Source organism: Aporhodopirellula sallentina SM41, from assembly GCF_000346505.1.
In the GTDB taxonomy this organism is placed as follows: domain Bacteria; phylum Planctomycetota; class Planctomycetia; order Pirellulales; family Pirellulaceae; genus Rhodopirellula; species Rhodopirellula sallentina.
Window position 1 is genome coordinate 1 of the sequence record NZ_ANOH01000407.1, and the last position, 57,671, is coordinate 57,671.

The 57,671-nt window shown below is 57.1% G+C and carries 41 protein-coding genes (1 of these 41 running past the window's edge); 19 read left to right on the top strand and 22 right to left on the bottom strand.

The annotated features are described in order from the left end of the window. Positions 1 to 252 precede the first annotated feature (252 nt). From RSSM_RS26295 to RSSM_RS26310, 4 genes are all read right to left on the bottom strand, one after another. Positions 253 to 4,932, bottom strand: coding sequence for a DUF4332 domain-containing protein (locus tag RSSM_RS26295; protein WP_008686933.1), 4,680 nt, complete (start codon positions 4,930 to 4,932; stop codon positions 253 to 255). Between the two features lie 332 nt (positions 4,933 to 5,264). Beyond that, the gene (locus RSSM_RS26300) at positions 5,265 to 5,627 is read right to left on the bottom strand and encodes a SpoIIAA family protein (RefSeq protein WP_044303720.1); all 363 of its coding nucleotides are present in this window, start codon (positions 5,625 to 5,627) and stop codon (positions 5,265 to 5,267) included. 284 nt (positions 5,628 to 5,911) lie between these two features. After that, positions 5,912 to 8,032, bottom strand: coding sequence for a site-2 protease family protein (locus RSSM_RS26305; RefSeq protein WP_008686937.1), 2,121 nt, complete (start codon positions 8,030 to 8,032; stop codon positions 5,912 to 5,914). A gap of 217 nt (positions 8,033 to 8,249) precedes the next feature. After that, positions 8,250 to 9,608 (bottom strand): 1-deoxy-D-xylulose-5-phosphate reductoisomerase, encoded by a 1,359-nt coding sequence (locus tag RSSM_RS26310; RefSeq protein WP_008686939.1) that lies wholly within the window; start codon positions 9,606 to 9,608, stop codon positions 8,250 to 8,252. A gap of 202 nt (positions 9,609 to 9,810) precedes the next feature. Between RSSM_RS26310 and ftsH the strand changes: the two genes are divergently transcribed. Continuing rightward, positions 9,811 to 12,039, top strand: coding sequence for an ATP-dependent zinc metalloprotease FtsH (gene ftsH, locus RSSM_RS26315; protein ID WP_008686940.1), 2,229 nt, complete (start codon positions 9,811 to 9,813; stop codon positions 12,037 to 12,039). Positions 12,040 to 12,181: 142 nt separating this feature from the next. Here ftsH and RSSM_RS26320 read toward each other — a convergent pair whose 3' ends face one another. The 4 genes from RSSM_RS26320 to RSSM_RS26335 form a co-directional block, all read right to left on the bottom strand. Further along, entirely contained in the window at positions 12,182 to 14,329 is a 2,148-nt protein-coding gene (locus RSSM_RS26320) for a prenyltransferase/squalene oxidase repeat-containing protein (RefSeq protein WP_063709133.1), read from the bottom strand. Between the two features lie 109 nt (positions 14,330 to 14,438). Continuing rightward, complete coding sequence (locus tag RSSM_RS26325) at positions 14,439 to 15,743, bottom strand: arylsulfatase (RefSeq protein WP_236621406.1); 1,305 nt, start codon at positions 15,741 to 15,743, stop codon at positions 14,439 to 14,441. Between the two features lie 110 nt (positions 15,744 to 15,853). After that, a complete protein-coding gene (locus RSSM_RS26330; protein WP_052336133.1) occupies positions 15,854 to 16,399 on the bottom strand; it encodes a carboxypeptidase-like regulatory domain-containing protein in 546 nt (181 codons plus the stop codon). Positions 16,400 to 16,712: 313 nt separating this feature from the next. Further along, positions 16,713 to 17,744 carry a DUF1559 domain-containing protein gene (locus RSSM_RS26335; RefSeq protein WP_044303723.1) on the bottom strand — a complete coding sequence of 344 codons (1,032 nt, stop codon included), beginning with the start codon at positions 17,742 to 17,744 and terminating at the stop codon, positions 16,713 to 16,715. A gap of 631 nt (positions 17,745 to 18,375) precedes the next feature. Here RSSM_RS26335 and RSSM_RS26345 point away from each other — a divergent pair. Further along, entirely contained in the window at positions 18,376 to 20,634 is a 2,259-nt protein-coding gene (locus RSSM_RS26345) for a CehA/McbA family metallohydrolase (protein ID WP_144060137.1), read from the top strand. Between the two features lie 185 nt (positions 20,635 to 20,819). On the opposite strand, the gene RSSM_RS26350 is transcribed toward RSSM_RS26345, so the two are convergent. The 4 genes from RSSM_RS26350 to RSSM_RS26370 all read right to left on the bottom strand — a co-directional run bounded on the left by RSSM_RS26350 (position 20,820) and on the right by RSSM_RS26370 (position 27,218). After that, positions 20,820 to 22,193 (bottom strand): alpha-L-fucosidase, encoded by a 1,374-nt coding sequence (locus RSSM_RS26350; RefSeq protein ID WP_008686956.1) that lies wholly within the window; start codon positions 22,191 to 22,193, stop codon positions 20,820 to 20,822. A 343-nt stretch (positions 22,194 to 22,536) separates the two neighbouring features. Beyond that, complete coding sequence (locus RSSM_RS26355; protein ID WP_008686959.1) at positions 22,537 to 23,805, bottom strand: DUF1559 family PulG-like putative transporter; 1,269 nt, start codon at positions 23,803 to 23,805, stop codon at positions 22,537 to 22,539. Positions 23,806 to 24,163: 358 nt separating this feature from the next. After that, positions 24,164 to 24,772 carry a response regulator transcription factor gene (locus tag RSSM_RS26365; protein WP_008686964.1) on the bottom strand — a complete coding sequence of 203 codons (609 nt, stop codon included), beginning with the start codon at positions 24,770 to 24,772 and terminating at the stop codon, positions 24,164 to 24,166. Positions 24,773 to 25,100: 328 nt separating this feature from the next. Next, positions 25,101 to 27,218 (bottom strand): sensor histidine kinase, encoded by a 2,118-nt coding sequence (locus tag RSSM_RS26370; protein WP_236621408.1) that lies wholly within the window; start codon positions 27,216 to 27,218, stop codon positions 25,101 to 25,103. A 394-nt stretch (positions 27,219 to 27,612) separates the two neighbouring features. Here RSSM_RS26370 and RSSM_RS26375 point away from each other — a divergent pair, with 394 nt between their 5' ends. The 3 genes from RSSM_RS26375 to RSSM_RS26385 are packed head-to-tail and all read left to right on the top strand — an operon-like array spanning position 27,613 to position 31,094. Beyond that, positions 27,613 to 29,103 carry a DUF1592 domain-containing protein gene (locus tag RSSM_RS26375; RefSeq protein ID WP_008686970.1) on the top strand — a complete coding sequence of 497 codons (1,491 nt, stop codon included), beginning with the start codon at positions 27,613 to 27,615 and terminating at the stop codon, positions 29,101 to 29,103. Positions 29,104 to 29,145: 42 nt separating this feature from the next. After that, positions 29,146 to 29,802 carry a DUF1588 domain-containing protein gene (locus RSSM_RS26380; protein ID WP_044303715.1) on the top strand — a complete coding sequence of 219 codons (657 nt, stop codon included), beginning with the start codon at positions 29,146 to 29,148 and terminating at the stop codon, positions 29,800 to 29,802. A gap of 23 nt (positions 29,803 to 29,825) precedes the next feature. Next, the gene (locus RSSM_RS26385) at positions 29,826 to 31,094 is read left to right on the top strand and encodes a DUF1552 domain-containing protein (RefSeq protein ID WP_008686974.1); all 1,269 of its coding nucleotides are present in this window, start codon (positions 29,826 to 29,828) and stop codon (positions 31,092 to 31,094) included. Positions 31,095 to 31,291: 197 nt separating this feature from the next. On the opposite strand, the gene RSSM_RS26390 is transcribed toward RSSM_RS26385, so the two are convergent. The 3 genes from RSSM_RS26390 to RSSM_RS26400 form a co-directional block, all read right to left on the bottom strand. Continuing rightward, positions 31,292 to 31,537 (bottom strand): hypothetical protein, encoded by a 246-nt coding sequence (locus tag RSSM_RS26390; RefSeq protein WP_008686975.1) that lies wholly within the window; start codon positions 31,535 to 31,537, stop codon positions 31,292 to 31,294. Continuing rightward, positions 31,534 to 32,994, bottom strand: coding sequence for a YeiH family protein (locus RSSM_RS26395; protein ID WP_008686977.1), 1,461 nt, complete (start codon positions 32,992 to 32,994; stop codon positions 31,534 to 31,536). The genes RSSM_RS26390 and RSSM_RS26395 overlap by 4 nt, the downstream gene beginning before the upstream one ends. 132 nt (positions 32,995 to 33,126) lie before the next feature. After that, positions 33,127 to 33,639 (bottom strand): MarR family winged helix-turn-helix transcriptional regulator, encoded by a 513-nt coding sequence (locus RSSM_RS26400; protein WP_008686980.1) that lies wholly within the window; start codon positions 33,637 to 33,639, stop codon positions 33,127 to 33,129. A gap of 286 nt (positions 33,640 to 33,925) precedes the next feature. On the opposite strand from RSSM_RS26400, the gene RSSM_RS26405 reads away from it, so the two are divergent. From RSSM_RS26405 to RSSM_RS26420, 4 genes are all read left to right on the top strand, one after another. Next, positions 33,926 to 35,377, top strand: a complete 1,452-nt coding sequence (locus RSSM_RS26405) for an FAD/NAD(P)-binding protein (RefSeq protein WP_008686981.1) — start codon at positions 33,926 to 33,928, stop codon at positions 35,375 to 35,377. Between the two features lie 95 nt (positions 35,378 to 35,472). Beyond that, the gene (locus tag RSSM_RS26410) at positions 35,473 to 36,717 is read left to right on the top strand and encodes a hypothetical protein (protein ID WP_144060138.1); all 1,245 of its coding nucleotides are present in this window, start codon (positions 35,473 to 35,475) and stop codon (positions 36,715 to 36,717) included. A gap of 119 nt (positions 36,718 to 36,836) precedes the next feature. Beyond that, positions 36,837 to 37,187, top strand: coding sequence for an arsenate reductase (glutaredoxin) (gene arsC / locus RSSM_RS26415; RefSeq protein WP_008686986.1), 351 nt, complete (start codon positions 36,837 to 36,839; stop codon positions 37,185 to 37,187). A gap of 13 nt (positions 37,188 to 37,200) precedes the next feature. Then, entirely contained in the window at positions 37,201 to 37,689 is a 489-nt protein-coding gene (locus RSSM_RS26420; protein ID WP_008686988.1) for a magnesium-dependent phosphatase-1, read from the top strand. A 29-nt stretch (positions 37,690 to 37,718) separates the two neighbouring features. Here RSSM_RS26420 and RSSM_RS26425 read toward each other — a convergent pair whose 3' ends face one another. From RSSM_RS26425 to cysS, 3 genes are all read right to left on the bottom strand, one after another. Further along, on the bottom strand, positions 37,719 to 38,354 hold the full coding sequence (locus RSSM_RS26425; protein WP_063709134.1) for a 3-keto-disaccharide hydrolase: 636 nt from the start codon (positions 38,352 to 38,354) through the stop codon (positions 37,719 to 37,721). Between the two features lie 523 nt (positions 38,355 to 38,877). After that, complete coding sequence (gene ruvC, locus RSSM_RS26430; RefSeq protein WP_008686995.1) at positions 38,878 to 39,405, bottom strand: crossover junction endodeoxyribonuclease RuvC; 528 nt, start codon at positions 39,403 to 39,405, stop codon at positions 38,878 to 38,880. Further along, on the bottom strand, positions 39,387 to 41,006 hold the full coding sequence (cysS, locus tag RSSM_RS26435) for a cysteine--tRNA ligase (protein WP_008686998.1): 1,620 nt from the start codon (positions 41,004 to 41,006) through the stop codon (positions 39,387 to 39,389). The genes ruvC and cysS overlap by 19 nt, the downstream gene beginning before the upstream one ends. Positions 41,007 to 41,656: 650 nt before the next feature. On the opposite strand from cysS, the gene ilvN reads away from it, so the two are divergent. From ilvN to RSSM_RS26465, 6 genes are all read left to right on the top strand, one after another. After that, entirely contained in the window at positions 41,657 to 42,199 is a 543-nt protein-coding gene (gene ilvN / locus RSSM_RS26440) for an acetolactate synthase small subunit (protein WP_008687002.1), read from the top strand. Between the two features lie 252 nt (positions 42,200 to 42,451). Next, positions 42,452 to 43,456, top strand: coding sequence for a ketol-acid reductoisomerase (ilvC, locus tag RSSM_RS26445; RefSeq protein ID WP_008687005.1), 1,005 nt, complete (start codon positions 42,452 to 42,454; stop codon positions 43,454 to 43,456). 4 nt (positions 43,457 to 43,460) lie between these two features. Next, positions 43,461 to 44,063 carry a DUF4254 domain-containing protein gene (locus RSSM_RS26450; protein WP_008687007.1) on the top strand — a complete coding sequence of 201 codons (603 nt, stop codon included), beginning with the start codon at positions 43,461 to 43,463 and terminating at the stop codon, positions 44,061 to 44,063. Positions 44,064 to 44,135: 72 nt separating this feature from the next. After that, positions 44,136 to 45,977 carry a SpoIIE family protein phosphatase gene (locus RSSM_RS26455; protein WP_008687009.1) on the top strand — a complete coding sequence of 614 codons (1,842 nt, stop codon included), beginning with the start codon at positions 44,136 to 44,138 and terminating at the stop codon, positions 45,975 to 45,977. Beyond that, positions 45,958 to 47,094 carry a Gfo/Idh/MocA family protein gene (locus RSSM_RS26460; RefSeq protein ID WP_008687011.1) on the top strand — a complete coding sequence of 379 codons (1,137 nt, stop codon included), beginning with the start codon at positions 45,958 to 45,960 and terminating at the stop codon, positions 47,092 to 47,094. Before RSSM_RS26455 ends, RSSM_RS26460 begins: the two co-directional genes overlap by 20 nt. 91 nt (positions 47,095 to 47,185) lie before the next feature. After that, positions 47,186 to 47,560: a DUF2237 family protein gene (locus tag RSSM_RS26465; protein WP_008687013.1), complete on the top strand. Its 375-nt coding sequence runs from the start codon at positions 47,186 to 47,188 to the stop codon at positions 47,558 to 47,560. A 43-nt stretch (positions 47,561 to 47,603) separates the two neighbouring features. On the opposite strand, the gene RSSM_RS26470 is transcribed toward RSSM_RS26465, so the two are convergent. Both RSSM_RS26470 and RSSM_RS26475 read right to left on the bottom strand, forming a co-directional pair. Continuing rightward, positions 47,604 to 48,140, bottom strand: a complete 537-nt coding sequence (locus RSSM_RS26470; protein WP_008687016.1) for a hypothetical protein — start codon at positions 48,138 to 48,140, stop codon at positions 47,604 to 47,606. A 223-nt stretch (positions 48,141 to 48,363) separates the two neighbouring features. Continuing rightward, positions 48,364 to 49,968, bottom strand: coding sequence for a 2-isopropylmalate synthase (locus tag RSSM_RS26475; protein WP_008687018.1), 1,605 nt, complete (start codon positions 49,966 to 49,968; stop codon positions 48,364 to 48,366). 581 nt (positions 49,969 to 50,549) lie between these two features. Here RSSM_RS26475 and argB point away from each other — a divergent pair. From argB to argF, 4 genes are read left to right on the top strand one after another with little or no spacing between them, the layout of a single operon-like run. After that, positions 50,550 to 51,413 carry an acetylglutamate kinase gene (gene argB, locus RSSM_RS26480; RefSeq protein ID WP_008687020.1) on the top strand — a complete coding sequence of 288 codons (864 nt, stop codon included), beginning with the start codon at positions 50,550 to 50,552 and terminating at the stop codon, positions 51,411 to 51,413. After that, positions 51,410 to 51,802 (top strand): hypothetical protein, encoded by a 393-nt coding sequence (locus RSSM_RS26485; RefSeq protein ID WP_008687022.1) that lies wholly within the window; start codon positions 51,410 to 51,412, stop codon positions 51,800 to 51,802. Before argB ends, RSSM_RS26485 begins: the two co-directional genes overlap by 4 nt. Then, complete coding sequence (locus RSSM_RS26490; protein WP_144060139.1) at positions 51,762 to 53,192, top strand: aminotransferase class III-fold pyridoxal phosphate-dependent enzyme; 1,431 nt, start codon at positions 51,762 to 51,764, stop codon at positions 53,190 to 53,192. Before RSSM_RS26485 ends, RSSM_RS26490 begins: the two co-directional genes overlap by 41 nt. Continuing rightward, a complete protein-coding gene (argF, locus tag RSSM_RS26495) occupies positions 53,189 to 54,124 on the top strand; it encodes an ornithine carbamoyltransferase (protein WP_008687027.1) in 936 nt (311 codons plus the stop codon). Before RSSM_RS26490 ends, argF begins: the two co-directional genes overlap by 4 nt. A gap of 35 nt (positions 54,125 to 54,159) precedes the next feature. Here argF and RSSM_RS26500 read toward each other — a convergent pair whose 3' ends face one another. Together RSSM_RS26500 and RSSM_RS26505 are read right to left on the bottom strand one after the other, a co-directional pair. Beyond that, entirely contained in the window at positions 54,160 to 56,580 is a 2,421-nt protein-coding gene (locus RSSM_RS26500) for a dockerin type I domain-containing protein (protein WP_008687030.1), read from the bottom strand. Positions 56,581 to 56,866: 286 nt separating this feature from the next. Next, on the bottom strand, positions 56,867 to 57,671 hold the 3' portion of the coding sequence (locus tag RSSM_RS26505) for a GEVED domain-containing protein (protein WP_008687032.1). Its footprint extends 16,076 nt past the window's final position; 805 of the gene's 16,881 nt are visible here — the last part of the coding sequence; its start codon lies beyond the right edge, outside the window; it ends in the stop codon at positions 56,867 to 56,869.

The following is a 57,671-nucleotide window of genomic DNA, read 5'->3' on the forward strand; positions in this document are numbered from 1 at the left end:
GCCAAGACTTTCGGCGATCACCACCCCCTGCCGAAACTCTCGGCGAGTTTCGCTACCTCTGTAAATCCTGAAACGGGACGCGTCCGATCCACGTAGCTGAATTCGTCAGAATCCCGGCCACCGAAAGACTGGCGACCTCATCCTGAAAAACGATCTAACAAGCAAAACGCCTACGGCGACAAACGCAGACGAGGCAGTCGCTGATTGAGCGAATGCCTCGTGAGTTGAGATTGTTTCAAAGACAGCCGGAAACTAGGCGGCCTTGAGTGGCCGATGCTCGGAGGCGTATTCCACCCACTCGGTGACTTCTTCGAGGTCAGGCAGTTTGCCGCCGCGAGCGATACGTTTGCCTTCACTCGAATGTGCGATCGATTCCACGATTGCGAACAACGAAACCGGATCACTCACCGCGAGTTCTTCGGCAGTCGTAACGCCGGCCGCGACGAGGAACTGAGCGTCGTGGCCACGCATCATCGGAACGCGGCATACAAGGGTCGCTTGCTGTTGCCATTCAATCACGGTCGACGCATCAACTCGGCGATGCGCCAATCCGGCGACCACTTCATCCGCGTCGGCTTTCAACAAGTCATCCACGGTGTAGATGCCGATCTTGTTCAATCGTTCCGCCATCCGCGGTCCGATCGAAGGTGCATCGACAACGTCGCTGGACCGTTCGAGATAGAACTTCAACACGCGTTCAGTCGATTCGGTCGTTTCACTCGACCGTGCACTGCCGCTTCCGCTGCCGCTTCCGTGAGCACTGCTGAGGTAACTCTCACGCTCACTCGAGGAACTGCGATAGCTCGCTCCACGATCCGTTCGGTTTCCATCTGACGCGAGGGTTCGAACCTCGCTTCGTCGCGATTCGCGTCCGCTGGATTCGCTCCGACGACTCGAACGGCTGTCCCGTTCACCTCGGCTGGAACGTTCACTTCGTCCTTCCCGTTCGCTGCGTCCTTCCCGCTCGCTGCGGCTTGATCGGTCACGATCCGAATAGGTGCGTCCCGAATCTCGCTCACTGCGACTGCGTGAGGATTGACCTCGTTCGGATTGACGACTCGATCGCGAGGCACGCTCGCCACTACGTCGCGACGACCGCGATGAGCTGCTCGAACGCGATGAAGACGACAGGCTCGATCGACCGGATCGACTCGAGCGTGAATTGCGATCGTAGTCGCCGTCATACTCGCGAGCCAACTCGTCAATTTCGTTCGCGAGACGATCGGCACGTCGCTCGACTTCCACTTCATACCGTTCCTGATCGAAATCGTCATCAGTCAGGTAGACGTCGTTGTTTTCCACATAACGTTTACCGGATCCGTTTTGGCTAACGGTTTCGTAGGTCAAATCGCCGTCTTCGCGGACCACTCGGGTGCGAACACGCCGTCCGTCAACGGTGCGCGATCGTGTGTAAGTGTGGACGCTGCGGTTTGCCGATGCGATCCAACTGGTGATACGCGACAACTCGTAGCTCGTCCCGGAAAGAAGAATCCGTTGCCCGCGTTCGGTTGCGAGGAAAGTCTTCACGCGATCGAGCAGATCGGTGGGATGAATCGCAGCCAATTGAGCGGGATCGGTGACTCCGCAGCCGACGAGAACCCGAGCATCGAAACCACGCAACTGTGGCACGCGGCACATCAACCGGCACTCAGCCTGCCAGCGACGAACCGTCTTGGCGTCCACGCCGGCCAATCCGAGCGTGTCGGCGAGCCGGTTGCTGTCTTGGTTCATCAGGTGGGTAATGTGCGAAATTCCGATCCGGCGGAGACGCTGTGCGGCGACCGCGTCGATCGAAGGAGCAGCATCGATGGGGCTGTCGACGGCCAAAAAGAACGGCACGTCGACGTTCTCGCCTTCACCATCGGAGTGATGTCGCGAGGCGAGACTTTGCGAAACCAACGTTCCTGGTTGAACGTTGTGCGTCTCGGCAACCTCGTTCGCTACGGGGTATGTTGAACTTTGATCGACGTAGTAATACCCGTCACGGTACGCTGCACCTGCGGCAGGAGCATCCGTCGCGGTGGCACAGTACGATGCCTCATCCCGCAACCCGGCGGTTTCTCGCCAAGCACGATCAAACTCGCGGTTCGCCGAACCAGCGTCGGTCCAATCCATTTCATTTCGCCGACCGCTGGCCGGAAGACCGTCCACGTTGATCGTGTGCGGTCCGGTGTAGCGATCATGCCGTTCACCATCTCGCCACATCGGGCGGTGCGGGTGGACAATGCGTTGGGTGTGTAGAGCGAAGGAGCGTGCTCCCGATCGCTTCAGTACATCGGCGAGTGGAGCATGCTCGGTCAAAACCAATAGCTGGCGGCCCGCCGCGGCATAGTCCGCGAGTGCCGACGCGATAGTGTCGCCGTAGATTCCTTCCCGCGTCCAGTGCTGATACGCCTCCGGTGCAGTCGCGTGATACTTGCCAGCGATTGAGTAGGCATCCCGTCCGGCAAACAGCTCCGAGTGGGTTTCCATGACCAACGGGATCGCCTGCCCCATCCGGCCGAGCAATTCGCCGGCGGCCATTCGAACGGCCAAACAAGCAACCGCTCGTGTGGCCGCAGTCACGTTTCGTTCGTCAACGTCATCGATAACGACGGCGACGCGGCGTCCTTCGGTGCGGTTGTCCGCGACGAAGTCGGCGTGCTGACCATTCGCCTCGAGCGTTGTGTAAGGATCCGTCGTGGCCGGCGTCACGGTCCACCGGATCACGCGGTGGCGTCCGCCTGACAGACGAACGAGCCAACGACTCGCCAATTCTGCGAGCGACGATTCCCGACGAGCGATCGGACGGAAACGGTTCAACTCAGTAACGATTTCATCGCGCCGACGGTTCAAACGAGCGAGCTCTTCGTTGGGAACACGCACATGCACGGGACGAGCACGCAAAGTTCGGATCTGCACATCGAGTGCACTCAAACGTTCATTGCAACGAGCAATTTCCTCGTCGAATGAGAAGACCTCTGAACGCAGTGACTCCGTTCGCAACGAATCCGCTTGAGCCGACGCAACAGCCCCGTAAGGTGCCGCTGCCGTGTAGTCGACACCGGCTCCACGCATCCCGATCGGATAAACCGGATCGACGATCGGAAGGTGGCGTTGCGAGTGACGCAGCGACGCGGTCTGATCCAACACACGACGCAATTCGTTTTCAATTCCAGCGAGTTCTTCGTTGGCGGCCCGTCGTTCGGCTGACCAATCGAGTTCACGACTCGAGACGCCCGCAAAATCTCGCTGCCAATTGTTATGCCGCGATGCGAGCATTTCGACCACGCGATGCCGATGCGACATCAGATAGTCGAGTGAACGAGTCAACTCGGCAATCGTGGCATCCAAACTCGACGCGTTGAGGTAGTCACGCTGACGCAGTTGCGAACGAACACGACGCAGCGACTCTTCCATCACACCGCCGCGTTGATTTTCGTAAATCCATGTGTAGGGCTCATCCAAACGTGACGCATCGGCCGAACCAGATGCATCAAATCGGGACAACAACCAATCGAGGTGACGAGTCGTCGCTTCAACTCGCATCGCCAGATCATCAACCGGACGCAGTGGTTGGTAGGCACGGTTGTAGAAGTCGCCCCAAGGACGATCGCTGCGATAACGGTCGATCTCGCGAACGAAGTAGTCGTATCGACGGCCTTGCATCCAAGAGTCATCGAGCCATTCGTACGAATTCACATACGGAATGTCTTGGCGAACCGACGAAGCCAACAAATCACGCAGACCACGCACGTCGCCCAAGACACGTCGCAGCGAAACGATCTCACGATCGGCCTGACGAATACGGCTTTGCAATTGTTCTGCCGAAGTGTCTTGCCAGTGACGAGGCAACGGGTATTCGAACGAGTGCACCTCTCCGCTGCGATAGGGCGAATGCCCGAGCGAAGCATTCGCGAACGACTTCGAATCCAGTTCGGCAATCCAGCGTTGCAATTCAGCAGCACGCGATCGCAGCACATCGGCACGCTGATGAAGGATACGCAAACGAGACGTGTTCGCCTCCCACGAGGCTGCCGACGCGGCGGGATAGCGGGCGTCGATCGGTCCCCACGAACTCGCATAAGGAACCACGGGAGCGTGGTAGCGACCGCGGGCACGGATGGACTCTTCTCGCCGGACAACGAGCGAGTCACGCCGCCGCAGTGTGTCCTGACGCTCGCGTGTCAGGTTAGCGATTTCAGCATCAACCGACGTGTCACGCTGAGGCTCGGCACAGTAACGTTCTTCATATGAATTCAACTTGGCGATTTCCGCCTCGACATCCGCCAACTCGCTTCGCAACTCACGGCGACGACGTTCATCACGGTCGCGGTACGCTTCACCCGCAAAGCCGTTCTCGGCGTAGTGAGCAGTCTCGTTTTCGAAAGGCAGTCGTGCCAGATCTTCACGATCGAGTCCCGCTGACACGCACGACGCGACCACGCGAGACACGCTGCTGACCGTCGTGTCGACCATCACGCCGTCAACGATGGATTCGGGAATCCGGATCCCGCTAAGAGTCCGATTGGCGAGCGATGCCCGGTAGTTCGACGCGGTATGATTGACGGCATCGGTTCGGTACCCCGAGTCGCGATGCAGCGATTGAACGTGCGGTCCGTCGAACCAACCGTCGGTGTATCCGTCCCAGATCCCCGCGGTTTCGCTTCGCGGTTCGAACTCGACCGTTCGGCGTCCACCGGGAGTGCCGTCTTGTTCGCGGCGACAGTGAATCCAGCCGTTTTGATTGACCCACACGACACGCCCGGCCGATCCGCTCAGCATCCCGCGAGGGTATTCGCGATCGATCAGGGAGTCACGGATGAAGCGGCAGATCGCGGTCTTTCCTGAACCGGGTGCCCCCAAGAGAACGTTCAGGTGATGCGACAGCGGGCCCAGTTCCACTCGGCTCAACGGGCCATGGCTGTCGATTTCGATTCGATCCAACAACATCGTGCTTACGCTCCATTCCTTGGGTGCGAGCGGCCGACGATTCAAACGGTCGACCAACTGTGGCGAAGGTTCTGAGCAGTCCTGCTCAGAGCGGGTTCCCGCGCCGGGATTATTTCCAGCGAGAACTTTAGTCGAATTAGCGATTTTCCCGAAAGACCTAATTCGTGAAACTGAAATCGAGGGTCCGCCACGGCAATTTCACGCTCTGACTGCGGAAAACGCGACACTTTTCGCGACGAGGCCGTGCGTTTCCCCCGGAGAGGCAGGTGAACAAAAATGAATTTTTTCGGAGTTTCCTGCCCGAGCCTCAACCAAACAACGACCGAGATTGCCTATCCCATCAGCCAGTTCTTCGCCGCCACCACATCGCTCGATTCAAAATGCTTGATCTCGGCCGAAACGAAGTGACCTGCAAGATGCTCCGCGAAATCCCCGATTTTGGAATCCGTCACGATCGCCACTTTGCCGATCTGTTTGTGGTGATCGCGAACGAAACGAAAGTGTGCGACCATCGCTCCGAGATCCTTCCATCCGGGGAACGACGGTGCGTCGATGAACAGACCGCGAAGCCCACCGCCCGTTTCGATAAACGGATCGACCACCTCCGACAACGTCTCAAAATCGCGTTCCTCGAGAGCACCCTCGGGACGCACGAACAAAAGAGCGGATTCCGCATCAAGTTCGAAATCGATCATCAAATCCACCTGCTAACTAGAAGGACGTCGACACACCAGTCAAAACTGACCAGCCTCAACGTCTAGCATAACGCAAACGAAACATCGGTGATCCAACGAAACATCGCCTCATCCAGATGCAGCGTTTCTTCCGTGCTAGCAGTCCGCCACACACCTCCCGAAAACTCATCAGCCGATCGGCCTTAGCCGCGGTTTGCATGGAACAACCGAAGCAAACGCCCACCGGCTAAAAGGCATATCAAGGTTTTCGGATGAGCTCCTAGCAGCAGACGCTCAGCGATGTCTTACAGATGCAGGATGTCATTTGCGAAGACAAAGATCATCAACGCCAACAAAGCAAGCACACCGGCGAAGGTGAGCCGCATTTCCAACGCCTCATCGAGCTTCTTGCCGCGAATGGCTTCGGCGATCAGGAACAACATGTGACCTCCGTCGAGAGCCGGGATGGGCAGGAAGTTCAAGATCGCCAAGTTCATGCTCAGCATCGTCAAGAACAGCAACTGGGCCGAGATGCCTCGTTCGGCTTCGTAGCTGGCCATTTGAGCGATTCGAATCGGACCGCCGAGGAATTTGGCTTGGACTTTGCCTGAAACCAGCATCCCAAGGAAACGTCCGACGTTCTCCAGCCCACGAATTCCTTCACGCAACCCCAAGGCGAGAGCGTTGCCCACCGAGTCGGCGGTTTGAATCATCTCCACGTCGCTGAAGTTCATACCACGCTCGTACCAATTGCGGTCGGAGGTCTGGACCTTCAATGTTGCTTCGATCACCGATCCTTCTGGCGGACGTGTCGCCTTGACGAGCACTTCGCTGCCGACCGGCAAAACCTGAACGGTTTCCATCAACACGCCGAGAGGCATCGTCGCGCCGAGCTCCCATCCTTCGGTTAGCTTTTTCATCGTCGGCTCGCCGAGTTGGGCGGCCAACGCGTCACGTGCCGATTGATCGGGGAAGCGAATCCGTACTTCTTTGACTTCGTCTCCCGATTGCAGCGGACTGTCACTGCTGGTAACCGATTCCACAATGGTCGTCGGGTTGTACGCCAATCCGAGTGGCGTGCTGGCCATCGTTTCACCGAGTTCTGAAACCGGCGGTTTGGTTTGGAAACCTTCGTCAGGAACGACCGTCAGGGTCTCCGTCGTTGCATCGTCCCCGGCGCCACGCCGCACGGTAATTTCGACCGGTTCGCCGGCGGGCCAGGACTGCAACAAGAACGTGTAAGCGTCGACCGACTCGTCACCATTGACGGCAACGATTTGATCACCAACCTGCATCCCGGCGGCTTCGGCAGGTCCGTCCTTCATCAAGGAAGTGATCTCACCGATTCGGAAACGAACACCAAACTCTTTCTCAGGCTGCGGCGGCAACTCAACGGTGCGCTCGGTTCCGTCTTGACGAAGCAACGTCAACGAAATCGTCTTCGATGGCTGCCCGTAGATTTGATTGAGCAGCGGTGCAATCGGCATCATCGAATCACGATCAGCCCGCGTTCCGTTCCAACCAACGATTTCAGCACCGGCGTCGTCATCGGTCAGGACCTTCGACGCAACCGAGCCCGGCATCGCGTAGATCGACGGCAGCAACTTGCCACTGATCGGTCCGTGAATTCCGATCATCCGCAGGCTCGGTTCGAGCGGATGCGGTTTCGGCATCAGCGAGTATTCGCGTGAATCGCTGCCGTAGGAGAACCGAACATCGATCGGCTCGTCGGGATTATCCATCCCCTCGGTCATGATCGCCGTTTGCATCTTGCTGAAATGCATCTGCGTGTCTTCATCCGAGTGGGCGATCGATGTGACCAACCCACCGGGCTGCACGCCTGCCGTCCAAGCCGCACCGCCGGGCGTCACGCCACCGACGATTGCCGGTGTGTACGGCACGCCATAGAAGAACGCGATCGCGGCGAACAGAATGCCGGTGATGACATTCATTACGACACCCGCGCTGATGATGATCATCCGCTGCCACACGGTTTTGGCCGGATAGCTTCGGGGATCGAGCTTTTCGGGCTCGCCGTTCTCGCCGCTTTCTCGAATCCGCTTGGCCTCCTCTTCCGCTTTGCGCGGATCGTCATCCTGGCCCAGCATTTTGACGTAGCCGCCCAGGGGAATGATTCCGATCCCGTACTCGGTCTCGCCGTAGGTGAATTTGCCGAGCGTGCGTGGGAACTTGATCGGCCCGATCTGCAGCGGCACATCGAACCCAACGTAGAACTTCTCGCACTTCACGCCGAACAGCTTGGCTGCCAAAAAGTGCCCGAGTTCGTGCACGAAAATGACCAATCCGATGCCCACGAGGACTTTGGTCCACAACCACGTTCCGCTCAAAAAGGAGGCGAAAAAACCGGGTTCGTCGGTCGCCGCCAAGAGCGTGGCGAAGAATGAAAGATCAGACAGCAATGACATAAGGTGAGGCTACGGCAAAAATCGGAGGGGCGAAAAAGCCAGAGGCGGAGAGTTTAAAGACGCAACATGTTCGCAATTATAGGTTTCGGCGAACACTCTATCGGAAATTCTTACTATCGGAAATTCCAGACAATCCACGGCCTGTTCCCCCGGCGGGCAGGTCGAGAGACGGTCCGATCCAACGATCGCAGGTCAAATCACGGCAAATGGATTACGGCTATGCCACGGAAATGGTTTCGGCGAGTTCCGCCGCTCGGCGGCGCGACCAGGTATCGAGTTCGAGCAACCGGTCCAGCGACGGTGCGGACTCGTGATGGTGGTCGTCCAGCGTCTGTTTGCACAAACGCGCGATGTCAGTAAAGCGAATTTTGCCACTCAGGAACAGAGGAACCGCGGTTTCATTGGCTCCGTTGAGCACCACGCCGGCCGTTCCGCCAACCCGCGCGACCTCAAACCCGAGCTGAAGAGCCGGAAATCGCTCGTGATCGACCGGGATCAAACTCATGTCCCACCGCTGCGTCCGCTCCAGAGGCGGGGCTGGGCAAGGCAGGCGATGCGGGTAAGTCAATGCGTACTGAATCGGCAATCGCATGTCGGGCGGGCTGAGCTGCGCGATCACGCTGCCGTCTTCAAATTCGACGAGCGAATGGATAATCGACTGCGGATGAACGACCACCTCAATTCGGTCCGCAGGAACATCAAACAACCACTTCGCCTCGATAATTTCGAGTGATTTATTCATCATCGTGGCCGAATCGATCGTGATTTTCTGTCCCATGTCCCATGTCGGGTGGTTGAGAGCCTCGGCAGGCGTCGCGGCTTCCATCTCGTCAAACGATGCGTTGAGAAACGGCCCGCCGCTGGCTGTCAAAATCAGTCTCCGCACGCCAGGGAGTTTGTGCCCCGGCGAGCCGAACTCGCACTGCCCGTTGAAGCCAGGCTGGCTGTTTATCCCGGGCAGGCTGTTTACGCTGGGCTGCTGACTCACGCTAGATTGCCCGCTAACGCCCGACAGACTGCTTGGCGGCGTTTTGACTGCCGCGTTTTCCCGTGCCTCGGCCAGGCATTGGTAAATCGCGGAATGTTCGCTGTCGATCGGCAACAGTTCCGAACCGCTCTTTTCCGCCGCCGCAGTCACGACCGGCCCGGCGATGACGAGTGTTTCTTTATTGGCCAACCCGACACGTTTGCCGGCACGGACCGCCTCAAGAGTCGACTCCAACCCGGCACGTCCCACGATCCCCGCGACCACAGTGTCCACGTCCGGCGAGATCGCTGCCCGAACCAATGCTTCCGGTCCCACGTCGAGACGACACCGCTCGGCGAGCTCGGCTTTCGCGATTAGATCGCTCGCACATCTGGCGTTTTGTTCATCCGACACCACGATGGTTTGGGGAACCGGCGACGCTTTTTGCGCCGATTCGATCAATTGGTCGATCCGACGATGCCCCGAAACCGATGCGACGCACCAACCCGCGTCAGGGGCGTACTTCTGAAGGTTTGCGATGACATCGAGCGTGGCGGCACCGATGCTGCCGGTCGCTCCTAGAATCGCGACCCGGCGTCCGTCCGTCATCTTTTCACCTTCTTTATTTCTAACAAAAACCTTGAGTGGCCCGTATGATGCACAAGCAGCACCGGAATCACAATCCGGATAACCGATCCAGTCTCGCGGCGGACGAAGACAGGACGGTTGCGAAACGGTACTCGATAGCCAAAAACCACGCGTACCAGTTAACTTTGATCTTTTCGTCCCTGGGCCTTTTCAAGCATTTCGAATGAGCGACAACCCGAAATCTTCACGTGGATCTTCCGAGCATCGCGGCAGCGGCAACATTTGGTTTGTCCTGATCGTGATTACCATTGCCGTGCTGGTCAGCGCGTTTCTGGTCTCTGACAACCGAAAACGTCTGGCCTACCCCGCCCTGAAGTCGCTGCTCGCCCAGACTGCCGAACTCCATGAGGCCGTACACCAGCAACCTTCGGCACCACAGAACACCGCCGCGAACGATGACACCACATCAAACGATGCCCAGGTGTCTGCGTCTTCACAAACCACAACCGACACCGACGGTTCCGCCGCCGATCAACAGGACTCCCAATCGGAAACATCCGCTGAATCGTCGACGAGCATCGTGCGACGTAACGGGAAACCCGTCGCGCGAATCATCGTCCCCGGTGAAGACGGAAAGGTGTCCTATGAATTCAGCAACCCCAGCGACATTCGCGTCGCCGACGACCGGATCACCGGGAAAGTCGACTACCGCGTTCTTCTCGGCCGCCCCGGTGACGCCAATGTTCAACCTACCCGAGTCGACTTTCTGACGATCCGCGGTTACCCCAACGACGCGATCGCCGCTGATTTCATCGCTCTGTTGGAACGGTCCGGAGTGTCATGGGACAACGATCGGCCGAGCCGTTTCCTGGAAAATCACTGGCCCGAACTGCTGATGATCGGAGTGCTGATCGCACTCGGCATCGTCATGTTGCGGCGGATGGGTGGCGTCGGATCGCCGATGTCGTTCTCACGCAGCCGCGGCAAACTTTACAGCGAAGACGACTTGCCGACCACGTTCGAAGACGTCGCTGGGATTGAAGAAGCCGTCGACGAAGTCCGCGAGGTCGTCGACTTCCTCCGCAACAGCGAAAAGTATCAATCGCTCGGCGGCCGTATCCCCAAAGGCGTTCTGCTGGTCGGACCTCCCGGTACCGGTAAAACGTTGCTCGCCCGAGCGATCGCCGGTGAGGCAGGTGTGCCGTTCTTCAGCCTCTCGGGCAGCGACTTTGTCGAGATGTTCGTCGGCGTCGGTGCCGCCCGTGTTCGGGACATGTTCACCCAAGCCACTAACCGCGCCCCGTGCATCATCTTCATCGACGAACTCGACGCGCTCGGAAAGAGCCGCAGCGGAACGACGGTCGGTGGACATGACGAACGCGAACAAACGCTCAACGCGTTATTGGTGGAAATGGACGGCTTCGGTTCCAATTCCGGAGTGATCGTCGTTGCCGCAACCAACCGTCCCGAAACGCTCGACCCCGCCCTGCTGCGTCCCGGCCGTTTCGACCGCCACGTGTTGGTCGATCGTCCCGACGTCGCCGGACGTGAACAGATCCTGTCGGTGCACGTGAAAAACGTGAAGCTCGATGAGTCCGTCGACCTTCGCAGCATCGCATCGATCACCAGCGGGTTTGTGGGTGCGGACCTGGCGAACCTAGTCAACGAAGCCGCCCTTTTGGCCGCCCGCAACGAACGTCCCGCCGTTGGCATGGAGGAATTCAACGACGCCGTCGAACGAGTGACCGCGGGTCTGGAAAAGAAAAACCGTGTGATGAACGAGGACGAAAAGATCCGCGTTGCTTATCACGAATCGGGACACGCACTTGTTGCCGCAGCGTTGCCGAACACCGACCCGGTTCACAAAGTCAGCATCATCCCTCGCGGCCTCGCGGCGCTGGGCTACATGATGCAGCGTCCCGAATCGGAACGCTTCCTGATGACCAAGAGCGAACTCGAGAGCCAAATGAAAGTTATGCTGGCCGGAACACTCGCTGAAGAAATGATTTTCCAAGACATCAGCACCGGCGCTCAAAACGACCTCGAACGCTGCACCGAAACGGCACGCGGTATGGTCATGGACTACGGCATGAGTCGACTCGGACGCATCAACCTGCGTCGCAGCACACGATCACCGTTTCTCAACAACGGCGGCATGGGCGAGTACCAAGTCGTGCACAGTGAAGAGATGGCCAAGATGATCGACAAGGAAGTTTCGCGGATCGTCGATGACATGCTCGTGCAAACCCGCGAGATCCTTCAACAACGTCGCGAAGTCCTCGAAGCCGTCACGCAGCGATTGCTCGAAGTCGAATCGATCGACAGCGATGAATTGATGCGGCTCATTCGCGAACACAGCGCGGGTCCGTGGCTCGTCCCCGGCACGGTCAACGAAAAACCGAAAGCCAAAATCGTGCCACGCAAGAGCGATGATAACGTGCAGTCGAAGTAACGTGGCAACGCCCGCGTTGCCGTACATCCGGCGGCCTGATTCCTAGCGAACCTAGCGACAGGGATCAGGCCCGGCAGACTTCAAAATACTCGACCGCGATTGCCCGCGAAGCCGGCAACAGTCCTCGCAAATTACCAGCGGCTCATACGACCTTGAACTTGACCGTTTGACTGACGTGGTCGTCCGATTCGAGCGAGCGGACCACTGCGGTCGCCTGATGGGAGCCAGCCCGGATCTCCGGAATCTCCCAAAGATGGTATCGATCTACCAATTGGCCGCCCATTTTCTTGCCGCCGCGGCGTTCGACAACACGTGGCTGCACCGGTTCGCCGTCGACCGTGAGAGAAACAAACTCCGCGAGCGGAGCCTTTAACTGTCCCCGGGCCGCGTTGCGATGAGCACACCGAACGCGGAGGTTGACGCCCATTTCAGGTTGGCCCGCTTCGTATCGATCTTCCGATCGAATGACTACGAGAGAAACCGGCGGACGCGAGATTGTGGGGTTGTCCCACCAACGCCACGCGTTCTGTTGCTTCATAACCATGTCGGCAACGAACTGTGATCCCGGATGCATCCGCAATCGATTTTCGGTCACCTCGTCGCGCCGCACCGGTGCCGTCCAACAGTTCTGTAGCGCCGTCAGCCATCCTTGCCAGGTCGGTTCTTTGGCGAGAAACAACGTCCGGAATCCGCTCGTCTTGTCCGCAAACCACCACGGCTCGATCCCGTGTGCGTCCTGCAACGCAATGAACGGCAACTGACCGGCGTAGCGTTTCAAGAAAGGCTCGCTGTTGGTGAAGTCAGGGTTGCCGAAATGGAACGTGCTGATCGCTGCGAAACCACCCTGCTGCATTGAGTCATCGAGAAAGAGACGCGTGAGTTCTTCGTTCTCACCGAATTGCCAAATCAATCGGCCATCGTTCCTATTCAGTCGCGACACCCGTCGTTGCCGGAATTCGGGCCACGGAAGCTCACCCTGATCGGCGAGCGATTCGCCCATGTCTCCGTCGGCCGGCGCGATCACGTCGCTCGTGTGACTGTACGTCCCCAAACCGGGCACATCGACCCACGTCCCGTACTCTTCGTTGGCACGAAAAAACGTTACCTGTACCTTTTGTTGATCGGCAATCTTCTGTGCCGCTTCGAGCCATCCGGGCTCTGAATTCTTGGCACCCCACAAATGTATTTTCAAACTCTCGGCGAGACGAACGACGTCGGCAGGACTTCCCTGCCCATGCGCTTCCACCTGGCATGAAAACACTTTGAGATCCTGCGGCGGTTTGACAACAACGGTTTGCGATGCCGCCTCACAGGTAAGTGGCTGATCCAGCGCGCCGAGTTCTTTCAATGCGTCGATGGCATAGAACGTCGCGACCGGATTGCTTCGCCAACCGGGCCGATCACCAAAACCTCCGTCCTCGTTGAAGCAAGAATGAATCCAACCGATTAACGCCTCCGGGTCCGCCGGCTGACTTCGCAGGATCGACAACCCACGCACCGCTGCCCAGCAATACGCGATGTCCTCTTGATTGGCAAACGGTGGCTCGGGGCACCATCGAAAACCACCGCTCGGTCCCTGGCACGATTGAATCCACTCAGCGGTCTCCTCGCGTTTTTCATCCTCGCGGCCGAGCAACTCAAGTGCCTCCAGTCCCCAAAGCGTGTTCAGCACATGACCTTCGCCTCCCTGACTGGCCGGTGTGTTGTTGAAGCCACCGTTTTCGCGTCGACGCCCATCGAGATAGGCGATCCATTCGGGCGAGAGATCATCCAACGACATGCCCAATAAGGCGCGGCACGTGAACACTTTGAGTTGAAAGCGAAAGACCGGGTAGCGGTGTTTTTCGTACTGCGGCAAATAAGGCACCGGCGAGGTCCACTCACTCACAACGTCGACGAAGTCGGAAACATCCGCACCCAGCCAACGCAGCGACTGGATCTGCTGAAACTCGAAATCACGATGCTCTTGTTCGAGTCTTTTCCACGCGGCCGGATGATGGGTGCGAACAAAACTTTCGAGATATTCCGTATCGCTCGGCAACGCTCCCAAGTGATGCAAACACCCAATCACAGCATGCGTCGGCGTCAAATGCGACTCCTGTTGATCCTGCCATCCATAGCCGTGGTCCGGCCGAGCATGACCCGCCAAATAGGCCTCAACTCGCGAATGCCAACTATCAACGTCCGACTCACTCCCGTGCACCCCAGAACAGGTCGCGATAGATGCCCCCAAGGCGACGCCCTGACGAAACAATTCCCTTCGATTCAACCCGGTGGAACGATGGTCCATAAAAGTGACTTATGAGAAGGTTTTGAAATTGACCGACAAAAATTTGACAAACCAACTTGGAATGCCAAGCCGATGATGCAGACCACATCCCGCAGCGGGCAAAGCCGAGCTATGGCGTGGAAGGAATCTGCCAGACATCGGAATGCGTGCGTTCCGATTGAAGGAAAGACTCGAACTTCTCGACGAGTTCAGGATGCTCGGAAGCAACGTCATTGTCCTCATGCACATCCGATGGTAAATCGTAAAGTTCGAGCGGCTTGCCGACGCCATTGCGAACGGCTTTCCAATCACCAATCCGCGCCGCCTGCGTGAACCCACGCTCGTGAAATTCCCAGTACATGGGTGGATGCTCGACGATTTTGTTTTCGAGCAACGCAGGCAATATCGAAACGCCGTCAGTCGGCGTTTCGCACGATTGCCCGGTCAAGTCGGCCATCGTCGGCATCATGTCCCAAAACGACCAGACCTGTTCGCTCACCGTGCCGGCAGCAATCTTTCCTGGCCACCGCGCAATGCTGGGCGAGCGGATGCCTCCCTCGTACATCGAACGTTTTCGTCCTCGCAAGGGTCCGGAGTGGTTGAAGCGGGGAAACTGGTGAACGGCACCGTTGTCACTGGTGAAAAACACCAACGTTTGATCGTCAATCTTCAGTTCCTTCAGAACATCCATCAGCCGACCGACGTCAGAATCCATTCTAGAAATCATCGCGGCACAGATCTTTTCATTTTCCGACCATGGTTTATCAGCATACGCACCGAGCGATGGCACCTGCAGTTTCTTGTGCGGAATGGTGAATGCCAAATACAAGAAGAACGGCGACTGATGATTCCTCCGCACAAAACCCAACGCTTCCTCCGCCATCACGTCATGCGAATAAGTGTTCGGATCGAGTGGAACCTTCTCTTCGTTTCGCCAGAGGTATTCAGGGTAATAACTGTGTGCGTTTCGCTGGCAATTGTAGCCGTAGAAATACTCAAACCCCATGGTGCCGGGAGTGCTATGCGAACCCGGATACCCGAGCCCCCATTTCCCGATCAACCCGGTTCGATACCCTGCGTTCTGCATCATATGAGCCAACGTCTTGGTATCCGCAGGCATTGGCAATTGTCCGACCGGATCGATCTTATGATTGCCGCGAACGAAACAATGTCCCGTATGCAATCCTGTCATCAAGGTGCATCGAGACGGGGCACAAACGGTGGCCCCCGCGTACGCTTGCGTGAAACGCATCCCCTCGGACGCGATCCGATCAATGCAGGGCGTTTGGATGTGCTCCTGGCCGAAACAGCCGAGTTCGCCATACCCCAAATCATCCGCCAAGATGAAAATCACATTGGGGTGATCAGCCGAGTAAACGTTCGGTCCTACCGACGCGGCACCCAAACCAATCCACACGAGGAGGAAGAATCGCACCAGAGGGGACACCCATCGTTTGCTTGGAAAACCGATTGCATTCACCTGTTTCTGAAATTGGGGCGGGGAGGAAAGCGAGTTCGTTCGCAACGTTCGATCGAGATTCATATTCAACGATTGTCCGCCAAGACGTTTTTCTTTTCCGGAGCTCCGACCAACTCGATCAGCAGATCGTCATTGCCGTCACTGGAAATGGATGCGGTCAAACCGGATTCGTCAACAATCCCATAGGTGGCCGGAATCATCGATTGCTCGGAATGATAAATCGGCGGTAGGACCTGGGGGTTGTCGGGGTTCTCTTGCAATTCAATGTCCAATTTCGTGACCGTCACGTTGTACTCTCCGGCGACTGCTCCGTCGCCGTCGTCAAACGTGGTCAGATAGAACTCGCCGTTCGCCTCAGTCCGGCCGAACGCAGCATAATTCCCTTCGACTGGTCGGAACGTGACCACCGCGCCTTCAAGCGGCGTGCCGTTGAACGTCGCAACTCCGGATGCATCCACCAAAGGCGGGCGAGCGTCTTTCCATCGGTCCGAACCGCCTGAGCAACCGGACAGGATCAAACTACTCGACAATACCGTGCACGACAAACACACGGCCAGCAGACCGCTGCCTTTGCAATTCACATCAACTCTCATCACGCTTCTCTCATACATATTAGGTAAATTCAGAACGCCCCATCAAATAAATCAGTCAACTAAAAAACACTGTCAACTAAAAAGCGCTGTCAATTGACACGGTCCGATTCGTCCACGGAAGAAAACTGACTTCACGTGATAGCACTGCGACGAGTGTTGCAAATCCGAGGATCAAAGATGTCACTCCCGGTGCCCCCCGCGCGTCCCTTCGGACTCGGGCGATCGTTCAATCACCGAGAAACCATCCGGTCGGCCCGTCGAAGCGTTACGGCATCGACAGACCGACCAACACCAGTCGCAATCCACAAACTTCGCGATGTGGTTAACGAACTCAGATAGGATCGAGAACTTCGGATCCGGCCCGCGAACCGAGAGCGCCCCAGACACCGAACGGACTCTTCCCAGGCGAGTCACTCAAATCGGCATCAACCGATTGGTTGCCGCTATCGATCGAGTCGGTAATGAAATGAACCGACGCGTCCGCAAAGAGGACATAACATCCGCCAACATGAAGGCTCCCGGCGGTATGGAAACCGAATGTGTTGGCACTGCTACTTTTGACACACGACGGAGAGTTCGGAGGCAGAATCGTGTTAAACCCACTGACTCCCATCGAGCCATCAACCCAGTTCACACCGACAAAGTCTTGCGCGTTTGAGGGAGTGAAGTATTGATTTGTCGCATTGTTGAACTCGCCACGGCAATTCGTTGGAATCGATCCGGCACTGCTGTTTCCCGTCAGCACATGCCCCAAGTCCGCCTTGGATAACGGCAATCGACGTTCTGCCATCAAGATCGTATTCGATGTACCGTCGAGACAATCGCGGAACTTCAGATAGCTGTACTTGCTGAACATCCCGCGGAACTCCGCGGGGCTGGCATCGATCGAATCTCCCATGCAGTACATGTAGTTGTTTCGTTTCTTATCACCGAGCCAACCACTGACGTCTCCGTCCTTGATGTGGCTTGGTTGTGACGGACACAGAAAGGTTGCGACACCCTTTTTGTAGGGTTCGAATCCCGAGTCCCAAGGCTTTGGTCCGAACGGCGGGTACGGACTCGCAGGATGACCGATCTGCTCATAGAGGGCTGTCTCTTCCAAGAACGGGAGCAAGCCAACATGACCGCTTTGGTATCCATAGTTGCCGCCACGCAGCGCGACAAACGCACGATTCATGTCGTGGTAGTTGTGCAATGCCAAACCAAACTGCTTCATGTTGTTGGAACACTGCATACGGCGAGCGGCCTCGCGTGCCGATTGCACGGCGGGCAGTAGCAACCCGACCAAGATGCCGATGATCGCGATGACGACCAACAACTCGATTAGCGTAAAGCCACGGCGGGCTAAAACTTTTGACTTCATCATTTCTGTTCCTGTGATCTGTTGTGTGTGACCTTTTACAATCCGACTGCCAACGTGGGGGAACCTATGGAGACATCCGGATGTTCAATTTGCGCCCGAAAGATATCGCTCGAACTCGACTCATCAACCGCGAAAACGAGCCGAAGAGGAAAAGCACACACGACATTCACCGGGCCTTAACGTTGGCGATTCGCCGGCAGAACTAGCGGTTCGCCCACCGCCACTAACGCCCTGGAAGGGGACACACCACATTTCGCCAACACTCCTTCGCATATGCGAAGCGACCACTCGACTTACTATGCAACTCGCCCCCCGGCCCAAATTTGCAACGTCTGGACGCGTCTGATCAAAACTTTTCTTTCGATAGCGGAGTCCGATTCCCACTCGAAGAACCCAAGAAGAAGGCCAATCTCTGCGGATAACCGAAACGCATGTCACGAAGAGCCAAAAGGTGACACGCATATCCTCTGAAGCGGAACGCGCGTTCGGATGTGACGATGAGTGAACGCCGATAGATGAAGCTCTCGCGAAGATTTCATCGAACAGGCAACGAGCACCTTTGCCAAAACAGCGAGATACTTACGATGTGCCGCTTCGAATCAATAGACACAAACCAGAGAGAGTGCTTCACGTGACGTTTCGTATGTTCGGGTTGATGGTGGCCGTGTGTTCTTGCTTGAGCGCGACCACGCCTAAGGCAGCAGCAGAGGTATCTTCGAAGAATTCGTTTGTCTCCTGCAAACCTTTTGCGAGTCAGGCAGACGGCACCCAAACCTGCAATGTCACCGTCGCTGTGCGACACGCAGATGGCACGATCGCACCTGGTAAAACAGTAACCCTCACATCCAACCGTGCAGACGCCGACACGATTACCCCCGCAGCGGTGACCACTGACGACGATGGAGTTGCCCGATTTGAGGTACGCTCGACCGAACCGGGCAACTCGACTCTCGCGGCAACATGCGATGGCGTCCGTATCGATCGCGGCATCATCCTGGACGGTGCCGTCGGCATCTACACTTTCGACGGGATCCAAGCCGACAACGTGGTTCGAGACCTTTCCCTCCATGCAAACCATGGCGAGATTTTCGGCTCGCCCGAATTCGTGGATGGGCATTTCGGCCGAGCGATCTCACTCGATGGCGAGAGCCAATACATCGAAATCCCCGACTCACCCAGCATGAACGGAAGCGACGCGAACTACATCGAAGCCTGGGTTCGTGTTGCCGCTGACGTCGACGACCGAGAGCTTCAAATCGTCGCTCAGAAGTCATACTCCAACCGCGGCGACTACGCCCTGTCGATCGATCAGGGGCGCATTGCCTATCACTATCGCTCGGCACAACGCGCCAAAGACCAACGCGAAGACGCTCTTTCGCTGGGGAAAGTCTTCCACCCCGACAGGTGGATGCATACCGCCGGTTTCTGGGAGGGCTCAGACATTGCTGAACGTGTGCGTCACCACGGATATGTTCGCGGATACGTCAGCGAAAACGAGTTCGACCCTCAGCCAAAATCACAGCAGGTCGAAGGGATTTGGAAAGGACGCACCTCGGGCGAACCGTTCAGTATCGGACGAAGTGGCGACGACTCCGCCTACTTCCACGGCGTGATCGACGAACTTCGCGTTTATGACCGTGCTCTGTACGACGAAGAAATGCGGCGAAACCATTCAGGCGACACAACGATCACGTTTGGCCTCGAGTGCCCCAACGAGTTCAGCGCAGACGACAAGAAACTTCCCGAATGCGTTGTGCTGTCCTGGGAACTTTGCGGTCCCCATGTCACAACCTATGAGATCTACCGCAGTGAACAACCTGACGTCGCTGTCTGCCCTGAAAATCTGCTGATCGTTGTCCCCCACGGCCGCGACCACTTCCGCGACTACAACGTCGAGTTTGACAAATCCTATCACTACCGCCTTCTCGCGAAATCCTTTACCAACGCGAGTGAACCTTCGGAGGTTGTTTCCGCAACCCCGTATCGCGCTGAGGACGAACCCAGGTGGTATCTCGGCGACGGACACTTTCACACTTACACGCATGATATTTTCGCGGAAGACTTCACACCGGAGATGACTCTCGCCGAAGCCAAAAAACTGGACTTCGATTTTGTCCTGGTGACCGAACACAACAGTTTGGGTTCGTACTTCCGAGCCGAAGACCAAGCGACAAAGGACTTCATCGTTTTCGGCAACGGGCAGGAAATCTCCGATGGAGGCAAGCACCGCACCGGCGCCTTCCTAAAACACTTCGTCCCCACGACCGACCAAACGATTCAGGAACAGAATGCGATGGCGTTGTCGATGGGCGCAGAGGTTGGCCCCAACCACAGTGACTATTTCGACGGCCCCAACAACATCACGCTCTTTGAATTGGTCAACAACCGCGATTGGTACTCGTTCGAGGCGTGGGACAATCAGTATCTCAAAAAAGGCATCCCCGTCATCGCGAAAGGTGGCAGCGATGCTCACGGCAGATGGTCCGTCAAACGAGGAATCCGATGGTGCGTGTGGGCCGAACGCCATTCCTACATGGCCATCAAAGAAGCCATCCACCAAGGCAGAACCCTAGCGGTCGATGGCAAAGGGCTGTTGTGCATGCTGCGTGTCAACGATTCCATGATCGGCGATCGTTTGACCGTCAGCCCCGGCACCTCTCCCGAAATTCAAATCAACGCGACCGCGGAAGAAGGAACCATCACCGCCGTGCGACTGGTACGCCACGGGGAGATCATCCAATCGTGGGAACCCAACGCGAAGCAATTCGACATCAACTGGACCGACAACAACTTCAGTGGCGGACCGACCTACTATCGATTGGAAGTTGAATCAAAAGACCCGAATCTTCAAGCGGTGTCCTCAGCGATCTTTGTCGACGAACCTTCCTGATCGCCCCGTCAATCAAACAGGACGAATCTCGACTTGAACTTGGACGTCTCCGATCCCCATCGCGGACTTCGCCGAAGTCCAGCGAAATCAGCTAGCAGGTAGGCGGTAGTGGATCTTGTTAAAGATCCTCATGCAGCAGGATCTTTAACAAGATCCACTACAAGAAAATAGCGTTGACTAGCACTCTACTCGGCCAACGTCAGGCAAATCACCGGGATCGCCCATTCAGGCCGGTTGTCCGGCAGACGAATCGTCGTTCGGTCGCCGATCGAGTTCACCTCCAGGCTAGCGTTTATATCCATGCCGAGGATTCTTGCATCTTCGATAGTCCCTGGAATGGCCGGCAAACTTAGTTCGCCGGCTGGCCACTCGAAAAGATGAACGTAGATCTTTCCGGGTTTGGTCGTTGCTCTCCAAGGCAATTTGCCGACAACGCGAGTCTTGCCGCTTTTGTCCTTCACCTTCTTTCCCAACTCGTCGCCAAACGGGGTTGGACCGCAACCGTAAATGGCTTCACCGTTGACATCCATCCAGTCGCCGATGGCAACAAGACGCTGCACACTCGGTTCAGGAATAACACCCTCACCGGTCGGACCGACGTTCAACAAAAAGTTCCCACCTTTGCTGACGATGTCCACGAGACTGCGGACCATCGACTCCGGACTCTTCCAGTTATCGTCCGCTTTGTTGTATCCCCAATGCCCGTTCATCGTGATGCATGACTCCCACGGGTCATACGAACCGTCTGCAGGGATCTCTTGCTCGGAGACTTTGTAGTCGCCCAGGTTATGGCCAATCCGTTGATTAATAACGCATTCGGGCTGCAGCTCACGGATCAACGCCTTCAGTTCGAGTGATTGCTCTTTCGTTATCAACCCGTAGGTGTCGAACCACATGATTCCGATGGGGCCGTACCCGGTGAGTAGCTCACGCACCTGCGGTTTGACTTTTCGTTCGAAGTAAAGGGAAAAGTCTTTTTCGCTCTCGTTCGGATAGTCGATTAGGTTGCTGCGAAAGCCGACTTTGTCGCCGCGTCCAGTTGGCACATCGGGGTCTTCCCAATCACGACCGAGTGAGTAGTAGACACAGAAATGAACGCCGTGTTCGTGACAGGCATCCGCCAGCTCCTTCAACGGATCACGATTGAACTGCGTCAGATCGGCGATGTCGTGATCACTGCTCGGGGAGTCGTACATCGCGAACCCGTCATGATGTTTCGACGTGATCACCAAATACTTCATCCCGGCGTCCTTCGCGATCTTCACCCATTGATCGGCGTCAAACCGCGTTGGATTGAATGACTTCGCGAACTCGGTGTATTCGGCGAGCGGGATTTTTGCAGTCAGTTGCAACCACTCGTGATGGTTGGTTTCTCCGTTCCATTCGCCACCCGCCTGCGAATAGGCTCCCCAGTGAATGAACATGCCAAACTTCGCATCGCGAAACCACTGCATTCGGGTCTGCTGATCAACCACCTTGTTCGGAGACCTTGGTTCGTCCGCGAAGGACGGCTTGAACACCAGAGCAAGAAGCAAAACGATGGCGGGGAATCGGAACATTTATTCAGACGCTTCATTCAGGAACGCGGGACAACACAGCACGAAGCCACGCGAAGCGAACGAAAGGGGGAGGATCCGTCCGCAACGCGTGTCTATGGACTGCGTTTGTACCACCTGACTTGCGTGAACGAAATGGACCACGCGAGTACGGAGCCTCGCATGCGACAAAACGCTGCCATCTCGAGCACTGCGACGCGCCATCGCAACCGAACTTCGTCCCACATGGCCGGATCGGCTCCGTTCGGGTGGCCATACCGTGCCCGTGTTCATTTGGCCGCGCTACTGCGTCCGGGCGAGGCTATCCGCACTGGCGTATCGGGGCAGGGTCTTCAGTCCCGCGATTCTAGAATTCGGCAGAAACGACTTCGCGTGAAGCCCGTGTGCCCAGGCTTCCCCACAACCCGTATGGGCTCGCCGAACCAGGCGCGGCATCTCCGGTTGCTTTGAACCGGACCATCGGTGCCCGGCTATTGCCCGCGTCGATCGACTCGGTGATAAACTTCACCGCACCGTCGCCCATCAGCACATGCGCGCCGCCTTGGTGACGGCTGCTAACGGTCGGATTGCCTGGCGATTCCTGTCCGCTGCCGAAACCCACCATCTCGCTGTTGGGCGGCAACACCGTGCAGACTTCGGTGTGCATCGGAGTCGCGAACGCCCACTTGTAGCCTCGACGCTCCGATGTGCCCGGGTTGATGACCGCCGGCGTGCATCCGGTCGCACCACTGACACACCAATACTGAGGCCGGCTCGGATCGATGACGCCATCGTCAACGGCGATACGTGGATTGGTGAAGATGCCTCCTTGAACCGGGTTGGCGTAGTAGTCGACCACGCCGGCGCCGTCATGCATGGTCGTGGTAATGTCGTTGTCACCGAGGTCGGTGTTGATCTCGCCCATCATGATGGTGTTGGACAGGCCGTCGAACACGTTATGAAACCCCAACGCAACTCGATAAGTAAACATCCCGCGACTCGACGCGCGATCCTTCTCGGCTTGCCCGGAATCCATCTTCCAAACGTTGCTCTGCACGCGAAACACAGAGTCGGTAATAAAGTCGGCACTGTCGCCCATGCAGGCGGCATAGTTCGTCCGTCCCATCGCGGGCAGTCCGACGCCCGGATCGCTCGGACAGCGAATCGCGGGGATCTCTGTCATCCACGGTTTGTATGCGATCTGTTTGGCACGCGGCCCCATCGCAGGCCACGTGTGATTGCCGGTGAGCGTTCCGGTCGTCGTTTCCCGGCTCGGGTTGCTGATCTGTTCCCACAAGGCCTGCTGCTCAAGGAACGGCAAGATTGGCACCAACATGCTCAACGCACAACCGTTGTTACCACCCCCGGTCGTTGCCGATCCATCATCCCCATACGAACCATTGATGTATGTCCCCGTTCCTTGCTTTGGCAGGACGTTGTAGGCAGCATGATAGTTGTGAATGGCCAGACCGAGTTGTTTGACATTGTTGCCGCAGCTCATCCGTCTCGCCGCTTCCCGTGCCGCTTGAACCGCCGGCAATAGCAAACCGACCAGCACACCAATAATGGCGATCACAACCAACAACTCCACCAACGTAAACGCAGGTCGCTTCTTCGGCGTTTCAAAATCGCGCATCATTATTCAATTACTCAAAAAGAAAAGTATCCGACCAGCCCATTCAGGCTACGCGTCACAGAAAACGCTTGGGACGCTCCGTCCGAACGACGTACTCACAAAACAGCGTTAAGCACTCATCGCTCCGCTGCTTGCTCCACCGCCAGCGCCCGAGACGTTCAAAACAATCCTGCAACGCAAGCCATGCTAGACCAATCGCGTATTGCAACAATTCGCTCGATCGAGCGATTTCCGCCATAATCACGCGAATTGTTCGCAATAGAAGAGCCCCCACATTGGCCCCAGAAACCTGATTTTGCCCGACCGGGCGATTCGCCGTGACCTTCCGCCAGCGACGCCCACCAATGAAATCCGCTGCCTAGATTTTAAGGATGCCCTTTGCGTATCCCACCGAGACGGCCCCGGCGCGGTCCTGCACATCAAATTTGGCCAGGATGCCTTTGATGTACGTTTTGATGGTGTGAATACTCAGGTGCAATTCCGCCGCGATTTGTTTGTTGTTGTGCCCCAACGCCACCAACCGCAACACTTCGATTTCGCGTGGGGAAAGGTGATCATGCCCGACCCCGGTTGCTTGGTAGAGCGGATGTTCGATGACCTCGCCGGAATGCACCCGCCGGATCGTGTCCGCCAACGTGATCGGAGGCGCGGACTTGGTAACGAACGCCGCTGCCCCAAACTTCAACGACTGAGTCACCTCGTCTTCGAGTTCGGCGGTACTGAGCATCACCACTTTCGCATCGGGCTGGATCGTCCGGATCTGCCCGAGAGCTTCGATGCCATCCAAAACCGGCATCCGTACATCGAGGATCGACACGTCAGGTTGAAACTCCCCGAACATAGCCACCGCCTGCTCGCCATTGTCTGCCTCCGCAACGACGTCAAAATCCTCTTCGTTGGAAAGCATCGAATAGAGACCGACACGCAGCAGCGAATGGTCGTCGGCAATCAAGATTCGTATCGACATGAAGCAAACAGTGAAACTCGCGTAGCGAAAGTCGTCGTCAGTCTGTTGATTTACTAGCCCGATGCGCTAGCGAGGGATCACAAACAACCACTCGCTTGCCGAGCTGTTGATTTATCCGTTTAACGGGTAGCCAAAGGCGACCTACTTGCCACCGCGCGTCGCCTACGGCTACCGGTTAAACGAAAACAGGTTGACTCTTGATTCAATCGACAAACCGAGTCGCGTCGGGCGAGTAGCTCAACAGCCGTCGTCACGATTATGGGGCCCCCTGCGTCAGGGTTCAACCTTATCACCCGTCACCTATCGCCTGTCACCCACGAATCGCCTGTCACCCACGAACCGATACCGTAACGCGCGTTCCTTCGTTGGGCGAACTCTCCACGGACAACTCTCCGCCGATTCGAATCGCACGTTCTTTGATTCCCGTTAACCCGAAGTGCCCCTGCAACGCTCCGGCAACGCGGTCAGAGTCAAATCCACAACCGTTGTCGGTCACACTCACGCAAACTGAATCGGGTTCATAATCGACCGAGACACGTATTTCGGTTGGACGAGCATGCTTGAGTGCGTTGGTCATCGCCTCCTTGGCGATCATCAGCAGGTTGTCGGTCGTCAACACACCGAGTTTCCGTTCCACGCCACGTCCATCCACGGTCGCCGAAATTTTGGTCTGCGAGAAAATCGACTCGCACGCCTTCTTCAACTCCTCACGCAGCTTCGCTCCTTCTTCATCGGTCATCCGCAGGTTCCACACGCTGCGCCGGAGATCCTCGCGGGACTGAGCCAGAATCTGCCCAGCGAGCGACAAGTTGCGTTGAGCGAGTTCGTCAGAGCCCGCCGTCTCGATCGCTCGAAGTTGCAACGCCACGCCAGCGAGCGACTGTTCGAGCGTGTCATGCAGGTCCGCTGCAACACGGGTTCGTTCACGTTTCGTCGTTTCGGTAACCAACTCGAGCGAGTCTTTGGCGCGGATCGCCTCGGCCAACTGTTGACCACGCTGCGAAATACGGTGACGCATCCAAAGGATCACCAAAATCGCACCGACCAATAAAACACCTGCCCAGACGAGCAGATACAACAAACGTGCCGCAGTCCACCACGATGCCGCTGCCACCACGGAAACGTCCAACGGCGACCGCAGCAGAATCTCAAATGATTCCGCTTCGAGTGCACGATTCCTTTCCGGTCGGTTCGTTGTTCGTATGGAACAAATCCCGGTCACCTCGATCGTGCTGCCGAGCCGGATCTCACGCAAATATCGTGGCGGTTGGAACGAAGCCAGAATGACGGGGACGATCGAACCGTCAGAATCCAAGATGATTTGAAACGGCTTTTCCACCCGGTCTTCGATCGCGACGAGTTCGCCTGAGATACGAATCAACGCAGCCTCATAGTCAGGCTGGCGTGAATTGGGCAGCGGGAGTTGCAACGACAACACCGACTCGGGAGTCACCCGCGCCGGTGCAGGCGGCTCTCCCATTCCCAAACTGCGAATGACCGAGGTTCGCAACACCGGGAAATTGGACTGCATGCCGAGAAACCCGGCACACTGAATCTTTTCGCCGATCGCATACGGCTGCGTCACCTGGGGAATCACTCGCAGATTGTGAACCCCGTCGGTAATAAAAACCTGCTGCCCCGGCTGACACGCCGTGACGGTCCCCTCGACCACCTTGCGATGGATCGGGCTCCATTCCGGGCTGAACTCAAACAGATTTTCGAGCGACACCTCGGGGCAATGAAATGGACTTTCGCTCGCTTCCTTAGTGACCACCAATCCGCCAACGACGCACGACATGATGTCCGAATCGAGGATCTCTCCTCGGTTATTGAATCGGGGCATGCAAACACCGGTAATCGAGATTTCCGCATCGATCACATCCTGCATCTTTTCCGGCGGCAACGCGGTCGTGTTGAAGATCAACTCCCCGCCAAAGGTCGAAACGACGATGCTCGTTCCCGGCATGCCCAGAAAATTGCCCCGAGTCGCTTTGATGCCCACGCCATCAATGGTCACCCACTGACAATCCAGCGTGCCCGCTTGCAGTTCCGCCAACGTAGACTCGCGAGGCCGTGGCAATTCATCCTCACCGACAATCCCAACTCGACTGCAATCGATCACCGGCGCGCTGTGACCTCGATTGGTATTTCCCTGAATCTCCACAACCATCCCGGCGTCGAGTTCGGTTTGCTTTTCTCCGTCGGGCGTCCAGGGTTTGCTACACCAAATCGACGATTCACCGTCATGAAAGATAAAACTCGACGGCGATGCAAACAGAACCACGCCGCGCATCTCGATCGGGTATTGCTGATTCGCCTCCGCATCGCTCAACCGGCGAACCGAAGCGACGTCTTGCAACAAAGGCAGCGGGTCGCGTGCATGGACGCTTCGCTGAGCGGAGACGAATAGTGTCACCAACGCAGCAACGCATGAAAGAAAACTCAAATACAAAACGGATCTCGACCGCGGCAGTAAACCAAATTCGCTGGCAATCACCTCACCAGCCTACCACTCTATCGCGTGCACAATCGAAGCGGAATGAGCAGATCGCAAGGACGTCCAGCGGGCCAGCCAACGAGCACACCATTCCATTCCCTATTCCAAAGCCCCAAATTCGACGCCACGTTGGCTGCAAAACGGTTTAAAACCCATCGTTGCGATGCGTTCTTGAGTACAAACGCTCCATACCGAGCGTTGTTTTCGTCCGAGCGTCATTGCAGGCGATACGGAATCTTCTCATTTTTCACGCTGCTTTTCCGTCTCGTCGAAACCGCAGTGACTTTCAATACGATTGCCAATGCCCCCAATTCGGACATTCGCCATACCGATTGCTGCGACGATGATATTCCTTGCCGGAAATGCTTGGTCGTTGGACCAAGCGACCGGCGGAAATGCTCAATCGTTTTTGCAAAAACACTGCATTCGCTGCCATGGCCCCGATCGGGAAGAGGGCGGCCTCCGCATCGACCGACTCCGTTGGGATTTGAATCATCTCAGCAGCGTGGACGAACTACAGAATATCCTCGACGAGATCGTTGTCGATTCGATGCCGCCGGAGGGCGAGCCCCGTCCGCCCGAAAACGAATTGAAGGAAGTCAGCGAGCTGCTTGTCGAGCACATTGCCGCTGCAAAAGCCGGCCACAGTTCAGGTGGCGGCAGGCCGGTTCGTCGCCTGACACGGGTCGAGTACGTCAACACTCTCTATGATTTACTCGGGGGCCGCGTCGCCATCGACGATCTTCCCCAGGATGGCAATATCGGCAGCTTCGACACCGAGGCGACCGACCTCTACACCACCGACATGCACATCGAGCAGAGCCTCACGGTGGCTCGAGACGCTGCCCGGCGTTTCATCGCCAGCCGAAACAGCAAACCCGGACGGCGAACGCTGAAAACGACTCCAACGCCCCCAACAAAGAAAGGCTCGTATCAAATCAGGGCAAACGATGTGCCTCCCGCCGGATACCAAATCGCACGTTTAGTATGTTGGCAGAAAAATCCAAACCCATCGGAACCTTCATTCATCGGCCCGCGTCGGACACCCACCGTTGAAATCACCGGAACGCCTGAATCTCCCCAACAAATCGACCGGAAGTTTTTCAAATCGACCACGCAAGCATGGGCACCCCATCCCAACGTTTTCGTCAAAGAAATCGAAGCGTTCCAGGTGGTCAATCCGCAACCTTTTGAATTCTTCGAATCCGTCCGCACGCGTTACGGCGATCGAGTCCCGGACGCAGTCGCACGTCAATTGATCGCGGATTTTGTCGAGCTGATGAATCGCGGTCGTCGCGTTGACAAGAGCTTCGTGCGGGATCTGGTCGCCAACTTTCGATTGGGACGTCAGCAAGGCGAAACGTTTTGGGAGGCGATGGTGGAACCGATGGCGTTGTCGATGTGTTCGATCGAAGCCATGTTCCACTTCGAAACACGAGGCGGACCGAAGTCATCCCAATACGTCAGCCCGGTCGAAATGGTCAACCGCGTTGCCTTCTTTCTATGGCGATCCGCTCCCGATGAAGAACTCATTCGTTTGGCCCAGTCCGGGAAGTGGTACGATCCCAAGATTCGGTTACGCCAGTTTCGCAGGATGGTTGAGCACGAGAAGTTCGATCGATTCCTAAGAGACTTCACCGTCCAGTGGCTCGAACTCGACCGACAGGACGAGATCGCCGTCGACGAACGTATCTTTCGCGACTTCAACAGCAACGCGAAGGAGTCGATCAAGGAGGAAACGATTCAGTTCGTTTCGCATCTCGTTCGCGAAAACTTGCCACTTCGCAACCTGATCGATTCCGATTTCATGCTCGTCAATAATCTCATGGCGTAGCACTACGGGCTGCCACGAGTGCCGGGAGACGACTTTCGTGTGATGCCGGTACCGGATGGTTCCAACCGTGGAGGGATTCTCTCTCACGCGGGAATCATGATGCAAACGGGGACAGGCGATCGGACGTCCATCGTCGAACGCGGTGCGTTTGTTGCTCGAAAACTGCTTAACGATCCCCCGGGAACACCACCGCCTCTCGTCGGAGAACTCCCGAGCACAGGAAAGGCGGCTGCGACTATGACGGGCGCGCAGCTCGTCGCATTGCACCGCAAGGCCCCGCAATGCGCCTCCTGCCACAACAAGATCGATCCCATCGGCATCGGCCTCGAAGACCTTGATGCGGTCGGCCGATTCCGCACGGTGGACAAACGAATCAATCCCAACATCGACAAACTGACCCGGCGGCAACGAAGGAACGTCAACAACCTGACCATCGAAGTACCGCTGGAGACAAAGGGCCGAATCCAGGGGCGACGCGTCAGCGGCGTGGCAGAAGTAAAAAGAGCCTTGTTGAGTCAAGATCAAAAACTGGCCGAAGCGTATATCGAAGCCTTGCTCACGATGGCCAACGGCAGGAAGACCGGCGTCGCGGACAAAGCTATCGTCGATGGCATCATCGAGAACGCAAGAAAATCTGACCTACCGGCACTCTCGATCTTGGTAGCCGTCTTGAACTCGGACGCATTTAAAACTCACTAATCCAGCGTGATCAGGGACATCAGATGAATTTTATCAACCGACGTCGAATGCTGCTCTCCGGAGCAACCGCTCTGATGCTGCCGAATCTGGAATCGACTGCGACCGCCGCGCCGTCGTCTTCGGCCATCCCGAAGAGACTCGTATTCCTCACGATGGGATATGGGGTCAATGCGGCAAATTGGTTTCCGCCGAGCAATCAAACGGGGACAGACTATCGGTTGCCACCATTGTTGAAATCGTTCGCTGATTTGAAATCGGATTTTTCGATTATTCAAAACCTGACCAATCGAAGCATGCCGAATCCTCATGCGGGATCGCAGAACTTTCTGACCTGCGCCGATTTGGGAAAGGACAATGAGAGAAACACCGTCTCGGTCGACCAACTCGCCGCGAAGGTGCTCGGGGAAAACACTCGGCACAGTTCGCTTGCAATCGCCGGCGCCCCCCAACGAGCCGACGGGCACGGCAGCTACGCGTCGTGGGGACCGGACGGAAAACCCGTGGGACTCTATCGCAAACTGACAGACGTCTACGCGGCACTGTTCGGCACCGGCGGCAAAGCACACGAAATCCAAGCCAAACTCGCTCGACAGCAAAGCGGACTTGATGCGATTCTGGGCAACGCCAAACGTTTGAACGGGCAAATCAGCACGTCCGATCGACACCGCGTCGATGAATACTTTACCTCAATTCGCAACATCGAACGGCGTCTCAGTAAAGCGCAAGACTGGATCCAAACACCTTACCCCGACGCGCCCTTTCCAAGCCCCAGTGATCGGATCGGAGGCAACGATGAAATCGAATTGGTGTTGGACATGATGGTCACGGCAATGCAGTCGGACTCGACTCGCGTGATGACTTATATGATGCCAACCGGTCGCGTGCTTCAAGCACTGAACTCGCGGCTGAATCCTCACAAAATGAGCCATCGTGCCTCCGGTGAACTCGATCCGGAGGCGATCCACCAACGCCGCGATCGCATGTTGGCTGAACTCGTATCCGGATTCCTACGAAAGCTCAAGAACACCAAGGAAGCCGACGGGAGTTCGTTGTTGGATCACTCCCTAATCGCCTACGGCTCCACGCTTCGCCAAGGGCATAACGCGACCAACTTGCCGATGTTGCTCGCCGGTCACGGGGGCGGCGGATTGAAGCAAGGACAGAACGTCGTTTACCAGCCGAACCAAACTCCACTGGCTAACCTCTGGTTATCGATGCTTCGCCACGTTGGAGCGAACACAACTCAGTTCGCCAACAGCAACCGCATCCTGACCGAAATGGGGTTCAGTTAGGACGCCTTAGTCATGATGCAGCCGACGTCGCCAAACCTCGGTGACCTGAATTTTGGCGAATCCAGCTACAGGAATCAGACACGCCAAATTTCGAAATGCCCCAAGTCGATCCACTACGCGTGTTCGCATCCACCTGCTACTCGGTGGATAAATTCACTACAGCGTGCCGGAGCACCTTGCGAAGATCGCACCACGCGTCAACTCTCGTGTGGAACCAAACGTAGTTCGGCTCGGCGTTGTTTGGCGAGTATCTCGTCCATGATTTCTAGCTCGGTGTAATACATCGCGCTGGGGTCGATGCCCTTTTCGTCGAGCCATTGCAGGTGCTGACGCATTTTCGGCTGCCGAGCGTAGGCGGGCAGCAAAACCAACCACACGATCGACAGCACCGCGATCACGAGCGAAAAGGAAGCCGCCCGAAGAAATCGTGCCCGCCATCTCATGGGGTCACCACGTCCGCAAAGACCACTTTGAACATCAGATATGCGACAACCAAAGTCAAACAAATATTGAGCGACTGGCCGCAAACATACAGAACGAGCGGCTTGCCACCTTTGAGCTGAGGTAGCAATTCGCGGAAGTTGGTTTCCAACCCGATACTGACGAACGCAAGACAGAAGAACCAACCACGCAGCGTCTTCGTGGAACCGCCGATCATCGCACCGACCAATTCCGGGCCGCCGACCAATGTCGAGTAGAGGATGGAAAACAAGATCGACATCGATACAAACCCGAGCACGAATTTCGGGAAGCGATACCAAATTTCAGACAACCCGATCTTTGGTCCTGAGGAGTCACGCTCCACAAACGTCACCCAGTAGATCGCGACGCAGAACGCCGTCACACCGATCAAGATGTTCTGAATCATCTTGACCGTCGCGGCGACCTCCAAGGCTTCGTCGCCCAGCACCGCACCGGCGGCGGCCACCGCCCCGGTCGAATCGATCGTGCCTCCCAACCACGCTCCGCCGAGAATCGGATCGATCCCCAACGCGGTGATGACCATCGGCATCACCGCCATCATGATCACCGTGAAACCGAGGGACAAACCGATCGATAGGGACAACTCTTCCTTCTTCGCCTTGCACGCCGCCGCGGTCGCGATCGCCGCGGAGACACCACACACCGACATGTCAGCCGAGATCACCATGTTGAGCGACTTCGATTGAATCTTCAGCACTTTCTGACCGAAAATATACGTCGTGATCAACACGACCGGGGTCACCAACCAAGCCACAAACACACCGGGCAGTCCCAACGCGAGCAAACGGCTCATCAGCACTTCAGCACCGAGCAGCACCAACCCGGTTTTAATGAAAAACTCCGTCAACGCGGCGCTGCGTAGAAACGACGGCGTCCCCACGGTGTTGCTGATGATCAAACCGACCAACAACGCCCACAATGCGTACTCCAGGTTGTACGCCTTCACGACACTCTGGCCGGCCAAAATGTAAGCCAGCGTCGCCAGTGCGAACACGATCGGAAAACCAGCCAGGAACGCTATCCCCGACTTGCCACGAAACTGATTGGCGACGGTGAACAGCAAACCGATGATAACGAATGAGCCCACGATTCCCTGCCACTTCGACGCGATCGAATCAACCGGGTTGGAGTCCCACTTGCCTGGTTTCGCGATCCATTCTTTCAAAGGGCTGACAACCTCCACCGGCGACTGAGCGGCGATGCTCTCGCTCAGGTTTTCCGGCTGTCCGAACCATACGGCGGCAAACGCAAGGGCAAGCAAAATACCGGCACACCAAATTGCCCACCAATCCTCACTGGTCGTCATGTCTCGCCACAAACTAGGACGCTCTGTTGGCAGAGAAACGGTCGCAGCGTTTTCCTCGTCCTTCTCAGGATCGAGTTGATTCGGGTCAGCAGGATGGTTCGTTTTTGTCATGGCGGGACTCGGTAGGTGGGAAGGACAGGGTGGGAAGAAGAGGAAGGCGGGCTGAAGGTGAGAGGGAAAGCGGAAAGTAAGATTGGAGACAGGAAAAACGCCCTGATATCAACGGAAGGGCGAAGGCACGACCTACAAACCGGAGCTAGACAACGATTCGCTGGTACGTCGTTCGACGGCTTTGTTCATGCCAACGCGGACACGTTCTAACAATCGAATGAGTTCCTTTTGTTCTTTGCGTTTGAGTTCACTCATCACTTCGCGTTCGAGTTCACGGAGATGTTCGATCACCGGCGTGACTAGCTTCCGACCTTCTTTTGTGATCGCAACATACACGGCTCGTCGATCGGTCTCGGATCGCTTCCGCGTCACCAATTCGCGTTTGAGCAGGCGGTCGACCAGCGACGTGACTGCGGGAACAACCTGAACCAATCGTTCACCGATCTCACTGCACGTTAGAGGGCGATCTTCCATGTCCAGAATTCGCAGCAGGTTGTACTGAGAGAACGTCAGATCGTGTCGCCGAAAGAAGCGAGCCAAGTAGTTGTCGAGTTGGTCACCGGTACGGACCAGACTCAGCACCGCTTCTTGGTTGACGCTCGCGAACGGTTGGCATCGATGGAGTTCTTCTGACAGGTTAGTCATCGACTTAACCAAAGGTGGGTTGGGGGTGGGGCAATGAACTCAGTTTCAGTTGACGCAGCAATACTTTACCGATAAAGTATTTGCGTATCAAGCTCTGACGCGTTCAGTTTCGAATGCCAATTGAGTCTGATATCCCGCCCCACGCGAACTTCCCCTGTCTAGGAAACTCCGCTCCTTTGCCATCTCTTGTGATGCAGATTTTCTGCGTCCAGAAATCGCAAAGAATGCAACCGAACGTTGCACAGTCGGTTTCCTACACTCCCGCCTCGCTACTTGGTTCTCCTTCATGCCAACGACTGCCATCATCGGTGGCGGATTCAGCGGAACGCTGGCCGCCGTCAACCTTGCTCGATTAGCCAAGACTCCTCATCGAGTTGTTGTGATCAACTCGGGACGACCATTCGGCCGCGGCACCGCCTATGGAACGACGCGCAACGAACACTTGTTGAACGTCGCGGCGCGAAACATGTCCGCGTTTCCCGACCACCCGTCACACTTCTTCGAATGGCTTCGATCTCGCTGTGATTTTGACGCGGTGGATGACGCGACTCTCAGAGAAACGTTCATTCCACGACGGATCTATGGCGACTACGTTCGCGGTTTGGCAGCGCATTACCTAGGCCCCGCCGACCCTCGTTCGAACGTGCAATGTGAAGTGATCGAGGATGTCGCGATCGATATCGAACCACGCGGAGCGAGCCAGACCGCTCAACCAGACGGCGGTAAGGGCGGGATCGTCACGTTGGAAAACGGCGAACCGATCGAAGCAGAATCGATCGTGCTCGCGACAGGCAATCAGCCTCCCGCTGGACTACCGGGTGCGAACAGATTGGCCAACGACAGTCGGTATTGCGGCAACCCTTGGATGAACTGGCACGAAAACCTACCCGCCGATGACAAACACATTGTCATCCTTGGAACGGGCCTGACGGCGGTGGATGTGATCGTGACGCTGCGTCACAAAGGCTGGTGCGGCAAGGTCACTGCGATCTCGCGCAACGGCATGTTGCCTCAACGTCATTTCCGTGGGATCGAATGGCCGCACGCGGTGCCTGATGACGGGCAGTCTCGATCACTGAAGGAGTTGGCTCAATTGATCCAACAAGACTGCCAGCGTCTTCGCGGAGCCAGCCAAAACCCCGCGATCGCGGTCGACAAACTTCGTAGCCGCACGCAGCAACTTTGGAAGGCGTTGACGCTCGACGAACGCAAGCTGTTCTTGAAGAAATACGCTGCGGATTGGAATGTGATCCGCCACCGAATCGCCGGACCGATTCACGACGCGATCACGGATGCCTTGGATTGCGGTCAACTGACGATTCGTCCCGCGACGATTCAATCGTTGACCGCCGGCGAGGATGGCATCGAGATTCACTTGGTCGGACGCGAGGGACAGGAAAAAATGATCGAAGGCGATTTGGTCATCAACTGCACCGGACCAAAGTCACGTTTCTCCGATTCGAATCTGCCGCTGTATCGAAACTTGTTCGAACGTGGTCTCGCCAAACCGGATGAGATGGATATGGGAATCGCAGTTTCCGACGATTTTGAAGTGTTGGACGCGAATGATCAGGCATCACCGTTCATGCATGCGATTGGCCCGATCTTGAAAGGCACGCTATGGGAGAGCATCGCAGTGCCTGAACTTCGCCAACAGTCCTTTCACGTCGCTCAATCGATCTTGCACCAGGAACCGGTTGAGATCCCGACAAAGGACACCCTCGAATATTGCATCTGAGTTCCCAAAAGAGGGCCGGTGTCATCGAATCCCCCCAGACGTCAAATTGGATCACGCGAATTCGTCAACTTCCCGAGGGAACGTTTGCGATTTCATTGTTTTCGTTTCTGACGGCGGCTTCGTATGTGGTCACGCGAGCCGTTGGCGTGGGGTTGTTCTTGTCACGCATTGGTACGGAACGATTGCCTTACGCACTCACCGGCGCGGCGTTGGTGGTGATCGTGTTGTCGGCGTTGACCCGCATCGTGGTTCGGTGGACGTCACCCCGTGCCGCTCTCGGCTTCACTTGGTCGGTACTCGCGGGATTTTCCGCGTTGCTCGCCGTCATGATTCGCCAGTCGCCGGACTCATTGCTGTGGCTGGGAACGCTGTTTGTCTTGGCGGAGGTTCGCGGCTGTTTGAATTCGGTATATCTGACCACGCTCAGCAATGACGCCTTCGGAAACGCGGGTTCCAAACGGCCCTATGTCTGGGTAGCCACCGGAGCGACGTTAGCCGGCGTGGTCATTGGTGGCATGCTCTCGATCGAAGCATCCAAAGTTCCCGGAGAGCTGTTCATGATCGCGGCGGTCGGATTGGATGCGTTGGCAATCAGCGTCATTCGATGGTTGCCTCGAACGAATGAACGTGACATGGTCTCATCGTCGCAACCCGAGAGAGACCCGCACGCCGAAACGATGAAGACGCGTTACCGCCGTGTACGCCACTATCGCTGGGCACTCGGTGCGTTGATGGCCGCGCAAGTCGTTGCGTTGACATTCATGGGGTACCAATGGAACGTCGTGGTCACCGAATACCACGCCGGCTACGAGCAAGGGATCATCGCATACTTCGGCGCGTTTTACGCGATCAATGACGGGTTGATTTTGCTGATGCAAGTCACCGCGGCGGGACGCCTGCTCGACCGTCTCGGAATCGGTTGGGTTTTGCTGTTGTATCCCCTCGCGTTGATGTGCGTTGCTCTGGCAATGCTCGCTTCGCCGCAGGTCGCGTACCTGTTCATAGTGGTTTCAATCGGCAGCGGCCTGAACGTGGTCCGCCGATCACTACACGATCCCGGTCTCGCATCGGCTTACGCGATCATGCGTCAGGACGTCCGTCGCGAAACGATCGTTGTTGTTCGCGGCATGATCAAACCATTCGTAGAAGCCGCCTCTGCGATTCTACTGCTGTGGCTCGCACCGCAACTCAGCCTGAGCAACATCACATTGATATGGATTTTGGTGCTCACACCGTGGCTCGTCTGCGCCCTCGTCGTGGTCAGCATCCACCACACAGGCGAACCCGACGTCGTCGCCCAAACACGCGACACCCAACGCGGGATCCTGACCACCGGATAGAACAGTTCTTTCGCGAGCGGGGATTGAAGAAATCGATGCGCGCGTTTCTGATGTGACGTCATTTCACGTTTCTTGCTTCAACAGTCTCTTGCTCCAACAATCTCTTGGTTAGTCCCGCGATGACGAAGATCTACCACAACCCACGTTGCACGAAATCACGCCAAGCCCTTCAGCTACTGGAATCTCGCGGCGTGGAAGCGGAAGTCATCAAGTATCTCGAAACGCCACCGACGAAAAAGGAACTCGGCGAAATCATCAAGATGCTGGGGATCCCGGCGGAATCGCTGGTCCGCAAAAAGGAAGCCCTCTACAAAGAACTCGGACTGGCCGACAAGAAGCTGACCAACCAGCAATGGATCGCAACGATGGTCGAACACCCGAAACTCATCGAACGCCCCATCGTGGTTCACAACGGCCAAGCCGCGATCGGCCGTCCGACCGAAAACATCACTGAGATCCTGGATACCTAGCGGCAGTTAACCGATGACGCGAACGGTTCCTCGATTGATCGTATTCGATCTCGATTTCACGCTATGGGATTGCGGTGGCACGTGGTGCGATTGTTTAACGCCGCCTTTCCGACAATCCGACGCTCGGTTGCTCGATTGTGGCGATCGACACATCCGGCTGTACGATGACGTTCTGTGGATCCTCGACCACTGCGACCAGCACAGCATCACGATGGCAGTGGCATCACGAACCGAGCAACCGCCATGGGCTCGCGAATTGATCGGCTTGCTCGGGATTACCGAGCGGTTCGCGCACGCGGAGATTTACCCCTCGTCCAAACTAAAACACTTCGCATCCCTCAGCCAACAAAGCGGCGTGGCGTACGACGAGATGTTGTTCTTCGATGATGAGATGCGAAACATACGTGAAGTCAGCTCGTTGGGTGTTACGAGTGTGTTCGTCGAAACCGGCATGTCACGAAAGCTGTTCGAACACGGCATGGCTCGCTTTGCCCAACCATGACCGCGTGGGCAACGACGATCGACAACGGGCTACAACTTCTTGATGCGAATGTTTCGAAACCAAGCAGGGTGGCCCCAATCTTGCAAACCGATCTTGCCCGAGGTCGGCACGGTCTTGCCGATCTTCACGTAATCCAGATCAACGACTTGCTCGCCATTGAGCTCCACCTGAACTGACTGCCCTTTGCACGTGATGATCATGCGATTCCACTGGCCAGCAGGCTTCGCCATGTTCTTGCTAGGAGGGATGACCTTTTGCACCGCGCCGCAGTCGTTCGTCGTCAGCGCCCCTTCCTTGCCGTGGGAATCGGAAAGTTCGATTTCGATAAACCCAGCTAGCGACTGGGAACGCAAAAACACGCTACTGTCGCCTCCTTCATCGAGCTTGAACTCGAAGTCGAGTTGGAAGTCACGAAACGAATACTTCGTCCAAAGAAACAACCGGTAGCTAAAGATTCCGCGTTTGCCTGGCTTCGGCTTCAGTGCCAACACGCCATCCTCTTCGACCAACCAAGTGCCGGCGGTCTCCCAGTGTGTCAGATCCTTTCCGTTGAACAGCGGCTTAAAGCCATCACCGTCTGCATCGCCAGCCCGCAGGTCATGCGAACAGACCAATGAGGCAGCCACTACAATGACTTTCAAACAAGCGGCACTTCGTGAGAACATCACGTTCCTTCCAGGCGAGATACGAATTAACGGTTGCTTGGCCCCAACAGCCCTCGGGCTGTCAGCCTCGATGAGTCATGTAAACAATGAACATACGTCACCACAGCAACCACACCATTTGGGGCAGGTGTATGTACTATGTTTGGAGAGACTCCGATTGTCCAACCATCGCCGCAAAACAATCGTCGACTTTCTCGCCAAAACGGAGGCTCGGACGACTCGGCAGATACTCAAACGCAAACGCAGAAACTAACGTTAGCATCGGAGACTCCAACCGCGGTATGCCCTCCCGAGGTGTTTGCGTGCTTGTATCTGAGATACCCAAGCTCCATCGCTTCCGGTTGCGGAGCAAACATTGAGCAGCTTTTGCGAGCTCTATTTTCCGGTAGTGGATCTCGTTAAAGATCCTGCTGCATGAGGATCTCTAACAAGATCCACTTCCACCTGCTCAAGAACCAAGCTGCGCCGGAATTCAGGCCCACCGAAGTTTAGTGACATCGGCTACATCAGTTTTAGATACGCTTTAAACACTCAGTGGATTGCCGGTGAGATAATGGCCGGTCAGCGCGATGGCCATCGCGTCGGCGACGTCGTTGGGCTCGGGGACCCTTTCGAGGCCGAGCTGTAACTTGACCGCTTGTTGCATTTGCGTTTTGCTGGCGCGGCCGTTTCCCGTCATGATCTTTTTGACACGGGTCGGCTCGAAACTGGATATCGGCAAACCTGCCTCGCCGGCGGCCAAACAAATCACACCGCGAGCGTGGCCCATGAGGATCGCAGTTCGCGGTCGCTCATAGTGCGAAAACAACTGCTCCAGCGCGACCGCGTCGACGGGATGAGCCGCGATGACTTCGCGAACGCCATCGCTGAGTTCTTTAAGCCGCTCGCCCAACGGATCGCGGGCACGACTGCGGACGACTCCCGCTTCCAACAGGAGCAACGTTCCGCCGCTGCGGCGGATCACGGCATAACCGGTCGTGTTCAGCCCCGGGTCGATGCCCAGAATACACTGGGCCGCGTCGGGGCGATCGACTACGAGCTGCGTTCCCAAGAGGTGCCTTCTTTCTTATCGAGCAACGCGACGCCGAGTTCGGAGAGCCGATCACGGATCGCATCGCCGGTCGCATAGTCTTTTCGCTCGCGAGCTTCTTTGCGGAGATCGATCAACAGGTTCACGACGCCGTCGAGCAACTCGGCGGCCGAGTCATCACCGCCTGCGGCAATCGGTGGTTTAATAAACAGACCGAGAACGCGAGCCAACTCTGCGATCACTTTCGTCGCGGTAACCAATCGTTGCACCGCCGGCGAATCCGCATCCGCTCCGGGCGCGAGTTTCTCTGAATCGATGAACCGGTTGAGCGTTCGCAGTGAGTCAAACAACACACTGATCGCGAGACCGGTGTTGAAGTCGTCGTCCATCGCATCGAGGAACTTCGTGCGAATGGAATTGATCGCGTTGAGCAACGGATCTTTGCCGGGATCGAACTCACTTTCGCTGCGCAGCCGGGGCGTTTCGAGGGAATAAAACGACTGCCCGGTGATCTCGGCGAAACGGTCGAAGTAGCGGTAGAACGCCTCGAGCGAAGTGCCCGCTTCGGCAAGGGTTTCCTCGTTGTAAACGATCGTGCTGCGGTAGTGGGTTCGCAACAGGAAGAACCGAATCCGTTCGCCGGTCTGCGTCCGGATCAACTCGGCCAACCCGCCCGCACCTTTGCTGCGGCTGATTTTGCCCGAGGCTGCTTCCTCCACCGATTCGGCGGACTCGGCGGCGGCGTTTTCGCGATCGCTCTTGCCTCCAATTTTGCCTTTCTCACCGGCACGCATCAAACCGTTGTGCATCCAATACTTCACCATCGGTGCGTCGTGGCAGCAGGTGCTCTGGGCACGTTCATTTTCGTGGTGGGGGAACATCAGGTCCAACCCGCCGCCGTGGATGTCAAACGTTTCGCCGAGAATCTCATGACTCATGGCTGAACATTCGATGTGCCAACCCGGCCGGCCGTCGCCCCACGGGCTCTCCCAGCTCGGCTCGCCCGGTCGTGCGGACTTCCAAAGGGCGAAGTCGCCAGGGTTGCGTTTCTTGGCGGCCGCGCCACCACCTTCGCCTTGTTGCGATTCGACGCTGCGGTTGGAGAGCTGTCCGTACCCGGCATCTTTGGTGACGTCAAAGAACACGTCCCCATCGATCGCATAGGCGAACCCTTTCTCCTCGAGCGAACCGATGAACGCAATGATTTGGTTCATGTGGTCGGTGGCGCGAGGCAGATGATTGATTTGGTTGACGCCGAGCTCTTTGAGGTTGGCCAGGTAATCGGCGGTCATCTCCGTCGCGATTTGGCTCATCGGGATGCCACGTTCCTTGCTCTTGTTGATCAGCTTGTCGTCAACGTCGGTGATGTTGACGACGAAGGTGACGTCGTAGCCGCAGTAGGTGAGGTACCGTTTGATCGTGTCGAAAATCACGGGGCCCACCATGTGACCGATGTGCGATTCGGCATAGACCGTCGGTCCGCACAGGTACATTCCCACGCGAGGCGGACGCAGCGGCGAGAACGGTTCCTTGGTCTTGCTGAGCGTGTTGTAGACCCGAATCGAGGGTCGCGTTTCCACGTTTTGGTCAGCCAGAGCGGGGGAGGTCACGGTCGAACTCATTTGTCACAAGAGAAAATAGAGGGAAAGTCGTGGGGCAAGCGAGTGCGGGAGTATAGGAAACATCGGCACCCCAGGGCGAGTCCATCTTTTCGGCGGTGATGATCCTTTTCGCTCGCGTGGGGCTCTTCGGACGGCAAGGGGCGGCCGGAACGAGCGGATCTGAATCAATCGCTGCCGAAATGGTTCCACCGCGGCGGATGTGGGCAAAATGCGGTTTTGGCGGTAGCGTGCGCAGAGCAAAATCACCTCTCCCGCGAACCTGATCGCCTCCGATGGGGCTCTTTTCGTTTAAACGGCGTCCACCGGCCGCCTGGGTTGCCTTCGAATCGGGTGCCCGGGATCTGATCGGCCCGGAAGCGGCTGGGTTCCCACGGAAACGCCCCCCCGGGAAGGCTAACCGGCAGGATCAGCCGACCGTCCACCCCCGTCCACGTGGCCGCATCGATTTTGCCGTGCCGATTTACTGCCGCCCTTGACCGCCCACGCTGACCGCCCTCCCTGACCGCCGACCCTGACCGCCCACCCGGGTACGTCCGTCAATCGACCGCTAAAGCTACCCTTGGCAGCGATGGGCGACAAAATTATCATGCCGCTCCAATTCGTCGCGCCCCACATCCTCTTTTACAGCTCGCAAGCTGTGTTTTTGCGTCATGGCCAACTCGAACTACCGTCACCTCCTCTCGGCACTCGTACAGAACGTGCCCGGGGTGTTGGCTCATATTTCCGGAATGCTCGCATCGCGTGGATTCAACATCGACTCCCTCGCCGTCGGCGAAACGGAGGATCCGGCACTTTCCCGGATGACTTTCGTTGTCGTCGGTGACGAACGAGTCCTCGAACAGGTCCGCAAACAACTCGAAAAGATCGTGACGGTCGTCCGCGTGCTGGACATCAGTTCCAACGACTTCGTTGAACGAGACCTCTTGTTGGTCAAAATCAGTGCACCGGCCGGCAGCGTCCGAACCGAAGTCCGCGAATTGGTCGATATTTTCCGCGGTCAGATCGTCGACGTCGGCCCGGACGAAGTGATGATCGAAATCAGCGGCCGCGAAAGCAAGGTGCAGGCGTTCATCGAGCGTGTTCGCCCCTACGGCATTCGCGAATTGGTCCGTACCGGTCGCATCGCGATGGTCCGCAGCGACAGCATGTCGACATCTTCCAACGCCCCCGGCGCCGAGGCGGTTCACGCGTAAGCCTATCTCTCGCATCCCCCCCGCCACTCGCACGGTCGACTCGCGAGTGGTCGGCCGCGATCCGATGGCAGAGCACCGACAGAAAAGTCATATAGCAAAGGCAATCTGGGCAAAGGCACTCAGGGAAGCGGCGTTTTCGCAACGCCAACGTTCACAAGGCCGACGCCGCTCGGATCATCGCATCGCAAAATCTCGACAAAACTAATTCCCATACCTCAATCTCCCCCGTACCCTTCGAAGGTTTCGACACTGATGGCTGCAACGATTTACTATGACAACGACGCTGATCTTTCCCATTTGAAAGGAAAGAAAGTTGCGATTTTGGGTTACGGATCCCAAGGTCACGCCCAGGCACAAAACCTTCGCGACAGCGGATGCGAAGTGATCATCGGCCAACGCCCTGGTTCGGCAAACTACGACCTCGCGGTCTCGCACAAGTTTGACCCGATGCCAATCGCCGAAGCGACCAAGGCAGCCGACGTCATCAACATTTTGCTTCCCGATGAAGTCCAAGGCGACATTTATCGCGACCACATTCGCGACAACCTTTCGCCGGGCAACGTTCTGATGTGCTCGCACGGGTTCAACATTCACTTCGGTCAAATCGAACCACCGAAGGGGATCGACACCCTGTTGGTCGCACCGAAAGGCCCCGGCCACTTGGTCCGCAGCGAATACGAAAAGGGCGGCGGCGTGCCAGCCCTGATCGCCCTGGGCGATGGAGCTTCGGAAACGACCAAGCAAATCGGATTGGCCTACGCAAAGGGCATCGGCGGAACCCGCGGCGGTGTGATCGAAACCACATTCGCGGAAGAAACCGAAACGGACCTCTTCGGCGAACAAGTCGTTCTCTGCGGTGGAGTCAGCGAATTGGTGAAAGCCGGTTTCGAAACGCTCGTGGAAGCCGGCTACCAACCGGAAATGGCTTACTTCGAGTGCATGCACGAACTCAAACTGATCGTCGACTTGATCTACCAGGGCGGTTTGAGCTACATGCGTTACAGCATCAGCAACACCGCTGAGTACGGCGACTACGTCTCGGGCCCTCGCGTCATCACGCCAGAAACCAAGGCTGAAATGAAAAAGATTCTCGAAGAGATCCAGTGTGGCGAGTTCGCTCGCAAGTGGATCAGCGAGAACCGCGCCGGTGCCCCGTTCTTCAAGTCAACACGTCGTCGCGAACGTCTCCATGAAGTCGAGCAGGTCGGTATGGGCCTCCGTCGCATGATGAGCTGGATCGACGAGAAAGAGGTTTGATCGAGTGACCCAATTCCCTCCGGTATCTGAACTGACGCGGTTGCAAATCGACTGCGTCGAAAAGTGGCACAACGAACCGATCTCGAATCCGTATTCGGGAATCGAGGAGTTGGTCTGCCGCCAGCACGAATTCAATTATCGTCTTTGGCACGAGGAAGACATCGCTCGTAGTCCCGATGCCACCGATGAACGAATCGCCGGAGTGAAACGGTCGATTGACAAGCTGAACCAGCAGCGAAACGACATGATCGAAAAGCTCGATGACGCGATCACGGAGATGCTCTCCGAATCCGGTGTCGGTGACACGTCGGCGCTGCCGATTAACACCGAAACCCCGGGCAGCGCCATCGATCGACTCTCGATCATGTCATTGCGTCTGTACCACTACGCCGAACAACGCGACCGCGACGACGCAACAGATGATCACCGACAAAAGGTGAACGACCGAATCGTGTTGTGCGAGGTCCAGCATGCAGACCTGTCCAACAGCCTGCAAACTTTGTTGGACGATTTGTTCGCCGGACGGAAGCAGCACAAGACGTATCGCCAGATGAAGATGTACAATGATCCGTCGTTGAATCCCGAAATTTATCGGGCGAAAGGCTAAACGCCGTAGGCGGATCGTTGTCCCGGCGGGATTGGTTTTCTGCTATTTCTTGAAATCGGACCTGCAGTTGTCATGGCATACGTTACGTCCACCATCAACGGCACACCGTCGGACCAATTTGAACTCGACCGCGACGAAATGAGGATCGGCCGGCATCCCGAGTGCGACATCGTCGTGGACGCCGGTGCGGTCAGTCGCTACCACGCGAAGCTCAACCACGTTGGCGGCGCGTGGATTGTCGAAGACCTCGGCAGCCGTAACGGGACGTTCGTCAACGGGCAGTTGCTCACACGCCCCCACTCGCTCGCCCAAGGCGACCGGATCCGCATCAGCGAAGTCGAGCTGCTCTTTCATAGCGACGAGATCCCGGAATTCGCCCGGGGCGGCACCAGCGAAATGACTTTCGACGGTACGAACTTCGGCATCCAAATGGTTGACGAAGCGGACACCGAAAGGATCGCGAGTTCGAAGATCGAATTCCGCAGCAGCGACCAGGGTCTGAAAATGACCGCGACGCCCGAGGCGAAACTCGGCGCGTTGATCGCCATCAATCGCAACCTCACCGGCGCGATTTCGCTCGACGAAGTCCTGCCCAAAGTGCTCACGAGTTTGTTCGAGGTGTTCCCGTCGGCGGACCGCGGATTCGTTGTGATGGAATCACCCGACGGGTCACTCGTCCCGCGTTGGGTGAAGACGCGTGCCAAGAACGACGAAACCGAAACGGTTCGCATCAGCCGCACGATCATTCGCAAAACGATGGAAAGCGGCGAGACGATTTTGTCGCTCGACGCGATGGATGACAGCCGGTTCGACAGCAGTGAATCGATCGCCGACTTTTCAATCCGATCGATGATGTGCGCCCCCTTGCACAACGCGGACGGGGAAGCGATCGGTGCGTTGCAAATCGATTCGACCCAGGGACGCGGCCAGTTCCGCGATGAGGACATTGACCTGCTCACCGGTGTGGCCGCACAGGCCAGCGTTGTGATTAACAACGCGCAACTGCACGAACAATCGTTGCGACAAAAGGAAGTCGAAACGGACCTCAAACTCGCAACGGAAGTACAGCACGCTTTCCTGCCGTCGCGGCAACCGGAAGTGCCGACCTATCGGCTCGAGAGCTACTACCAAGCCGCCAACCATATCGGCGGTGATTACTTCGACTATGTCGAACTACCCGACGGACGCGTTGCCGTCGTCGTCGCAGACGTGGTCGGACACGGGGTCGCGGCGGCGATGTACATGGCCAAACTCGCCGCGGAAACTCGGTTCTGCCTCGCCAGCGAACCCAACTTGGCTCGTGCGGTCGAGCGACTCAATGACTTGATGAGTGGCTTGCACGTCGAACGCTTCGTGACCTACCTGCTCGTGGTTATCGATCCGAACAGCAACTCCATTTCAATCGTCAACGCGGGGCACATGCCGCCCATCATCCGCGTCGCGGCAACCGGAGAGATCGCGGAACCCGGCGATGAAGAATCCGGTCTTCCGATTGCAATCGACGAAGGCATGGATTACGAAGTGACCACGTTCCCGTTCGAGGAAGGTGACCTGGCGGTGATGTACACCGACGGGATTAATGAAGCCATGAACGGCGAAGACGAAGAATGGGGCACTGATCCGCTTCGTCAAATCGTTCGGGAAGCCATGGTGGTCCCGGGCAGTGATGACATCGCCGCGTCAATCGTCAAACAACGGATCATCGAAAGCGTCTTTGACCACATGGGCGACGCCGTTCAATTCGATGATATGTGCATGGTGATCATCGAACGCACCGAAGCCCCGAAAAAGACACTCAGTTCCAACGAGACCGTCGAAGAAGACCTCGAACAAACAGAGAGCGATCTTTCGGGTATTGAGGATACTCCCATATCGCAACCATCGAGAGACCTGAATGACACAGTCGACAAATAGCCCAAGTCACGTCCGTTGGGGCATCATCGGCGCCGCCCAAATCGCTCGTAAGAATTGGAAAGCGATCCGGATGAGCGGCAACGGTGTCGTCTCCGCAGTGGCCAGTCGCGATCTCTCTCGCGCCGAAGCGTTCATTCATGACTGCTGCATGGAGGTCCCGCCGGTCACATTCGATGCGTCCGGGCAAGCCACCCTCGCGCGTCCGGTGGCGGTCGACGATTACCAACAACTCATCGACCGCGATGACGTTGACGCGGTCTACATCGCACTGCCGACTTCGCTGCGCAAACGATGGGTAGTCGCGGCGGCGAATGCCGGCAAACATGTGCTGTGCGAAAAACCAATGGCGGTCCACGCTGACGATGCCGAAGAGATGATCGGCGCATGCCGCGCCAACAACGTCACGTTCATGGACGGTGTGATGTTCGATCATTCCCAACGCCTGCCTGCGATGAAGCAGGTGTTGGCGGAGCCAGGCAAGGTTGGCACCCTCCGCCGAGTCCAAACGCATTTCTCGTTCTGCGCCGACGACTCGTTTCAATCGGACAACATCCGGGCGAACGCAGATCTAGAACCGCACGGATGTCTGGGCGACCTCGGCTGGTACTGCATCCGGTTCACCCTCTGGGCGGCGGACGATCGTTTGCCCACTGCCGTTTCAGGTCGTGCGATCACATCATACGAAGGCGGGAATGTACCGGCAGAATTCCAAGGCGAACTGAAATTTGACGACGATTTGTCAGCCGGATTCTTTTGCTCGTTCCGGTGCGTTAACCAACAAACAGCAACGATCACGGGCGACCTCGGCTACGTCACGGTCGATGACTTCGTACTGCCCTTCGTCGATGCAGAATCGAAGTGGCAACTGCATCAACACGAACTGCAGGTCGACAACTGTCGGTGGAACTTTGGACGTCACTCCGTCGGCGACGCCGTGCGAGAACATGCGTCTGGAGAAGCCGATTCGCAGGAAGTCCGCATGATCCGAAGCTTCGGCGAATCGGTCCTCAGCGGAACCCCGGATGCTCGTGCCGCTGATATCGCGATGAAGACTCAACGCGTGCTCGACGCCCTTCGACGCAGTGATGCAGAGAAGGGAGCATGGGTCACGTTGTAGTCGCGGTTAGCTGCGACGTTTCCACTGACCTGATCCGAAGTCTGACTACTCCGGCTACGTTTCTTCTTCCTACTCTTAATTAGTTCAAACAATGCCTGCTCAGAAATCGGGTGCCAAAAACGTCCTTGGAACGGAACTCGCCGTCTGCAGCACCGACCCGATGACGGGGTTCTATCGCGATGGATGTTGCAACACCGGCGGTCAAGACGTCGGGCTGCATGTCGTCTGTTGCGAGGTGACGGCGGAGTTTCTGCAGTTCAGTCGCGAGCGTGGCAACGACCTCTCGACACCGATGCCGATGTATCAATTCCCAGGCCTCAAACCCGGCGATCGTTGGTGCCTATGCGCGGCGAGATGGAAAGAGGCCTACGATGCAGGCAGAGCCCCTCAGGTGCATCTCGAGGCAACTCACATCTCCGCACTTGAGTATGCCAGTCTCGAGGAACTGAAAGAGCATCAAATTTGATTGACGGTTGACGTTGCCACCGAGACCGATACCGAGACCGAAATCAAAAGCCTGAACGACGCCACCAAAACCTCACGATTTCGGCTACCCTCTCGCCGTCGATCGGATCACCGATCGAAAGCTCATCGGCGAGTGCCGCAACCGCGGGCCACACGGGTGGTTCGGCGATCAATCGTTTCAGCCGGGAAATCGCGTCACCGAGAATACGACGCTGCCGTTCGGGCTGGGCATGCATCGTTCGCACGCACTGTTCGGCTTGCTGCCAATCGAGATGCCAACTCGTGACGTCAATCTCGTCGGCGTCTTCTTCACGGTACAACCATTCGGCAATCGGGCCGGCGAGGATCGTCAGCAACTCGCGTTGTTGTTGCCAGGGATGGTTCGGGTCGACGCGGCCCCAGTTCACGAGGCAGTCACCAAACCGCCTCGGTAAATCATCTTCGAGGTCATCATAGACGGACGCCTGTGAAAGCATCACGTGATCGATCTGTGCACCCAAAGCGCAACCGACCACAGCATGCCCGGCTTCGTGATATGCCGTGTACGTTTCGTCCTCGTCGGATTCCCAATCCCAATCCATGTTCGCCTTTGTGGCTTGTTGGCTTTCTTGAAATAATGTCGCCGACGTCGCTAGAGTTCGGGGGAGTCGGGGGACTGAATCCTGGCGGATCCAGCTACGAGGAGCGGATTCGTTGCATCTGCAAATGCGCTAACGCCGCGCGTCAGCGTGAGGCCTCGACGGCTCGGGATGGGTTACCGAGCACGACGAGGCTATCGCATAATCGCCGTGACGTGACGGACGCCTACGGCTGGGGCAGCTCGTTTTCGCTCGGGTCATTTTGACCGGCTGCGATGCGATCGATCGCGTTCAAGATCGCCAGGATCGTGCTCTCGACGCTATCGGTGCTGACACCGACGCCACGATAGCTGCGTCCTTTGTGCTCGACCTCGATGTTGACTTCGCCGATCGCGTCACGCCCTAACGTCGCGCTGCGGACCCGGAAATCCTTGCACACCAACTCGATCCCCGTAATCTTCTCGACCGCCCAGAAGGCGGCGTCGATCGGTCCGTCTCCCTGTTCGATCTGCTCGGTGAACTCTTGATCGCCGTGGCCGAGAGTCACACGGACGCGCGGGGTCTTGTCGCGTGAACTGGTCACTTCGTAATCGAGCAGAGTCCACTGAGTCGCCGACGTTCCGCTGATTTGCTGCTGCACCAACGCAACGATGTCGCCGTCGTAGATTTCTTTCTTCTTGTCGGCCAGCACTTTGAAACGATCAAACACCGACTGCAACTGTTCGCCGTTGAGCGTGAAGCCGAGTTGTTTCGCGCGATCGGCCAACGCCGCCCGGCCGCTGTGTTTACCCAACACCAAGTCGGTTTTCGAGAACCCGACTTCCTCGGGCGACATGATCTCGTACGTGCTGCGTTCCTTCAGCATGCCGTCTTGGTGAATCCCTGATTCGTGTGCGAACGCGTTGCGACCAACGATGGCCTTGTTGCGTTGCACGCTGATACCGGTCGTCTTGCTGACCAAACGGCTGACCGGAACGAGTCGTTTGGAATCGATTCCCGTGGTCAAGTTGAAATAGTCTTGGCGGGTTTTGATCGCCATCACGATCTCTTCCAACGCGGCATTGCCTGCTCGTTCGCCGATCCCGTTGATTGTGCATTCGATCTGACCGGCACCACCGGCGACCGCCGCCATGGAATTTGCGACCGCCATCCCCAAATCGTTGTGGCAGTGCGTGCTCAGCACGGCTTTGTCCATGTTCGGCACACGGTCACACAGCATTTTGAACCGGTCAAAAACCTCGCCGGGCGTGGCATAGCCGACCGTGTCAGGAACGTTGATCGTGGTGGCTCCCGCGTCGATAGCGGCTTCGACGACACGACAGAGGAAATCATGTTCGGTGCGGCACGCATCTTCGGGTGAAAACTCGACATCGTCGCAGTAGGCAGCAGCCCGTTTCACTCCGGCGATCGCTCGTTCGACGATTTCGTCAGTCGTCATCCGCAGTTTGAATTGCCGGTGGATCGCGCTGGTCGCCAGGAAGACGTGGATCCGTGCACTCGAGGCGACTTTCAACGCTTCCCACGCACGATCGATATCCTTCTCGTTGCATCGCGCCAAACCGCAGATCGTTGACCCGCGTACGGTTTGAGCGATTTGCCGTACCGCCTCAAAGTCGCCTGGCGATGCGATCGGAAATCCGGCTTCGATCACATCAACGCCCATATCGGATAGCGCCGCGGCAACCTCGAGCTTCTCCGACAGGTTCATGCTCGCACCGGGCGACTGTTCGCCGTCGCGGAGAGTGGTGTCGAAGATACGGATGTGACGCGGTGATGACTCAGGCGTCGGCTCGGCGGTCGGCTGATCCGATACAGATGTGGTTTCAGACATGAGAATTCAAGGAACGCAAGGGTTGTGACGGACGGTAAAGGAATGGGGGAAAGGGGAAATGGTCGGGCGGGGCCAGAACGGCCACCGCTCCGATCCACGAAATAGCCAAATCACAAAAAAAAGCCCGAGTCGCACAGCAAAGGCGGCTCGGGCTAATTCGTTTGATCGGTGGTCAGGAAAGCGATGCTCTACGTACCCACGACGAATCGGCTCGAGCTGCCTGGAAGCAGTCCGAGGTCGATAATAAGTCGTAGAGCTAGTCGGTTTCGCATGGCTTCAAAATAAACAGCGGGTCCAGACTTGGTCAAGCCTACCGAAAAAGGTTTTCGACACGACCGAGACGCAAAAAGAGCTTTCCTGTCTGAGAAACGCCGTCGAATACGCCGTAGTGGATCTTGTGAAAGCCGCTGCATGAGGATCCTTCACGAGATCCACTACCCGCAAATCGAGCTGACGGAACGACCAGGCCGCAAATTCAACCACTTCAGCCCCGGTCGCCGCCACGCGAAAAATACAAGCCGAATTGACCCCACGGGGGTGGGACCTTAGACTTTTCCGCTTTTCTTTCCCGGCAATTCTAAATGAATCAAGCGATCGCAAAAGCGGACACTCTCATCGAAGCGATGGGATGGATCCGCCGATTTCGTGGCAAAACGACGGTGATCAAACTCGGTGGCAGTTTGCTCGAAGATCGAACCGCGATGCACCATTTGCTGTTGGACGTGGTCTTCATGGAAACCGTGGGGCTGCGTCCCGTGGTGGTTCACGGTGGAGGTAAAGCGATCACGAAGGCCATGGCGGACGCAGGAATCGCCGCACAGTTCATTCGCGGACGACGAGTGACCGACGAAGCATCGTTGAAAGTGGTCGAACAAGTCCTCGCCGGTGAGCTAAACGTCGAATTGACCGAGACAATGGAACGGCTCGGCGGCCGGGCGATGAACCTATCGCCGCGAACGACCTGCGTGCTGCACGGAAAAAAGATGCTTGATCCCGATGGTGAGGATCTCGGTTTCGTCGGCGAAGTCACTTCGGTCGATCGAGACGTGATCGAAAGCCTCGCGTACACCGATCAGGTTCCCGTGATCCCGTCGCTCTGTTACGACGACGAGGGGCAACTCTATAACGTCAACGCGGATACCGCTGCGATGGCCGTGGCTCAGTCACTCGGCGCAGACAAATTGGTGTTCCTTTCTGACGTCAACGGCGTGCGAAAGGACGAGACCGACCCGAAATCGATCATTCCGGCCATGTCAGCGGAAACGGCGCGGGAGTTGATTGCCAGCGGCGTGATCCGTGGTGGCATGATTCCGAAGGTGGAGGCGTGCTTGCAAACGCTCGACCGAGGCGTCCAAAAAGTACACATCATCGATGGGCGGCTGCGTCATTCGCTGCTGCTGGAAATTTTCACCACCGATGGTGTCGGTACTGAGATCCACGCATGAACCAATCTCCTAGCGGCGATCGTGAGATTGATGCTCTCGCGGGTCGGGTTTCGCCGACCGGCACCGGTGATTTTCTGGCCGACGCGATCGCCTCGTGGGCGCACCAAAATTGGCCGAGCGGACTCGACGCACCACAGTTGACGTCCGGCGAGGACGGTTCGGCGGGTTGGCAAAACCGGCTCGCCGAGCGTTTGCGCGACGTGACCGGACTCGACTCCGCATCGATCGCGACCTGCCTGCCGGCCGGTTCGGTGGAAGAACTGTTGCAGTGGGCGATCGTGCTTTGTCGACGGCTGCACTTGTCGAAAAACGCCACGACCGACGAATCCGCATCCTCCGGAGACGGGGATGCGATCCGAGGGCGAATCCTGTGCGGCAGTCGGCGGTGACCAGTCGGGCCGGGGCGTGGTCGGTCGCATGGCGAGCGGACGAGCCGATCTGCGAGAAACCGCTTCGCCACTCGTTCCCGGATTCGTTCACTCACCGCTAGACGGACTGGCGCAGCGGATCGATGGCTCGATCGCGATGGTGTTGCTCTCGCCGGTTGATCTGTTTGACCAAGTGCGAGCGGTCTCGGCCGAACAATTCGCCGAGATTCGCGCAGCCTGCGACCAACACGGCGTCGCCTTGGTCATCGATCACCAAAGCATTCCTCCGATGGGCGGCGGTTACTTCTGGGTTCATGATTCGATCACGTCGGTGAATGCGGACGCGGTCATCATGGCAGCGGGGCTAACGGGCGGATTCGGTGGCGGCGTGCTCGCGTTGAACGCGGAGCTCTCCGAACAACTCATGGCACCGACGTTCGAACATTCGGACATGCCGATCCATATCCCCACCGCAGTCCTCGTCGATGCGACCCTGCGACAATGGTCTGAACAATCCTGGCAAAGCCGCGAACTCGACTCGTTCGCAACGTCACTCGCCGAACGGTTGGCGAAACGAGAAAGCGTCCGCGATTTGCACGTGATGGGCCGTTGCTTTGGAATCGAATTGGATCTCCCGGCGGCGCAGTGGCATGAGTACGCGGACCGCTTTGGTCTCCGAGTCGCAACGGCCGGTGAGTTTGCCGTGCGGATGCAATTGCCGCTGATTATCGACGACGAAGCAGAAACCGAATTGCTCGATCGAATGGATCGCGTCTTCGACGAAATCGAGGAACACGAACGGAAGTCTGCCGAGCCAACTAGCAACGCTGACCTCGAGACCGATCAAGACACCTCGGAAACCCCCGACGCTGACGATACCGACAGCGAAGAACCAAACGAGCAGCCTCCGGTTTCACCCAACGACGCTGCGGACTTCGACAATGCTGCGAACTTCGACAATGCTGGGGATTTCGACGACGCAGGGGATGATGCCCCCGACGACGAAACGGATGACGAGTTTGAAGAAGAGGACGAAGCCGACGAAGAATCGTTCGATGAAGACGATTCCGACGCCGATGAAGTCGAAGAGAGTGACGTCGATGACAGCGAAGTCAAAGACGATGATTTCGAAGAAGAAAACGAACTCGACGAAGATGGAGACGAGGATGCACTCGAACAAGAGTTCGAAGACAAATCGGACGATGAAGAGTCAGACTTCGATGAGCTAGACGATGACGAGTCCGGCGATGATTCGGATGACGAGGAAACAGACGACGATAATTTTGACGAAGACGTCGACGCGAATGATGACGACGACGATGAAGTAAAACGATCCCAATTCGACGGTGAAATCGCTGAGCGCGAAACCGAAGATTCGGATTCGAAAACCGATCCGGAGAACCAATCATGAGACATTTGTTGACCCTGTTCGATCTCACCCCAGACGAACTGAAATCAATATTGGCAACGGCGAATTACCTCAAAGCAGAACTGCGCGCCGGTAAACGCCCGCCCATCCTGGATCGGTACACGTTGGCTCTGTTGTTCGAGAAACCGAGCCTTCGAACCCGCGTCAGTTTCGAGACGGGGATGACCCAACTCGGCGGGAACAGTTTGTTCCTCGGCGAAGACGTCGGATGGGGCAAACGCGAAGCTCCCTCGGACTTCACCAACGTGCTCGGACAGTTCGTCGACGCGGTGGCGTGTCGCGCCAAACAGCACGATCGGGTCGAACAGCTCGCGAGCTTTGACGCAATGCCGGTGATCAACAGCCTCACGGATCTGTCGCACCCGTGCCAAGCGATCGCGGACGTCCTGACGATCCAAGAAGCGTTCGGATCGCTCGATAATCGCCACTTGGTCTTTGTCGGCGACGGCAATAACGTTTCACGTTCGCTCGCGTTAGCGTGTGCGATGCTCGACCTGCGTTTCACGCTCGCTTGCCCGAAAGGCTACGAACTCGACGACGAGTGGCTCGGCCGAATCAAGGAGCGATACCCCAACGCAAAGATCCAGCAGATATCGGATCCCAAAGAGGCCGTTCGTGATGCCGACGCGATCTACACGGATGTTTGGACCAGCATGGGACAAGAGGCCGAATCCAAGATCCGCCGCAAAGCGTTCGCGAACTACCAAATCAACGACGACCTGATGGAGGCCGCACCGTCGACCGCACGTGTGCTGCACTGCCTACCGGCCGTCCGCGGTGAAGAGATTACTGACGATGTGATTGACGGACCACAGAGCGATGTGATCAATCAAGCAGGCAACCGGATGCACGCACAAAAAGCTCTGTTGGTGTTCTTGCTGCGTCCTGAGTGGATTCAAAAGAACATCACGTAAGCATCGCCCCGACCGGTCGAGCGGATGTCAACGAATCACTGCGATGATGCAGAGTCGACTCCTTCGTGAAAGACGAGCCCCTCGGATTCGTCTTCGTTGTCGGCGTCGACTTGGCTCACCCACTTGATCGGTTCACTCAGTACTTCGTCGATGCCCGCGACATTCACCTCGGCACCGGATGACTCGTTCGTGGCAAGGGCGGACTCGGATGCCGCCGCAGTTGGCTCTCCACTCGGTGCGGACTCGGCGTCTCTCTCGTTGAGATAGTTGATCACCCGCAGAGCGTCTAACGCCGAAACAACACCGTCGTTGGTGACATCGATCTTGCTGCCGTTGGTCTCGCTCCACGAAAGCGAACGGGCTCCGTTAAGATTGAGATCGTTGATGACCTGCAGCGCATCGAGTGCCGTGACGGCGCCGTCTTGGCTGACATCAAAGGGGTCATCGGTATTAAAACGAGGGCTGTCGATGATGGTTGCCGCCAAGACAACAGGTTCACCGGACGCCGGATCGAACTGAATCGTTTCGAAACCATAGGTGACTTGATCGGCTACCGCGGTAACCCGGTATTGGCCGGCAGGCAGATCGTCGATCGAGAAACTGCCAAACGCGTCTGTATTCCACGTCCCGCTGATCCCGGTGCGAATTCCGGAGAGTCCGACTTTCGAATTCGCGTGGCCCACGACACGAATTTCAACGATCGAACTGGTCGGGTCACTCAGGCGCAGTGTTTGTGATTCACCGAAGCCAAGAATGCCGTCGTCATCGTTGGCCGTGTTGGTTGTCGCCCGCGCGACCAGGTTCCCCTGTGCATCAAACGCCTCCAACCGGGCATACGCGACACCATCGGATTCCAACCCGACAACGTCCACTTCGACAAAACCGGTCGGTTCCTCAAACGCAGCTTCGATGGTGACGCGGTCGGCCAGTTGTGGCGTCCAGAATCGCAACTGAGGATCGAAAACATGCAGCAGCGGCAGATCATCAAGCGCCGCGTATTCCCGCACCTCCACGTTGGACTCCAGCGAAGTCACATCGCCCGTGACCGTGATGCCATCGACCGTGTCGAGCGTGGTGTTTTGGGTTTGATCTGCGGCAATCAATTGCCCCGATGGCAGCGGACTGCCATCGGCGGATTGCAGGGTCAGCGATATATCACCGAGCAGTGACTCACCTTCGGAAATCGTTCCGCTCGAATCGGCATCGAGAAACGCGTACCCGGTAAAGCGAGATCCGTCCGAGAGCAAAGGTGTCGTCCGGGTCGCCGAGAGCGTCTCGCTAGTGAGGCCGGTCTGGGCGTCGACAACTCGCAGATCGATCGTTGCAAAATCCGAGGGCACGCTGATGCCGAGATCAAACGACGCGGTGTACGCGTCCGGTTCGGCGACGGTCTGCCACGGCCCGTCGTCGATCGAAACCTCCAAACGGCTGACTCGGTTGAGCGTAATATCGCTCTGGTGTCCGGATGAATTCTGATTCGTCAGCACACCGACCGATGCTTCGCCGACGAACTCGAACTGCGACGTCAACGGATTGAAACTACCGGCACCGGTCAGGTTCAACGGCACGTCGAGGACGTCGAAGATTCCATCACCGTCGCTGTCTTGCCATCCGACCTGAGCCAACGTTGATTCCGCGGACGTCTTCGATACGAACGAAGCGACGAGGCTGTCATAGCCCGCCATGATGCTGTCTTCTTGCTCGAATCCAGGTGTCGGGTTGTCCCACGCGTTGAGGTTTTGTGAGTTGTAGTAACCGCGGCTGTTGGCATACGTTCCGCCGCCTGCGTACTCATCCATCGCCCAAAAAATGTGCCCCATCTCGTGAGCAATCGTGCTGCTCGGCCGCGTCGACGGCGTCACCATGTACAAACCGCCGGGGAACGCGAACGCTCCTCGGAACGTTCCCTCGTGCGGGAAGAAACCGTCCGTGTCATCGGACGAGTCAGCGACAAAGATCGAGAACGCCCAGTCGGTACCGAACTTCTCTCGCTGCGAATTGTTGAACGCGAACATGCCCTCATCGAGCTGCAACGATGCGTCGATTTGGGCGTAGTCGAGGAAGTCGCCGACGTAGTTGTTGTAGTTGTTGCTCGTCCGATCGATCGGTTCATAACCGGTTTCGACTGGGTCACGGGCATAGGTATCGTCGATCACGAACTCGAGTGAGTGAACCGTATCGAGTTCGTCCAGAGCGTCGGACCACCAATTCACGCCCTCGCTGATCTTCGCCAGGACGGAATCAATTTCTTCGGTCGTCCAGTCCTGCGTCTCGGTGTCGATCGAACCGTCCGATTCCAAAAAGATCGGCGTGACCGTGACCGTCCCGAGCAGAAACTCGGCGGTATCCTCCATCGTCGCCCCAAACGGCAACTCAGCCGCCATCACCCGCCGGTTCTCGAGGACCTCGAGTCTCGGGCGACGAGAAAGGCTCCGATTTCGGTAAGGAGGCAGCACAGGCGGAATCGCAAGGAGAGAAGAAAAGTAGCCAAGGCGCAACGACGATCGCTCTGTCACCACCCATCGACGCATTTTAGACGCGAGAAACACGATAAGAGTTTCATTGAATCTGAAAATGCACGATCACAGCATCCGCATCACCCTCCTGAAGGGGGAGAAAAAAGCAGGGGGCTGCTGCGTCTTGGTGGCCGTCAAATGGGCTCCGGATTCCGCGTTCGCGTTCACCAGAAGCCCATTTTGGATCGTCGACTACTCTTCTAGTTTGATTCGCTCCCTCCTCAGATCACCCCAACTCGGCGAAAAAATCATCGAGCACGGAGTTTTCATCATCGGATTGCGACGATTGTGCATCCTGACGGTCCTGAGCGAGAGCGTCGACGATGCCGTCGAGCCCGATCGTCGCGGCAGAATCAAACACGCTCGTCTTGGCCGATTCGCTGAGGGATTCGTCGAGCGACGGTGACTCACCGGCTACCGGCACCGGCAAAGGCTCGCCCGAAGGCGTTGCCGTTGTCGTAGTGGTCGCAGGTGCCAGAGTCGGATCGAACTGGATCGTCGAATTCGTCGCCAAGACTCCGTCGGCAACCGGCGAGTACGCAACCGATTGGGTCGCCGCGCTGCTGAGCGGTTCGGAACTCGGGATGACTTCGCCTGGTCGGTTGTTGGCGTTGAGGTAGTTGATCACGCGAAGTGCGTCGACCGCGCTGACCATGCCATCGCCGTTGACGTCCGGGTATTCCGGCAACGTGATGCCGGCCGGAACGTTGTCGAGGTCGACCGACCCATCATTGGCGTTGATCACGTTGATGATCAACAAGGCGTCCAGTGGAGTGACCGCACCGCTGTCATTGACGTCTTCGACAATGGTCGTCGCAGTGAATGGGTTGTTGATGACGGTGAAGACATAATCTTCCACCTCACCCGCGTTGGTCGCACCGAGTGGTCCCAAGTCGGCTTCGTAGCTCAATCGGAATCGTGCTTGCACGTCGCCGAGTTGTGCCGTCGAAGGAACGTCCACCGTCAGCGTGTTGATCAGGAACGGAGTGTTCGCGGCGAACGTGTACCGGTCAACTTCACCGGCGGCTTCC

Coding starts and splice junctions, on each gene's coding strand:
- RSSM_RS26425 (WP_063709134.1), bottom strand. CDS start 38,354: ATGTTCTCACGAAGTGCCGCTTGTTTGAAAGTCATTGTAGTGGCTGCC.
- RSSM_RS26485 (WP_008687022.1), top strand. CDS start 51,410: ATGAACCAATCTCCTAGCGGCGATCGTGAGATTGATGCTCTCGCGGGT.
- RSSM_RS26385 (WP_008686974.1), top strand. CDS start 29,826: ATGAATTTTATCAACCGACGTCGAATGCTGCTCTCCGGAGCAACCGCT.
- RSSM_RS26465 (WP_008687013.1), top strand. CDS start 47,186: ATGCCTGCTCAGAAATCGGGTGCCAAAAACGTCCTTGGAACGGAACTC.
- RSSM_RS26405 (WP_008686981.1), top strand. CDS start 33,926: ATGCCAACGACTGCCATCATCGGTGGCGGATTCAGCGGAACGCTGGCC.
- RSSM_RS26420 (WP_008686988.1), top strand. CDS start 37,201: ATGACGCGAACGGTTCCTCGATTGATCGTATTCGATCTCGATTTCACG.
- RSSM_RS26390 (WP_008686975.1), bottom strand. CDS start 31,537: ATGAGATGGCGGGCACGATTTCTTCGGGCGGCTTCCTTTTCGCTCGTG.
- RSSM_RS26310 (WP_008686939.1), bottom strand. CDS start 9,608: ATGACGGACGGACGCCGGGTCGCGATTCTAGGAGCGACCGGCAGCATC.
- RSSM_RS26350 (WP_008686956.1), bottom strand. CDS start 22,193: ATGTTCCGATTCCCCGCCATCGTTTTGCTTCTTGCTCTGGTGTTCAAG.
- RSSM_RS26295 (WP_008686933.1), bottom strand. CDS start 4,932: ATGTTGTTGGATCGAATCGAAATCGACAGCCATGGCCCGTTGAGCCGA.
- RSSM_RS26380 (WP_044303715.1), top strand. CDS start 29,146: ATGCCGGTACCGGATGGTTCCAACCGTGGAGGGATTCTCTCTCACGCG.
- RSSM_RS26460 (WP_008687011.1), top strand. CDS start 45,958: ATGACACAGTCGACAAATAGCCCAAGTCACGTCCGTTGGGGCATCATC.
- RSSM_RS26490 (WP_144060139.1), top strand. CDS start 51,762: ATGCGATCCGAGGGCGAATCCTGTGCGGCAGTCGGCGGTGACCAGTCG.
- argB (WP_008687020.1), top strand. CDS start 50,550: ATGAATCAAGCGATCGCAAAAGCGGACACTCTCATCGAAGCGATGGGA.
- argF (WP_008687027.1), top strand. CDS start 53,189: ATGAGACATTTGTTGACCCTGTTCGATCTCACCCCAGACGAACTGAAA.
- RSSM_RS26305 (WP_008686937.1), bottom strand. CDS start 8,032: ATGTCATTGCTGTCTGATCTTTCATTCTTCGCCACGCTCTTGGCGGCG.
- RSSM_RS26355 (WP_008686959.1), bottom strand. CDS start 23,805: ATGCGCGATTTTGAAACGCCGAAGAAGCGACCTGCGTTTACGTTGGTG.
- ilvC (WP_008687005.1), top strand. CDS start 42,452: ATGGCTGCAACGATTTACTATGACAACGACGCTGATCTTTCCCATTTG.
- RSSM_RS26395 (WP_008686977.1), bottom strand. CDS start 32,994: ATGACAAAAACGAACCATCCTGCTGACCCGAATCAACTCGATCCTGAG.
- RSSM_RS26320 (WP_063709133.1), bottom strand. CDS start 14,329: ATGGACCATCGTTCCACCGGGTTGAATCGAAGGGAATTGTTTCGTCAG.
- RSSM_RS26455 (WP_008687009.1), top strand. CDS start 44,136: ATGGCATACGTTACGTCCACCATCAACGGCACACCGTCGGACCAATTT.
- RSSM_RS26475 (WP_008687018.1), bottom strand. CDS start 49,968: ATGTCTGAAACCACATCTGTATCGGATCAGCCGACCGCCGAGCCGACG.
- RSSM_RS26335 (WP_044303723.1), bottom strand. CDS start 17,744: ATGAAGTCAAAAGTTTTAGCCCGCCGTGGCTTTACGCTAATCGAGTTG.
- ftsH (WP_008686940.1), top strand. CDS start 9,811: ATGAGCGACAACCCGAAATCTTCACGTGGATCTTCCGAGCATCGCGGC.
- ilvN (WP_008687002.1), top strand. CDS start 41,657: ATGGCCAACTCGAACTACCGTCACCTCCTCTCGGCACTCGTACAGAAC.
- RSSM_RS26330 (WP_052336133.1), bottom strand. CDS start 16,399: ATGTATGAGAGAAGCGTGATGAGAGTTGATGTGAATTGCAAAGGCAGC.
- RSSM_RS26375 (WP_008686970.1), top strand. CDS start 27,613: ATGATATTCCTTGCCGGAAATGCTTGGTCGTTGGACCAAGCGACCGGC.
- RSSM_RS26300 (WP_044303720.1), bottom strand. CDS start 5,627: ATGATCGATTTCGAACTTGATGCGGAATCCGCTCTTTTGTTCGTGCGT.
- cysS (WP_008686998.1), bottom strand. CDS start 41,006: ATGAGTTCGACCGTGACCTCCCCCGCTCTGGCTGACCAAAACGTGGAA.
- RSSM_RS26365 (WP_008686964.1), bottom strand. CDS start 24,772: ATGTCGATACGAATCTTGATTGCCGACGACCATTCGCTGCTGCGTGTC.
- RSSM_RS26400 (WP_008686980.1), bottom strand. CDS start 33,639: ATGACTAACCTGTCAGAAGAACTCCATCGATGCCAACCGTTCGCGAGC.
- RSSM_RS26470 (WP_008687016.1), bottom strand. CDS start 48,140: ATGGATTGGGATTGGGAATCCGACGAGGACGAAACGTACACGGCATAT.
- arsC (WP_008686986.1), top strand. CDS start 36,837: ATGACGAAGATCTACCACAACCCACGTTGCACGAAATCACGCCAAGCC.